The following is a 53,692-nucleotide window of genomic DNA, read 5'->3' on the forward strand; positions in this document are numbered from 1 at the left end:
ACAATATGTAGATTTGGTAATCAAGGATGACTAATCAAGAACCCCTGACTCCCCCGCGTTCTCCGATGGCTCCAGAGCCCGAGCTGGCGGGTGCGTCTAGAAAAACGGACCGCAATCGATAGCTGCGCCGTCAGGTCGACGCCGTGTCGGCGACCCAGCCGGGGTCCTGTCCCGTCTGTTTGAGCAGGTCGGCGCGACACGCTGGGCAGTAGTCCGGCGTCTCGCTCTCTGTCCGGGGGACGTACACTGCACCGCCACACTCCACGCACGCATCCTCGACGATAGTGGTACAGTCGACACAGAGGTTGAAGTCGTCGACTGTCAGCTCCCGCAGGGGTTCGAGTTGTTTATCCAGGATGTACTCGTCGATGACCGCCTGACAGTTGTGGCACGGTTGCATAGCGATCCGGTTTGTTCCATGGGACCATGTCACAAGTATCTGCCGACCCGGGCAACGACTGCGCCAGCCCGATACCGCTCAGGCGCAGGCGTCGTGGACGATGTCGCCCTCGCTGTTGGGCCCGCGGGCCTGGCCCGCGACGATTGGCTCGCCACAGTCCGCACAGGTGAGATAGTGTTCGCGGACCTGCGTCGCGCCGGCGTCGGCGGTCACCGCGCTGTCCGCGCTCGACGCCGACCCGCCGTCGGACTCGTCGAACTCGATACTGACCCCGTCGCCGGTCGTGTCGACGTCGAGGGCGTCGTTGACGCCGCAGTAGCCGGTGGTGGCGTTGAACCCGAAGACGAGTGCGCCAACGCCGGCGAGCGCGCCGCGAACGCGTTTCCCGCTTTGCAGCCAGCGAACCGCAGCGATACTCAGTCCGGCAGCCAGGAGGAAGCGAACGAGACGGTCACGACCGCCGACATTTTGGGTGTCGTCCATACCCCGAACGTCGGCCCGGACGCCCTTGTAGGTTGGCCGGCGCTACTGGGCGAAGACGTCCTCGAAGTCGTTGCGGACGAAGTACCGGACCCAGTTCCCGTAGGTCCGGTCTGCGGGGGTGTCGGCCACCTGCTCGTAACGGACGACGCCGTCTGTGTCGATCACGTAGGTCCCGGCGATGCCGGTGAGGCCGTGACTGGTCTCTTCGGTGCCGCTGTAGCGGTCGGCGACCTCGCCGTCGGGGTCGGCAAGCAGCTGGACATCCAGGTCAAAGCGGTCGCGCATCTCGACTAACTCCGGAACGGGGTCGGTGACCACGGGGAGGATGTCGACGTTGTCGTTGAACCAGAGGTTGAAAGGTAATATTAATCAAGGCTTATACAATAGGCACTCATCTATAATGTATGGGTGAACAATCTGATAAGCCACGTGTTAATCTTGTGGTAAGTTCGGAGCGAAAATCGAGATGGGATAATGCGGTCGAATCAGGGAAATTTGAGTCTCTTGCCGAACTCATTCGAACCTCGGTGTACCGTGAGCTTGAGGGTCATCACGATAGCTCATTGAGTGAACCGCAACAGGTTGAAGCAGATGCTTCAGATAAAGTCATCCGCTCACTCAATTCCATTCAGGATATGCTCGGTTCAATGGACTCTCGCCTGCGTCAAGTTGAGCAGGAATCGAGTACATCCGGGCCGAAGTACGACCTTGAGAAGGTGATACTCAACTATGCGCTCCCACGCGAGCAGGTCGAACATATTCCGATGCCTTTCACTCCAGAGAACTACGGGATTAATTGCACCACAGTTGAGGAAGTTGCACAGAAGACCGGCGCTGATGAGTCGGAGGTTCAGGGTGCGCTCACGCAGTTGGAAGAAACCGTCCCATTAGTGCAACGACAGGATGGTCCCGAGGGAACGGCCTACTACTGGAGGGAAGAGTAATGACGCTCACTCTTCAGGAGGTAGTTGACGAGTTTCAGGCGCGACGGACAGAGGCGTCAAAGACGGGTAGCGCAACCACGGGAAAGCGGTATGCCCACGACGTGAAGAAATGGGCCGACTGGTTGGAGAATACGGACAAGACCGTCTACGACGCCGATTACTACGACTTGACGGCCCGTCTTACCGAGATGAAACGTGAGGGATACGCAGTTTCAACGCTCAAGTCCTACGTTGCCGCCGTCTCCAAATTCTACCAAGATTTGGCGAAGATGGGAGATAGCCCTAACTTCGAACTTCCAGAAGAAGCTCCCGAGAATCCGTATGACCGATTTGACGACGACGACCGGAAACGGTTCTTGAAGGATGGGAGTAGCGATGAGGAGAGTCTGAGTGAGGAGAAAGTGCATTACCTCACGCCTACAGAGATTGAGGAACTGGTTGAACACGCGCCAGCACCGAAACTGAGGAATCAGTTACTTCTCCGACTTTTATTCGATACCGGATGCAGGCGGGGAGAATTGGCTAATATCCGTATAGAAGGCGATTCCCGCGACGACTGGTTTCTTGACAGAGACGACCACAGCATCAGGATTGGAGCCTTCAAGTCGTCAGATACGCGGACAGTCACATATACACCAGAGTATATTGACCGCTATCTTGACCTATGGCTTGATTCAGGATACCGAGACGCCGTCCCCAACTCGGACGAATCACCATTCCTATTTCCCACACATGAGCGAGACAGAATCTCGGGGAAGCGTATAAACGTCATTGTTAAGGAAGCCGCTGAGTCGGCAGGTCTCCAACGAACTACCGGAAATTACGTTGATGGGCGGACTCAACATAAAATCGGCGCACACACCTTACGCCACAGCCATGCAGTTCAAGCCATCAAATCAGGCATAGACGTTCGTCGTCTTATGGCATCACTCGGTCACTCTGACCTTGACGTTACCCTGACTTATCTCCAGATAGTCGAACGTGACTACGTCGAGGATAGCCGCGACTTCAATCCTTTTGGTGGAGAAGAGTAAACCCGAAAAATTGACTCACGCGCGTCTTACAGCCTTCTACGCCTACCTCCGCAAGGCGGAACGAAGGAGGGTTCCTTGCGTCCCGCACGGAGTGGAGACGCCACCCCTCCTGTTGGCTGTGCCGACTATCAGGAATGAGACAGTGTGGCAAAATGTATATAAACGGCAAGTAATTAGATACTATGACCGACTTAGACCAAATTAGGAGACGGGATGTTCTCGCTGGCTTGTCTACTATTGGCTCACTTGGAATCGCAGGTTGTGCAGGTGGGAACAATTCAGGAGACGAAGATAGCACAGATACACCCACGGAAACAGAGTACGACCCACAGGAGTATTATGGATTGCCAGAGTGTGACGGAAGTAGACCTATTCGACTCATCGCTGTCAATAGCGATGGGACTGGAATAATTCAAAATATGAGAGGACAAGACCAGTTAGTGTATGTCAAGCATAACGACGGATTCACTTCTGGCGATTATTGTGGTGGTACTATTGTTGAAGGTGGAGAACAAACCGCATACGAAGCAGATAGTGGTGAGCCGAGTCAAATTGAAATAGGTGCAGTTGAGGCTACTGGCAGGAATAAAGACAAGGCATGCAGTCAGTCAGGGGCCCTTCCTGATGGAGATTATTCTGATGGATGTGTTGACCCAAATACATTCCGTGGCTTCCAAGATGTAAGTTCGGAGCAATCTGGTGATAATGAAAATGAAGTTTGGGAAGATGCGTTGGAGGCTGAAGAAGGAGACAGCGAAGATGAGGGGACGCCGGAGGAGACGCCGGAGGGAACCCCAGAAGAACCCATAGAATTTACAGATATTAGGGCAGAATTAAATGACGCACACTCACCTATTCCCCCGGTCGTAGAATGGGCTGGAGGTGTTAGCAACAATCGTAACGAGAGTGTGGAAATACAGTACGAATTTGTAGTTGAAAATTCAGATATAACTGTAAGAGATGAACGAACGCGTGCAATTGATGCAGGTGACAGTGAGGGGATTTACGATGTTCCGATGACTTTGGATGAGTGGGCAGAGAACTCGGATTCGGACTCAAGAGATGAACAAGCTAAAGAATATAGGGGAAGATTTGAAAGCTCGAACGTATTTATTGAATATAATGGCAAAAAATGGAATGCTGAAAAAAGTATTGATGAGAGAACATCTTATCCGTAATATATCGTAGGTACTTAATCAAGTCGTGGGTCTGACCGCTCTCCTCGTAGGTATTTGCGCATTTCTGTTTCGAGTGCCTCACCCGACAATTCTTCATCGTCGTCTGCCGAAATGTTCATGCGGTCGTGTAACTCGTCGCGTCTGGCAGACGCAGAGGCAAGTTCACTGAGAGTACTCTCAAGCTCTTGTTGAATGCGGTCGTCGTCAAATTCGGCAAGAGCCTCTGCCTCGTCGTCAGAGACTTCTACCGTCCATGTTAGTTCGGTACTCATTGTCCCACCTCCTCGATATAATTCTCTGCCAATCGCCGGACGACAGCACCACGAGGCACTTGTCTCTCAACCCCATACATGAGATTACTGGCTTCGGCTAACTTGTTTAACTCCTGTTCTGTAACGCGAATCATAGTTTTATTTTCGTTCGACATAGTTTATTTCAACAAACATTTTAGAGTCAGCTTGTGAAGACTCGAAAAAGCAAGTTTGGACAGTGGCACTCACTTAAAGCCACGGTCAACTGAGGTACCCTAATTATGAGCAGTTGAGTACGTTGGAACAGTATATCTCAACCATTAACGAGTAGCAATATCCTTGGAATCGTTGCTACCCGTATTATACTATGCACTACAGCTACTTAAATATTTCGTTTTTGATATGTAATTTGCTATCAAAAACAGTACGCCTGACGAAATATGGCTCAATCTTTGCGACAGAGCTGGCTAAGGGCCGTCCTAATATGATATAAATCTGTTATAAAAACAGATGTGTCAGTCTGAAAACTTTATATATTCAAATCAATGTATTGAATGAAATATCTATTCAATCTGATAAGTCAAAGAAGTTAAAGCTTCAGAAGGTTTAAGTATCTACACCACGTACTACTGAACAAGACAGATTAGATATACGTACTGAATCCTCTATGCGATTTGAGAGAGCAAGGGTCAAAAGCTCCTACAAGAACCCATACACTCTTGTATTGGGCTTTCAGAAAATCAAATGTTTCGATACTTCTTCCCTTGCTTGCGCTTCTGTCTGTAATTCAATATGCGAGCAAGAAATAGTAAAATAAGCGATAGTACAGGCACAGAGACAGTTATCGGAGTATCGGGGACACTCGTCTGGCAAATCCTCTGGTTCACTCTCGTAGTATTGGTGCTACTGCTATGAGTGCGACGGAGTGCCTTCAAGGAATGACAGACATACTTGATGAGACGAACGTAACGGTTGAACTTGAATCGTTTGAGCCTGACCTTTTAATTACCCACCCGAGTAGAACGGTTGACCAATTCCGTCAATGGCTCAGGGAAAAACGAGAATCAAACCTCGCAGAATATGAAGACACGACGGTTCAATTCAACCCGGAACACAATTGGTCACACTACAAGGCCCGACAGAATTTCGCCAAAGCGAAGGACGTAGATAGGCATTTCTGGAACTCCTACGACGAGTTTACGACGGTTCTCATCACCCGAACAGCAGACGACAACACCGGCCCTCTGCTTGAACAGACGCAAGCTCTGACGTCAAAGTCCTACTACCAGTCACGGTATCGCCTGCTTCGAGACAGAGGCTCATCGGAAGACTATGCGGCAGTCTCAGTCTATGCGCCAAAGTACCCTACCCATGCGGATAGAACGGTGCGAACCCATATTCATACAGGCCTATGGCTCCCCGGTCACGTCGAACCGGAAGCCTTCGACTTGCTCAAGGACAAGCACATGGCTACCGTGGAGGGAGCGACGGGTTGTCACATCACCGTTCGACATCATTCGTCCGATAGCTACCCACCCGCAGAGAACGGTATCGACTCTACCCGTGGGGCGACGACGTCACTACCCTACGAGTTGGCGGGAGAGAACCAACCCCTCATGAATACTGAGACAGATGCATCAGATTTGTACGACGAGAGGTGTCTTGAGTGGTGCGCGACTTTCTCAGCAGGCGACGACGGCAGTCACGACACACCGGGTATGAGCTACTGGCGAGAGCTTGGTAGCTTCAGAGAGTATGCCGACAGGGTGGAGAACAGTATGAGGCGACAGGTAGAGAGAGACTTGCGCCGTAGTAGATTACCCCACCGTACAGAACGGTGTGGCACAAACCAAATGGATTCCCTGCCACCAGAGGCAGAGTCTTCCCCTCTCAGAATCTCCAAACCTACCAGAGAAAGTCTCTTTCGAGCAGTTAGCCAATTGGCCCAAATCCCGACACCGGATAGAAGGCTTGAGACACCGATTGACGGCAGGCTCAAGACGTCCAAGGGGATTTTCAGAGGCTCTTAACGAAGAGAGAATCTTGCCTTAGCACCACCCGGAGAATGAGTTTTCTGGAACTACCAGCAATAAACACTCCTTTTCAATAAGAGGTTATTGAATCAACCTTATACAAATAGCCGCTTCAACCAGAGGTCGTAGGCGACCTCGCTGAAGGTCTGTAGCTGTTCGGCACAGAAGCTACACCAGTGGCCGCGGTTGATGAGCACGACGACGGGCCCGTCTTCGAGGCGATCGGCGAGTGAGACCTCGCCGCCGGCGGTGCTTTCGAGTGTGAACTCCGGTGCGTCTTGGTTGTGAATGGACACACGCGTCCGTCAGTGGTTGCGCGGGATAACCGCTTGGCGGCTGTGCGGTGGAGCGGACGTTCCATCGGCGCGACCGGTTCTCTCAGTGACGCCCGGACGGCCTTCGCTCGTGGCCAGGACCCGCTGGCGATAGCCCCGCAGCCAGGTGGGCAGGTTATTTGGGCCGTCGTCGCCTACGTAACCATAGTCGCAGTGGCCTGTCGCCAGCGTTGTGCGACGGGACCGGAGACAGCAATGGACGAGACAGCAAAGTACCTGATACACGCGGAGATAACTGCCGCCGGCGTCGTCGAGCGCAGCGACGTCGTCGGCGCGGTGTTCGGTCAGACGGAGGGGCTGCTCGGCGACGAGCTCGACCTCCGTGACCTGCAGGACTCGAAGAAGGTCGGCCGCATCGACGTCAATGTTCGCTCTGAGGGCGGCAACTCCTACGGCGAGATTACAGTGGGAAGCGGGCTCGACAAGGTCGAGACGGCCATCCTCGCGGCGGCGCTCGAGACCATCGAGCAGGTCGGGCCCTGCAGCGCCGAGATCGTCGTCACGGATATCGAGGACATCCGCAGTGCCAAGCGTCGCGCGGTCGTCGAGCGGGCGACGGAGCTGCTTGCCGCCTTCGACGCCGACGCGGTTCGGACCGAGGACATCGTCGAGACGGTCCGCAAGCGGGCCCGCGTCGAGGACATCACCACCTACGAGGGGCTCCCGGCCGGCCCCCGGGTAGCGGACTCGGACGCCGTCGTCGTCGTGGAGGGCCGGGCCGACGTCCTCCAGCTCCTGAAACACGGCGTCAAGAACGCCATCGCCGTCGAGGGGACCGACATTCCCGAGGCCGCTGCGGCCCTGACCCGCGAGCGGACCGTCACGGCCTTCCTCGACGGCGACCGCGGCGGCGACCTCATCTTAGAAGAGCTCTCGCAGGTCGGCCAGCTAGACTACGTCGCCGTCGCGCCGCGTGGCCGTTCGGTTGAGGACCTCTCGTACGAGGCCGTTATGTCCGCTTTGCGGGAGAAGATTCCCTACGAGACCGTCGCCGACGCCGACTCGGCAGCGGCTGCCCTCGACGCTGGTACTGGCGAGGAGTCTGTGACGGTCCAGCCGGGCGCGGGGAGGGCGACGCGGCGACCGCCGTCGCCGGCGTCGAGGGCGAGGCGACGGCGGGGGCGACCACCGCCGGGAGCCGTCCCGATACGACGACGGAGGCCGAGGAGCGCGATGTGGACGCCGACAGCGCCACCGACGCACCGACCGTCCTCTCGGACCACATCGACGCCGTCATCGGGACCGACAGCGACACCGTCCGCATGCTCGACGCGGAGCTGAACGTTTGCTCGGAGGGCGACGCCACCGAGGCGGTGTCACTCATCGAGGGCTGTGACCCGCCGCCACAGACGGTCGTCCTCGACGATACCTGCACCCAGAAAGTGCTGGACGTCGCCGCCCAGCGCGGCGTCGAGGTCGTCGTCGCGACCGGTGACGGCGAGTACGTCAAACAGCCCACGAGCGTGCAGGTCCGGACGGTCTAGAGCTCCCGGACCAGCAACACGCCCGCCCCGCCGTCGTCGTAGTGGTCGGCCAGCTCGCCCTCGGCGCTGAATCCGAAACGCCCGTAGAACGACCGCACGCGCTCGTCGTCCGCACGAGCGGTGAGTCGCACCGTCTCGAACCCGCAGTCACGAAGCTCCTCGAGCAGGCTCCCGAGTAGCTCGGTCCCGTACCCCTGGCCCTGCAGTCCGGGGGCGACGGCGAGTTCGGCGACGTAGGCGACGGGGTGGTCCGGGACCGTCAGCGTGTACGCGATGGGTCCCTCGCCCTCGTCGAGAACCAGCACGTGGGGCGCGCCGTCGATGGCGACGTCTAGCAACTCGGGCCAGGAGTCGTCGAGGGCAGCCGACTGGATGGTTCGCAGGCGGGACTCGTCGGCGTCGACGGCGGCGCGAATCATATCAGACTGGTCGCGAGCGCGAGCCCGACGCCGGTCAGCGCCGCCGCCAGGGTCGCCAGCGTGTTGACGCCCTGATTCCCGACGATGGTGCCCTCGACGGTGGCGCCGAGCACGCTGTCGACGGTCATCCCGACGAACCCACAGGTGACGATGAGTGCGGCGCCCGTCGGCCCGACGACGTCCAGCGTGGCCGCGGCGATACCGGCGATGATGGCGGCCCCGACCAGCCCGGCGACGATACCCTGCCAAGTGACGCCGCCGTCGGTGCCCGGCTCGACGCGCTCGAAGGTGGTGATGAGCCGCGGGTTGTCGTACAGGCCGCCGAACTCACTGGAGAAAGTGTCGGTCATGGCGGCGGCGACGGCGCCCGCGAACGCATAGAGGAACAGCGTCGGGTCGACTGCGAGGTGTGTCGGGCTGGCGGCCCACAGCAACACCGCGACCAGGGCGACGATGGAGTTTGCGAGCACGTTCCCGCTCCCGCGGGCGCCCTCGTTTTCTTCGGCGATGCCGCGGTCCTGTTTGGCCTCGTACTGGTACTTCGTCGAGAGGCCACCGAGTCCGAAGAAGGTGATGAGCATGGCGAACCAGCCGTAGCCCCCGAGCACGATAGTGAGCAGGGAGAGCAAGACGCCGGTCAGCATCCCCGGGAGCGAGGCCGTATCGAGCGCGTAGGCGATGTAGCCAAGCACCGCCGAGACGCCCAGTGCGACGAACACGCGCCTGGTCCCCGCGCCGGGGTCGAGTTCGAACAGGAGCCAGAGCAGCAGGCCGACAGACAGCACCACGAGCGGGTCGTCGCGCTCGAAGAGCACGGAGCGAAACAGCGCGGCGACCAGGGCGCCGGTACCGGCCAGGAACAGGGCGGTCGGGAGCGCGACGCTCCCAGCGCCCGTTCGGGCGGCGATGACGGCCGCCGCGGTGCCACAGGCGAAGCCGGTGACGACGAAACCGGCCGTCGCCACCACCTCGTCGCTGTGGAGCTGATGGGCGACGCGCTGGCCGAAGTTGCCGTAGGCGACGATGACCACGGTGGCGACGAACACCCAGACCGGCAGGCCGAACTGTATCGCGAGGAAGGCCAGGCTTGCCGCCGCCAGCGCGAACGCGGCCAGCCCGTAGAGCCGGCCGTCTTCGTAGTCGCCCGGCCGGGCGAAGATATCGAACATCGGCGTGTCGGGGCCGACGGCGAACATGGCGAAGAAGGCGACCACGAGAAACGGCGCGGTCGCGGCGACAGTCGCGACCGCGGGCGACGTGAGCCCGGCAGCGACCGGCACGGCAAAGGCCAGTGTGCCCACCGCGGCGAACGCGCCCGCCCGTCGGACTGTCGATGTCACGTCCCGCCGGTATCCCCGAGAGGCACTTACCCTTTCCGAACTTTCCGGGCTAGGAACTGTTGCCGGTTCTGACCTGACCGCTGTCAAGAGGCGGAATATCACTGCGACCGCGTACAGCATCATAGACAGCCAGAAAGCCCCCGCACTATCGACTCGCGCGACTCGCTGTCGTCCGAGAGAGCGAAGTCGTCCGAGAGAGCGGAGCTCTCTCGTGATCCCGAAAATCTTCGATTTTCGGACGACTCTCTCGTGATGAACGAAAGACGGCTCCGCCGTCTTTCGAACCACGCGCGCTCGCTTTGCTCGCGTGCTTACATCGTCGTGCTTCGTCGATAGTGCGGCCCCTTTCAGTACCTGGAGACGCTTCGCGTCTCCCGACCCTCGCGGAGCCGCCGGCTCCGCTCAGTCCCACCCGTAGCCGGTTGGTCAAACAGCGCGGGTGGGACTGAAAGGGGGGCGTTCGCGGGCGGCAAAGCCGCCCGCGAGCTCGGGAGACCTCCGGTCTCCCGGTGGCGGGCTGAACGAAGGCGGGCGACGTAAGCACCGAAGCCGACCGAAGGGAGGTGAGGCGCGTCGTTCGAAAGACGCTCTGCGTCTTTCGTGATCACGAGAGGGCTCTGCCCTCTCGGACGACAGCGAGCCCCCCCGAGTTCAGCCCGCCGGGGCTTTCTGGCTGTAAACACTGCTGTCTCAGTTGATTAACCTGTCTCCTGGCACTGCTGCGAGGACCGTGAGCTTTAGGCGAGCGGTCGCTGTAGCGGTGAGCGTGGGTCTGTACGAACGGTATCTCGCGCTCCGACTCCGCCGGAGCGACGCCGCCCTCCCGGAGACGGTCGCCGTAGTCATCACCGAGCGGGACCTGTTGACCGACGGGGCCTACACCACCTTAGAGCAGTTCTTCGAGTGGGCGGTCCGGCACGGTGCCGAGACGGTCGTGGTCTACGTCAGCGTGCTGGACGAGGAGGTAGTGCCGACACTCCGGCGGGAGCTGTCGGACCTCCGTGCGCCGACCGACGTCGCCGTCCGCGGGCCTGAGGACCAGCGGGCCGCCGCCGCGCCCATCCAGATATCCATTGGACTCGGGGGTCAGTCGGAGTTCGCGACGGCGGTCCGCAAACTCGCCGAGCGCGTCGACAGCGGCGAGCTCGCGCCGGCCGACATCGACGAGGCGGCCGTCGAGGAGCATCTCGTCTTTCCGACGGCACCGGACCTGGTCATCAAGACCGGCGCCGAGCGGCTCTCGGATTTCATGATATGGCAGTCGGTGTACTCGGAGCTGTATTTCACCGACGTGAACTGGCAGAACTTCCGGAAGCGGGACTACCTGCGGGCGCTGCGGGATTACCAGGAACGCCAGCGGAGGTTTGGCCGGTGAGCGAAGCGAAGGGTCCAAACGCTGATAGACGAACAGCGTGAGTCTATCGGAAATTCGGCCGGTAGGGCGAATCCCGCTGAGCTACGCTCAGCGATGGTTTGGCCGGTGAGCGAAGCGAACCGTCCAAACGCTGATAGACGAACGGCGTGAGTCTCTCAGACGTTCGGTACGTAAGGGACCGGCCGTGTCGTGTTTCCAGACCGTCTCAATCAGCCGCGGGCTCGATGTCGTCCTCGACGGCCGCCCGCTCGTTGCTCGGGAGCGCGTCGCGGAAGCGACCCAGCACCTGCCGGGCCTGGGGGAGCTCGGCGTCCTCGACGGCCTGGACGAGTGACATCGCTCGACGGGCCCGGGTGGTGCGCCAGGAGGCCTCGCGGTTCTGGTAGGTCCGAATCGCACGAAGGAAATCGATTTTCCGGAACTCGGGCCAGTAGGGCGTACAGAAAAAGGTCGCGGCCTCGTTGCCGTTGGCGTGCCACGGGAGGAAATTCGAGGTGCGTTCGTCGCCGCCGGTCCGGACGATGAGGTCCACGTCGCAGGTGGGGCCCTCGTAGAGAGAGCGTTCGACGGTGTCGGCGTCGATGTCCTCGGGGTCGAGCTCGCCGGTGTCGACGGCCGCGGCGATGTCGCGGGCCGCCCCGAGCAGCTCGGCGCGGCCGCCGTAGGCCAGCGCGACGTTGAGGTTGAGGCGGTCGTACTGGGCGGTCTGGGCCTCGGCGTAGTCGATGGCCTCGCGGACCCGCTCGGGGAGCAGCTCCGTCTCGCCGATGGCCCGGATACAGACCTCGGCCTCGTGGACGCGGTCGGCGTCCGCGAAATTCCGGAGTTTCTCCTCGACGAGGTCGAAGATGTACTCCCGCTGTTCTTCGGGGCGGTCGAAGTTCTCGGTCGAGAAGGTGTACAGCGTCACCTCGTCGATATCGAGTTCGTCACACCAGTGGAGCATCGCCTCCGTGGTCTCGGCGCCCTCGCTGTGGCCCTGGGTCGTCTCGACGCCTTGTTCGCGGGCGTAGCGTCGGTTCCCGTCCATGATGACTGCGACGTGGCTGGGCGTTCCCGATAGTTCCCGCTGTAGCAACCGCTCGTAGGCCGCGTACCCCCACCGTTCGATCCGCTCTCGCATCACCCGTAGCATATCAACGAGCCGATAAGGCGTTTGTGGCTTGGGGACGAGCGTGCGAACTGCCCACATAGATTTATTAGGTGCGGGTGAGAACCTCCAATCGCAATGGCGACCGGTACGGTAGACTTCTTCAACGACACGGGCGGTTACGGTTTCATCGACACAGAGGACTCCGACGAGGACGTATTCTTCCACATGGAGGACATCGAAGGTCCTGACCTCGAGGAGGGGCAGGAAGTTGAGTTCGAAATCGAACAGGCGGACAAGGGTCCGCGAGCCAAGAACCTCACGAGGCTATAACAATGGCGACAGGTACGGTCGACTTCTTCAACGACACCGGCGGGTACGGCTTCATCGATACCGAGGACGCGGACGAGGACGTCTTCTTCCACATGGAAGACGTCGGCGGCCCCGACCTCGAAGAGGGCCAGGAGGTCGAGTTCGACATCGTCCAGGCCGACAAGGGGCCCCGAGCAGAGAACGTAACACGATTGTAACCAGCGGAGCGCGGGCTCGTTCGGGCTCGCCCCGCAATCCGAAGCCACTTAGGACGTGCCCGGCCCAGCCACGGGTATGAGCGACGGCGACGCAATCGACGAGGACCTCTATCGGCGAACCAAGCAACTACTCGAGCCCGGTGAGATACAGCTCAACGGTGCGGTGGTCCACACGGAGTACGACAACAGCGAGGAGATAGAGATGATGCAGGCGACTATCGACGTCGGCGAGATAATCGCCGAGGGGTACGGGATGGACCCCACCGACACGTTCGTCTACTCGGGCAGCGACGACCCGGAGTTCGCCTCGAACCAGCACCAGGGGCTCACGCTGGACGACGAGGAGTTCGTCTGGGAGTGCCAGCAGCTGCTGCGCGAGGGGTCGTTCGACCTCGTCTTCTACTACGAGGCCAGCGCCGACCACGAGGCCATCCTCGACGCTATCGAGGACCAAGGCTTCGCTGTGACGGGCGTCCGCGGGGACTAGTGCCACCTCAGTCGGGGAGCCGTTCCTGGCAGTTGTGGCAGTAGTTGTAGTCGGGGCCGTTGGCGGCGCCACAGATGCCACAGTTAGTCGCTTCGACGGCGGCCTGCTCGAAGTAGGCGTTCAGCTGGCCGGTGTCGCGGCCTGTGGGCCCCCCGCTGAACTGCTCGACGAGCGTGTCGTGGGCGGCGTAGTCCATGAGGCGGAACATGAGGACGAAAAAGAGCGGGGCACCGACCAGTACGAAGCCGTAGACCAGCAATCGAACGGCCAGCTCCGTGGTGGAGATTGCCACAGCTCCCCTAGGGCGGCCAGCGTCGTAAATTTTGCAGGCTCGCTCCCGCGCCGTTTTTATTCGCTGAGTCCTGACCGTCCCCTATGACTGACGAGCTCGGGCGGGTAGACCGTGCGATTCTCAACGCCTTTCAGGGGGGATTCCCCGTCGTTTCCCGGCCCTTCGAACCGGCCGCCGCGGCACTTGCCGACCACGGCATCGACGTGACCGGTGCCGAGTTGCTCGAACGGGTCCAGGAGCTCGACGACCAGGGCGTGCTGAGCCGCTTCGGGGCGCTCATCAACGCCGAGGCAATCGGCGGGACGGCGACGCTGGTCGCCACCCACGCCCCCGAGGACAGCTACGACGTCCACGTCGACCTGGTCAACGCCCACCCCGAGGTCGCCCACAACTACGAGCGCGAACACCCCTACCTCAATATGTGGTTCGTGCTCAGCGTGGTCGACGAGGACCGCGTCGAGGAAGTGCTGGCCGAGATAGAGGACGAGACCGGCGAGCCGACCTACAACCTGCCCAAACAGCAGGAGTTCCACGTGGGCGCGAAGTTCCCCGTCGAGGGGCCCCAGACCCAGGCCGTCGACTGCAGCGACGCCGGCCCGGCCGTCGAGCCGACCGACCGGCGCTCCCTGACGCCCGAGGAACTCGACCTCGTCCTCGAGATTCAGGGCGGGCTCCCCATCACCGAGACGCCCTACGCCGACGTGGCCGACGCCATCGGCGCCGACACCGAGTGGGTCATCAGTACCATCAAGCGGTTCAACGAGGAGGGGAAGGTCCGCCGCGTGGGTGCTATCCCGAACCACTACGCGCTGGGCTACTCGGAGAACGGGATGACCGTCTGGGACGTGCCCGACGAGGTCATCGACGAAGTGGGGCCGGCCATCGCCGAATTCGACTTCGTGACTCACTGCTACGAGCGCCCGCGCCACGAGGGTGTCTGGCCGTACAACTTCTTCGCGATGACTCACGGCCGCAGCGAGGACGAGAGCGAACAGCGCATCCAGCAGGTCCACGACCGGATGAGCGAGTACTGGGACGTCGGCGAGGACGACTGGGACACGCTGTTCTCGACGCGCATCCTGAAGAAGACGGGTATCAGACTGGACGACCGGGCACAGGCCAACGTCGCGAGTGAATGATACCGCTCCTCCACGACTTCAGCGACGAGACGGTGCTGGTGTTCGGTGGCGGTCCCGTCGGCGCCCGGAAAGCCCGCCGCTTCGGGGCCGAGGCCGCAGTGGTCGTCGTCAGCCCGGACTTCGCCGACCGGTCGTTTGGCGCCGCCGAATTGGTCCGGGCGGCGCCCGACGCCGACGGCGTCCGCGAGTGGGTCGAGCGCACCGAGCCGGCGCTGGTGGTCGCGGCCACGGACGACGCCGAGCTGAACGCAGTCGCCGAGGCCGCCGCCCGCGAGCGGGATGCGCTGGTCAACCGCGCGGACGACCACGGCGAGCAGGACGTCGGTAACGTGGTGGTCCCGGCAACGGTCCGGTCGGACCCGGTGGTGATGGCCGTCGCCACGGGCGGGCACTCGCCGGCGCTCTCGAAACATCTCCGAGAGTCCTTCGAAGCACAGTTCGCCGACGCGGGAGAAATGGCCGAACTGACCGGAACGCTCCGCGAAGAGTTGAAATCCACTGACATGAATCCCACGGAACGTCGTGATGCGGTCAGAACGGTGGTCAGATCCGACGAGGTTTGGAAGGCTTTAGATAGTGGCAGGTCCAAAGCTCGACAAGTAGCAGCAGACGTGATTGGATACCAAATGGGTGATACGTCGTGAGAGAAGATTCAGGTGTCATCGTCGGCGTGTGCGTGAGCCACGAGCACGCCAGCGTCGACCAGCTCGAGACGGCCGCCGCCGACAGCCAGCGCCACGCCGTCGAGTCCCTGCTCACCGAGCCCGGCGTCACGGAGGCCTTTGCCCTCCAGACGTGCAACCGGACCGAGGGGTACGTCGTCGCGCCGGACCACGAGACGGGTCTGGCGGCACTGGAACTGTTCACCCGGGCCGTCACCGACGAGGTCGTCGTCGAGATGGGCCACGAGGCGAGTCTGCGCCACCTCATGCGGGTCGCGGCCGGCCTCGAATCCATCGTGCTGGGCGAGGACCAGATTCTCGGCCAGCTCCGGGACGCCTACGAGGACGCCCGCGGCGTCGGCGGCATCGGTCAGATGCTCGAGGACGGTATCACGAAAGCCATCCACGTCGGCGAGCGCGCCCGGTCGGAGACCGAAATCAACGAGGGGGTCGTCTCGCTGGCGTCGGCCGCCGTCCGGCTCGTCGACCGAGAGTGCTCGCTTGCGGGGCAGACGGCCCTCGTCGTGGGCGCCGGCGAGATGGGCCAGCTCGCGGCGAAGGCCCTGTCCGAGCACGTCGACAGGCTCATCGTCGCCAACCGAACGGTCCCGCACGCCGAACACGTCGCCGAGACCGTCGACGTCGAGGCCAGCGCGGTGGCTCTCGACGCGATAGCGGCCGCCCTCGCCGAGGCTCGCGTCGTCGTCTCGGCGACGGGAAGCGACGACCAGGTGTTCGACGTGGGCGCCTTCGCCGACGCGGGCGAGACGGCCGTCGTCGACATCGCACAGCCCAGAGACGTGCCTGCGGGAGCCGACCGGCTCCCCTCCGTGACGGTGTACGACCTCGACGCCCTGGAGTCGGTGACCGCCGAGACCAGACAGCAGCGCCAGCGGGCCGCCGAGGCCGTCGAGGCCCTGGTCGACGAGGAGTTCGACCACCTGCTGACCCAGTACAAGCGCAAGCGGGCCGACCGCGTCATCTCCGCGATGTACGAGAGCGCAGAGCGGGTGAAAGCGGCCGAACTCAACACCGCGATGGCCCAGGCCGACTTCGACGAGGACCAGCGCGAGGTGCTGGAGGCGATGGCCGACTCCATCGTCTCCCAGCTGCTTGCAGCCCCGACCAAGAGCCTGCGCGACGCCGCCGAGGAGGACGACTGGGAGACTATCCACACCGCGCTCGAACTGTTCGACCCCGACTTCGGGCCCGAGCCCCCCGAGTTCGTCGAGGGGATGAACATCGAGGACATCCCCGAGGGGATGCGCGACGACATCCCCCCGGCGGTGCTCGAACAGCTGGCCGAGGATTGAGCTGTTTTTTGTTCGTGCGTGTTCGACAGTGGCATCGCCCAAAAATGATTGATGCGTTCGAAGTGGAGGGGTAGTTACGTGCTCGCGTTACTCGTTGCAGCAAATAAATTCAGCGTGGACGGCCTCTGTGGCATCTCTTACTGTTGACCACCTACGATGTCGGTCTCAAGTTCGACCGCATTCGAGATGTTGTCCATCAGCGGCGACGTGGATTCGACTCGCTCTCGGAGTGTCGCTAATTCCGCTTCGGAGGCGTCCGCATCGACGTAGACGGTACACCGGATAGTATCGAATCCGGCCCGGACATCATCTGAGATACCCAGGAATCCACGAAGGTCGACATCGCCGTCCATCTCGAACCGAACGCTTTTGAGTTCGATACCCATTGCCGCAGCGTTCGCCGCGTAGCCGACAGTCAGACAGGACCCAAGCGCCGCGAGGAGGAGTTCCACTGCGTTGGGCGCGGTGCGCTCGCCCAGAATTTCTTCCGGTTCGTCGCCCTCGATTGTGAACTCGCGTGTCGAGACGGTCTCGCCCGCATGGTCAAACCCGTCGACAGTTGTGACGGACTTGAGTGCGTCGACCCACTCGGTCTCCGCCCGGAACGTGAACATCCCCGCATTAGTATCGTCGCTAATCGATTCAACTGCGCCTTCTAGTGCTGAGACGTCGACACCGTTTACTGTTGTTCGGTCGGTGGTGGCCATTTCATATCACCAGTTAATTGACAACACCAGCGGGCATAAAGAGCTCTCAGTGTATGACACTCACCCACACGCCACTTCAGGAGCAGATACGTATGTTGTATGCTGGCAGTACGTAATATCCACTTCGAATCGCCAGCAATCAACCGCTGTGGAACATGGGACGTTACTCTCGTCCAAACTGTTTTGCAAGTGGCAGACCTCACGCCCAGTATGGCAGACCTGCTTTCCGGCGACGAGATTAGCGAACAGCTCCCCGCGGCGTGGGACCGCGAGGGCGACGAGATTGTCCGCGTCTACGAGTTCGACGACTATCTCGGCGCCTCTGGTTTTCTCGCCGCGGCCGCGGGCGTCGCCGAGGACGCTTGGCACCATCCCGAGATGACGGTTCGGTGGGGCGAGTGTGAGGTCCGGCTGACGACCCACGACGCCGGCGGTATCACGGAAAACGACATCGACATGGCCGAGCGGCTGGACAACGTCTACGAGTAGCGTGGGCGCCCACGACCCGAGCGAGGCGGGGGCCCGGTACGTCTTCCGCGTGACCGTCCGTCTCGACCCCCGGCCGGGCTACCGCGCCGACCCCGACACCGCCGAGACCGTCCTCTCCAGAGCGGCCGACCCGCCCGGGGAGGACGGCTGGCTGTTCTTCCGGGACACGCTCTGGCGCGGTGAACTCGGTGACGCCGCCCACGGTCGTCGGTTGGCCGAGGAAGCCCTCGAGGTCCCGGTCGAGTCGGTGACGTTCAGCGAGCTCCGGACGAGCGAGGCGTATCTCGACGACCTGAAAACGGCTATCGCCGACGACCTCGACGCGTTCAACGCCGAGACAGTTTCCGAAGTATTGAAAAAGTACCTGGGGAGCTCGATTCACGTCGTCTAGGGGGCAGAAAGGCTTTACACGCGACCCCCCTATCTATCGCTCCAATGGCGGACTACGACTTCTGGCTGTTCGATCTCGACGGGACGCTCGTCGACGTCGACCCGGCGTACCCGGTCGAAGTGATGGACCGGGTCGGCGACCGGCTCGGCCAGGGGTTCAGCGAGCGGGAGGCCGCGCTGCTGTGGTACGGCCAGGGCGCCGCCAGGCGTGACTTTCTCGCCGAGCGTGCGGTGGACCCGGCGCTGTTCTGGGACGTCTTCCACGAGGAGGAAGACCCGCTCGCGCGGGCTGAGGCGACCTATCTGTACGACGACGTCGAGACGTTCCTCAGTGAGCGGTCCGAGCCCGTGGGGCTGGTCACCCACTGTCAGGAGTATCTCACGGAACCGATTCTCGACGGGCTGGACATCGGCGACTGGTTCGACACCGTCGTCTGCTGTGACGACGACATCGGCTGGAAACCCGACCCTGAACCGGTCCACCGGGCGATGGCCGACCTCGGCGTCGGCCACAACGGCCACGCCGGCGTCCTGGCAGGCGACAACCCCGGCGACATCGGCGCGGCCTGGAACGCGGGGCTGGACGGTATCCACATCGAGCGTGGCTACCCGCTGGAGAAAGACCGGTGTGTCCGGGGTGACCATCGTATCAGGTCGCTGCTGGAACTCTGAGCGGCACCCGCTACTCGGCTGTCGCGTTCGTCGCTTCGGCCTCGTCGTACCAGTCGGGTGCGGTGACGGAGATGCTCTCGCTTTTGTCCAGGGTGAACGTGATCGTCGCTGAACCCCCCTCGCTCGGCAGGCTAAGCTCCCCGCTACGGATGATGCCATGGCTATCGACAGTCAGTCGGGCGTCGGCCGTGGTGCCCGACAAACTGAGGGGGTAATCGAGGTTATCGGCCGCAGTCTCGTTTATCGAACTCGATTCTAGCACGGAGCGCTGGTTACCGTCGACTGTCGTGGTGCCCGCGCTATCCCACTCCAAGGCGGGGATAATATCCAGATACAGCTTGGGGACTAACAGCGCGTAGCTAGCATTGGGCTGTTCTCTGTACGTGACCTCCCCCGACGCGGTGTTTCGAACGGCGTCTGTCCCGCTGTGGACGTAGTAAACAGTCGTTCCCCGTTGATCCGCGGTCGAGACCTCGTATATCTGGGATGCTGTGTCGTTCTGGTAGCCAATGGTGTAGTTGATGTCGCTGGTTTCCACCGAGAAGTCGAGATTCGCATACCCCGACAACCCCTCGTTGTAGAACGTCCCGAGCAGTGCGGAGCTGTTCGTGACTGATCCGTTTTCACCGCCCGAAAGGTCTTTATTTGGCTCCTCCACCGTGGGAACCGATTCTGTTCCCGTCGTTGTCCCCGTGGGTGTGTCGACGGAACCGCCTGTGTTGCAGCCGGCCAGCAACACCGTTACCACAACGAGGACTGTCAGGACTGTTCGCATGCACAACCATGGTTCAGTTGTTGATAAATGCGTTATGGCCCTCTGAGGCGTCTCCAGTGCAGACACGAGGAAGACAGCGGGTCGGCAGAGTCAGTTCCAAGATGAATCTTGCGGAGTTTTGCCGGCTGCAACCAAGTCCTGCGGATAAACCGCATCTGTGGCCGAGTGTATGGCACTGGCAGTAGGTCGAATTCGGCTGCACACTGCCTTGTCGTGGACAGTCCATCGGATCGACACAGGCCTGGTGGCTGCCAGAGCGGTCCCGTCGAGCACAGTTCTCTCGCTGGAAAGAACCGGAACGGTAGTGCCGAGTACCGCGTCGCCCGCGCTACAGCCGCTCAGCAAGAAAATGCTGCGCGTCCGCCGGTTGATCTATCTGGCCGGTGCCAATTCAGGGAAGATAGTCCCAGTCGTCGACGGTGATGGCATCACCGGCGTCGGGGTCGGGCTCGTCGGCCGGTACCGTCACCCAGCCGTCGGCCCGCGTCGCCGTCGCGAGGTCGGTCCCCGACAGGGGCGTCGCCGTATCGTCCTCGAGCGCGACCGGGACGAACGACCGGACCGCGGGGTCCGTCTCGAGCGGGTCGGCGAGCGTCGCCTGACGTGTCGGGTGGTCCGAAAGCGGGGCGTCGCCAAACCCCTTCAGCAAGGGCCGGAGCAACTGGACGGCACCCACGCGTGCAGCGACGGGCGACTCCGGCAACAGGAGGACGGGGCGGTCCTGGACCACTGCCAGTCCCGTCTCGCGGCCGGGCGCGATAGCGACGCGGTCGGCGACGATGTCGCCCAGTTCACGGACCACCTCCCGCAGCGTATCGCCCGGTTCGGTACCGGTCAGCACCACGATATCCCGCGTGAGGTCTCGCTGGACGGCCATCCGCAGGGCGGGGGCGTCGTCGGCGACAGCGTTGCGGTAGGTCACCTTCCCGCCCCAGCGGTCTGCGTACTGGGCGAGTGTGAACCCGGCCGTCTCGACGCGCTCGTCCGGGCCGGCATCGTACTCGACGACCCCGTCGCCGGTCGGGACGATGCCGACCTGCGGGCGCTGTCGGGCGAGTACTTCGTTCACGCCCGCGGCCTTCAACAGCCCCAGGTCGGCGGGTCGGAGCTGGTGGCCACGCTCGAAGACGGTGTCGTCGACGCCGATGTCGGCGCTCGGAATCCGGTCGTTGGCCGTCGCGTCGGTCGCCAGCACGCGCCCGACCGCGACCGACAGCGGGATGCGGTCGGTCCGGTCGACCGGCGCCGCGTAACTGCCGAGCTGGCGGCGAGCGGTCTCCAGCGTACACTCCTCTACGTCGGTCGGCGAGGCCCCGGCCATATCTGCCGTTGGCGCTACGTGGGCAAAAGCGTCCGGAGTCCCGAGACAGGTTCGCACGCATCGGCAACGCTTTTGATTCGCCCAGACGGTCCCGACGGTATGGTCCTCCTGCAGCTTGTCGCACTCGCCGCCCTCGCCGTCGGCGGCTACTTCTGCTACACCGGCGGCCGCCGCCTGCGGACGGTGTACCACATCCTCCGGAACGACCCCCTGCCGGTACGGGATCTTCACGGCCACCGTGGCCCCGTCGAAATCGAGGGCCGGGCCGTCGAAGGCGACGCCGGCACCGTCGAGGCCCCCTTCACCGGGTCGCGCTGTCTGGCCTACACCTGCGAGGTCGAGGAGCTGCGCCAGTCAGGCAAGAGCCAGTCGTGGGAGACGCTCGACACCGGGATGGGCGGCGTCGATTTCGTCGTCGACGACGGCACCGGGCGGGTGGTCGTCAATCCCGAGGGCGCGGACATCCACCTCGAATCGCACTCGGTGACGATTCCGCCCCACACCGAGTTGCCCGAGCGAATCGCACGGTACGTCGCGGAAAACGAGACCGTCGACCCGCAGGACCGGGTCGTCGACCTCAAGATAACACAGTTCGAGGTCGGCAACAAACAGCGGTTCACCGAGCGCCGCCTCGATATCGGCGAGACGGTGTACGTCTGCGGGCAGGCCACCCGTGGGCCGTCCGCCGAGTGGGGGAGCAACCTCGTGGACGCGCTCGTCGGCGACGGGGCGGCGACGCCCGTCTTCGTCATCTCGGATACTGACGAACGGGGGACGGCGTGGCGGATCGCCCGCGGGGGGCTCTGGCGGGCCGGGCTGGGTCTCGGTCTGGTCGTGGCCGTCGTGGCACTCACCCTCTCCTCGCTCGTATGAGAATCCGATAGATTCCATCCCAGAACCTGAAAACGCTTTTATCCGGCCGGAAGTGCTTGAACGTATGGGCCTTCCAGAGCATATTTTGGCCACCGTCTTCGCCAGCGATCTCAAGCCGTTCTTCTTTCAGCTCGTGTTTCTCGTCGGTATCGCCATCGGCCTCCACATGTGTTACAACGCGTTTCGCCGACTGACTCGTGTGTACCCGATTCTCAGCAACGACCCGCTGCCGGTGGAGCGACTCCACGGCCACCGCGGTCCCGTCGAAATCGAGGGACAGGCCGTCGAGGGCGACGACGGCACCGTCGAGTCGCCCCTGACCGGCACCCGCTGTCTGGCCTACAGTTACAAGGTCGAGGAATATCTCCGAGAAGGAGGTAACATGAACTGGGCGACGGTCGGAGCGGGGATGGACGGTGTCGAGTTCGTCGTCGACGACGGCACCGGACGGGTGGTCGTCGACCCCGACGGCGCGGATATTAATTGCCAACCCCATTCGGAGCGGGTCAGGTCCGGACGCAAGCCGCCCAACGTCAGCGACGCCGTCGAATTCATCGACTCGAGTGAGAAAGTGTACGGTGTCACCGACCGAAGAGCACTCACAGACGATGTCGTCGAATCCATGGACTCGAATGAGAAAGCGTTCGGGTTCAGCGAGCTCAAACAGAGCACAGACGATGCCGACGAACCACTCCGGCTAATCCGGGACAACCAACAGCGATACACCGAGCGCCGTCTCCACTCGGGCGACGATGTACACGTCTACGGGCAGGCCCGACGCGGGCCGTCTGCTGGGTGGGGAAGCAGCCTCGTCGACGCGCTGGTGAGCGACGGCGACGAAGCGCCGATGTTCGTCATTTCGGACACGGACCAGGGTGGGGCGGCGCGGCGAGTCGCCTGGCGGGGGCTCCGGAAAGCGGGGGCCGGACTGTTCCTCATCCTGTGTTTTGGTGGCTTTTTCGTCCTGCTGATGTGATTGCGCTCCAGTCTGTGCGTGACGACCCGCAGTCGGCGAGACTGCCGAAACCGCCGGGTTTACCATTGCGCCGTCCCTAGGTCGGCTCATGTCAGCGCTGCGTGAAGCGTTAGGGTCGCTTCCCGACGCCGTGTTCGCGGATGTGCTCGAATCCGAGGAGGGCTACCTGCTCGTGCTGGACCTGCCGGGCGTGACCGCCGACAGCCTCGAGGTCACCGTCGAAGCCGGTCGACTCGTTATCGAGGGCCAGCGCAGCAAGGACGTCCCCCGGGAGTTCCGGTTCGTCCGCGAGGACCGCTCCGTGTTCCTCGACGTCGAGCTGCCGCTGCCGCCCGATGCCACCGGCCAGGGCGCCGAGGGCACCGTCGAACGGGGCGTCCTCGAACTCACCATCCCGAAGGCGTCGGCCGCGCCGAGTACGACAATCCCCATAGACGAGGCCTGATGGTGACTGTTGGAGCGATGCATCGGTGGGCACCGAGGCAGCGACGGCGCTCCCCTGAACGAATCTACAGCCGCGTCTGCGGGGTGCCCGGTCGGTGAATCTCCGCGCGTACTGGCGGTTCCTCGTCGTCGCCCGGCAGTTCCTGCCCCTGTTGCTCGCGTACGCCCGCGACCGGAAGCGGTTCCTCCTGTTCGGCTCCGGCCGGCGTGTCACGAGCGAACAGCGCCGCGAGCGGGCACAGTCACTGCTCGATTCGCTGTTGACGCTCGGTCCGACGTTCATCAAACTCGGGCAACTGCTGTCGACCCGGCCGGACGTGCTCCCGCCGGAGTACATCGACGAGTTCGCGGCGCTGCAGGACCGCGTGCCGCCGGCCGACTGGGACCGGGCGAAGGTCGTCCTCGAGGACGAACTGGGACCGGTCGAGGAACGCTTCGCCGAGTTCGACACCGACGCCATCAGCGGCGCGTCGCTGGGCCAGGTGTACCAGGCCCGGGTCGACGGCCAGGACGTGGCGGTGAAGATTCGCCGGCCCGAAATCGAGGACCTCGTCGAGGCCGACCTCCGGGTCATCCGCTGGTCGCTGCCAATCCTGATGTACTTCCTCGGCGACGCCCGCTCGTTTTCGCTCGAGACGCTGGCCGACGAGTTCGCAAAGACCATCCGCGAGGAGATGGACTACGAGCGCGAGGCCGAGATGCTCCGGGAGATTCGGGGCAACTTCACGGACAACGACCGCATCCGAATCCCCGCCGTGATAGAGAGCCACTCCACACGGCGCGTGCTGACGATGGAGTACGTCCCGGGCACGAAGATAAACGACATCGACGACCTCGACGACCGGGGGTTCGACCGGACCGAACTCGCGGAGACGCTGCAGGAGGCGTACCTCCAGATGATAATCGACGACGGCGTCTTCCACGCCGATCCCCACCCCGGGAACCTCGCCGTCCAGGCGGACGGCAAGCTCGTCTTCTACGACTTCGGGATGTCGGGTCGGGTCGACCCGTTCGTCCAGGAGAAGATAATCGACTTCTACGCCGCCGTCGCCGACCAGAACATCCAGGCCATCCTCGATGCGCTCATCGAGATGGGGACCCTGAGCCCGGAGGCGGACCGGCAGGTGATGGGCGACGTGATGGAGCTGGCAATCGCCGACGCCCGCGGCGAGGACATCGAGCAGTACCGCGTCCAGCAAATCGTCCAGCAGGTCGAGGACACCATCTACGAGTTCCCCCTCCGATTGCCCGCGAACCTGGCGCTCGTCTTGCGTGTCGCCACCGTCGTCGAGGGGGTCTGTGTGACCTTAGACCCCGATTTCGACTTCATCTCGGTCGCGACCGGCTTCCTCCGCGAGGAGGGGTACATCACCGCCGGCATCAAGAACTACGTCGAGGACCGCGCGAACGAGGTCAACGACGCCGCCCAGTCGGCCGTTCGAATCCCGCCGAAACTCGAATCAGTCCTCGATACGGTCGAGCGAGACGAACTCACCGTCCAGGCCGACATCCGTGACTCAGACCGGCTGCTGGCGACGATGACCAAACGCCTCATACTGGGGATGTTGCTCGCCAGCACGCTGTTCTCGACGGCGTTCCTCTACGCGGAGGCGGGGCTGGTCGTCTCGGCTGTCGCCGGCCTCGCGGTGCTCGCGCTCGCGCTCTCGCTGTGGTGGTCGTTCCGACAGAAGAAGGGCGTCCGCGCGAAACCGCAGTTCACACGCCAGAGCATGCGCCAGCAGGAGACCGGAGCGACAAGCAGCTACGGTCTACCCGGTGACGAGGAGTAGCGGGGCATCGAGCGCAGCGAGACACCTCGAATCGTGGCGTCGCGACTCGCCCGTTTTCACCGCTGAGAACGGCGAGCGAACCGTTATAAGCCTCCTGGCCAACTTCCGGATAGAATGGTCACTGGAGCGGACGAACCCGTTCAGGTGCTTCACGTGGACGACAGCGCCGGACTGGGCGACCTGGTCCAGCACTATCTGGAAGACGGTGAGGGCGGCCTGTGCTGTCAGGTCACGACCGAGACAGCTCCCGCCGATGCGCTGAATCGCATTCGCGGGGGCGAGACGTCGTTCGACTGTGTCGTCACTGATTACCGGATGCCGGGCATGAACGGTATCGAACTCCTCGAGGCGATCCGCGAGACAGAGCCGACGTTGCCGGTACTGCTATTTTCCAGGGAGGAGACTGACAGCGTCGCCGCGGAGATAATCAGTGCCGGCCTCTCGGACTACCTCCAGAAGGGGTACGGGACGGAGCCGTACACGATGCTCATCCGGCGTGTCGAACACGCCGTCAACTCTGAGGGGCAGTTCGAAGGGTCGGTCGAGACGGAACTTGACGGTGTGGGAATCATCGGTCCCGACGAGCGCTTCGAACGGGTGGACGAGCTGTACGCCTCCGTCTACGGGTACGAGCCGGACGAAATCGTCGGGAAACACTGGTCGGAACTCCACCCGGAGAGTGCTGTCGACCACGTCAGGTCGAACGTGCTGCCCGTGGTTCGGGACGGCGGCAAGTGGGAGGGGCGCAGCCGGGGGCTCCGTGCCGGCGGCGACACGTTCACCGAGTCGAAACTGGTGACGGCCCTCGACGGCGACCGGCTTCTCATAGCCGTCTCTGATATCGACCAGTCGGACCCGGTCAGCGGGGACTGAGTTCGACCACGCTGGCCCACGACCACGGGTCGCCACGCAGCCCCGCTCGCTTCTCGAAATCCGGGTCTCGGTGCCGAGCTCGGCGGCTGAACGTATGCAACGCATCCGCTGGCTGCCCTGGGCTAGCTGGCGAGCAAGTCTCCACCAAGCTCACACACCTGCCAACAGGGACTTATGTCTGTGGCGTGTCAACTCGCAAGGTGAAATGCCACTGTTTATCGACGTCCATAGAGACGTAGACGCGACCGTAGATGACGTCATCGAGGCACACGAGAAAGACGTCGAGACACAGGAAGAGTTCGACGTCGAGTATCTGAACTACTGGGTCGACGAGGACGAGGGCGCGGTCTTCTGCCTCTTCGAGGGACCGAGCAAGGAGGCCGGCGAGAAGGTCCACGAACACGCACACGGCCTCACCGCCGACGAGATTCACAAGGTCCACCAGGGCGAGCCATCCCACTAGCTCCGCGCCACTGGAGCCTGTGAGAACCGCCTCTCCCCTGCCACCGGGGTGTGGTCGTGCCGACGGCGACGATGACAAAACCGCCTCGCCCGCGTGATTCAGGACAGCTCGACCACGCGGTCGGCCCAGGACCGAAGCCGCGCTAACGCCGCTCGCTCGTTTTTCGAAACCGGGTCGTCGACGCCCAGCGTGTCGCTGTCGAAGGCGTTGAGGACGGCACAGTCGGCCCGGTCGCAGTAGTCAGTCAGGCGCTCTACCAGGTCGGGGTCGGCCTGCAACGCGATGGTGGCGTCGTTGACGAACACCGCTCGCGGGTCGGCGGGCGCGGCGTCGATGTGCTCGAAGGCTGCCACAGCGTTGGCTTCGGCCAGCGCGAGCGCCTCGGCGCCGTCCGCGCCCGCCGACCGCGGCGCGTGGGCGTCGACCACGCCGTGATAGGCCTCGTCGGGCACCGTCGTAAACTGCGTGAGCGGGCCGCCCAGCACCTCGCCGTCGCGTTCGACCGTGGGTGCGAAATCGAGGACGACGACGCCATCGGGGCCGTGCTCCTCGACCCAGCTATCGAGGGCTCGGGCCGTCAGCTGTGTCTTCCCGACGTTCGAGGGGCCGACGACGAGGGTCGTGCCGGAGAGGGGAACTGAGAGCGCCATTCAGTCGGCGGCCATCGCGGGCTCGGTGTCGTCGGCCAGCCAGTTCCTGACCGACAGCCCCAGCAGGCCCACCATCGCCACGGCCAACACGGCGGCGAAGGCCAGGATAGCCAGCGAGACGGGGTCGGTCACCCCGCCCGCGGCCACGCGCTGGAGCCACTGGCCCGCGACCACGGTACTGACGCCGATTAGCAGGAGGCCGCCGACGTTCTCGACGGCCGAACTCGTCTGCGGGACGGCGGTCGGGTCGTTCAGCAGGTACAGCACGAGCGCGAGCACGAACGGCGTGCCGACGAAGCCGATGGCCAGTGCCTGGACGAGCAGTCCGAAGACTGCGCCGGGGATGAACACGCCCAGCGCGCTGACCAGAGCAAAGACGGCGACGGTCGCCTGGTACCGGGAGTCCGAGGTGTCCTGTGCCCACCCCATCTTGTCCGCGATGAGATACGGCGGGACGACGGTGTTGGCGCCCAGCGTCGTCACGGCAGCCCCCCACAGGCCCAGCAGGAACAGCCACTTGGCGTTCGCGCCGACGAGCGGGCCGAGCGCGTTCGCGGCGGCCACGACGCTGAGACTCGGGTCTGAGAGGACCGATGCGGCCACCAGGAAGATGGCCAGGCTGGCGATGCCGAAGGCGACCAGCATCGAGGCGGCCACGTCGAAGCGGGCCAGCGCCGACTCCTCGGTCGTCCAGCTACGGGCTCGCATCGTGTAGGACTGCATCGTCACCAGCGCGATGTGGACGGCGCCCCCGAGGATACCGGCCGCGAGCAGCGCACCCTCCACGCCGGCCGGAATCGAGGGGACGAGCCCGGTCGCGGCCGCGCCGGGGTCGATGGGGACGACAAAGAGCGAGGCGACGAACAACAGGACGACCAGCGAGACGAGGACTTTCGCGCCCAGTTCGGCGTAGCGGTAGCCGCCGCCGGCCAGGCCGACCGCGAGGACGACGCTCCAGGCGACTGCCCAGGCGACGGGGCTCAGCCCCGTGACCTCGGCGGAGACGCCCGCGAGGGTCTTCATGATGACCAGTTGCGCGAGTCCGGCCGCGATGACGGTGTCGGCCACCAGCAGCCACGCCCACGACGAGCCGAGGTTGTCCTCGACAGCCGAGACGATGCCGGCCTCGGTCAGCAGTCCCAGCCGCATCGCGAGATACTGCGCGGTCGCGCCCATCATCGCCGAGAGGACGACGACCCACAGGAGCGTGTAGCCAAAGCCCGCCCCCGCAGTCACGAGCGCGCCGATGGTCGCCGGTCCGACGGCGATGGCGCCAGCGAGCCACGTGGGTCCCATGTTCCGAAGTTTGCCGACCAGCCCGCTGGCGTCGTTCGCGCTACTCGTCGCCATCTACACGCACCCCGGGAAGGTCTCGCCACAGATGTGTTCGCTGTCGACCCACGCGGGCGGGTCTTCGTCGGTAAAGCGCGAGCGGTTACGCATGTAGGCCGCGATGTAGGCCCGCCGCCAGTCGTCGGTCTCGTTTTCGGCCGTGTAGTGGGGCAGCAGGCAGTGCTGGAAGAGCACGTCACCGGGCTCCATCGGCAGGGAAACGGCGTCCTCGGGGCCGTAGTCGCTCTCCGCGATGGTGATGTCGGTGTCGTACTCGATGGCTTCGTGACCCAGGAGGCCGTCTGTGTGCGCGCCAGGGACGATCTGCATACAGCCGTTCTCGGTCGTCGCCTGGTCCAGGGCCATCCACACCGTCACGTGGTCCATCGGGTGGATGGGGTAGTAGGCGGCGTCCTGGTGGTACTTCTTCTCGCTGCCGACCCGTGGCGGCTTGAGCATGGCCGCACTCCGGAGCAAGGAGCAGTTCGGGCCCTGGAGCTGTTTCACCACGTCGACGACGTTCTCGTCGGTGACGAGGTCGGCGAAGACGTCGTCCTCGCGGACCATCCCCAGGCCCTCGAACTTCCGGACGGGGTCGGCCCCACCGAGCGTGGCGTCGTCGACCTCGGGTTCGAGCATCCGCTCGAACTGGCTCTCCTCGCGGTCGTTGCGGACGTAGGCGTCGATACGTTCGGTCACGCGCTCGACGACGGCGGCGTCGAGGCAGTCCTCGACGACGACGTAGCCATCGCGCTGGTACTGTTCGAACTGCGCGTCGGACAGGCACATACCACCCAGTTCTACCTGCCGGTAATAAGCCGTTCGACTCCGCCAAGTTCTGTGTGAGGCGGCGGACCGCGTCGGCGCCCCGGATTCCAAACCGTTTATACTACAACACCGGCAACACGGCGGTATGGCTCGACAGCAGACGGAAGTTCGTGAACTCGACGAGGGAAGCTACGTGATGATCGACGACACACCGTGTAAGATTGACTCCTACAGCACGGCCAAGCCGGGCAAACACGGCAGCGCGAAGGCCCGCATCGACGCCCGCGGCGTCTTCGACAGCAAGAAGCGCTCGCTCTCCCAGCCCGTCGACGCGAAGATCTGGGTCCCCATCGTCGACCGGAAGCAGGGCCAGGTCGTCTCGACCGACGGCGGCGACGCCCAGGTGATGGACTTAGAGACCTACGAGACGTTCACCATGCTGATGCCCGACGACGTGGAGCTGGAACCGGACGACGAGATAGAGTACCTCGAGTACGAGGAACAGCGCAAGATCACCCGCTCGTAATGACGTTCCCCGGCGCGGTCGCCGACCGCGAGACGGCGGCCTACGCCCTCGTGGGGGCGCCACTCGACGTCTCGACGTCCTTTCGGCCCGGCACCCGCTTCGGCCCGCGCCGCGTCCGCGACTTCGGCGAACAGTTCGACGACTTCGACCACCACACCGGGCGACACTTTACCGACCTCGGTGTGTACGACCACGGCGACGTCGGCCCCTCGGCCGACACCGCCGAATACCTCACCTACCTCGAGAGTGCCATCAGTGAGTTCGACAGGGACGGCGCCGTCCCCCTGCTGGTCGGCGGCGAACACACCGTCACCGTCGCCGCCGTCCGCGCGCTCGACCCGGACGTGTTCGTCTGTACCGACGCGCATCTGGACCTCCGCGACTCCTACGCCGGCGACGACCTCTCCCACGCGACCGTGACCCACCACGCCCTTTCGGTTGCCGACCGGGCGGTCGTCCTGGGCGCTCGTACCGGCAGCGAGGCCGAGTGGGAGCGAGCCAGCGAGCGCGACGTGACGGTCGTTCCCCCCGAGGACGTGGCCGACTGGACGCCCGACTTCGAGGGCGAGCGGGCCTACTGCTCCGTGGATATCGACGCCGCTGACCCCGGGTTCGCGCCGGGGACCGGCACGCCAGAACCCTTTGGCCTGTCCCCCCGAGAGCTCCGGGACGTCGTGCGAGCGGTCGCCCCCCACGCCGTCGGGTTCGACGTCGTGGAGGTCAACGACCGCGACGACGGCCAGGCCGCGACCCTCGCCGCGAAGCTGTTGCGGGCGTTCGTCTTTGCCCACGCTGATGCGTAATCTACCGGCTGTCGTTGCTAGACGCTTTTGTCCGTCGGTCACTGATTCGGGGACGTGATTCCGGGCGCCGACGAGTACGACGTCGACATCGCTATCCCCGACAGCGAGGTCGAGCGGCTGCTGTCGGTGATGCCCGAGGACGTCGACGCGGCGCCCGAACTGAGCTACTGCCGGAACGTCTTCGTCCCGCTGACGACGGCGTGTCGGTACACCTGTACCTACTGTACGTACTACGACCCGCCGGGGCAGGCGACGCTCATGTCGCCCGAGGAGATACGCGACACCTGCCGGGCCGGCGCGGCGGCGGGCTGTACGGAGGCGCTCTTTACGTTCGGTGACGACCCCGACGACCGCTACACCGAGCTGTACGACCAGCTCGCCGAGCTGGGCCACGAGAGCATCCACGAGTACCTCCGGGAGGCCTGTGAGATAGCGCTCTCGGAGGGCCTGCTCCCACACGCCAATCCGGGCGACCAGACGCGCGAGCAGATGGCCACCGTCGCGGACCTGAACGCCTCGATGGGCGTGATGCTTGAGACCACAGCCGACGTTCAGGCTCACGGCGGGCCACGGGCCAAGTCGCCGGGCCAGCGCCTCGCGACGATTCGGACCGCCGGCGAGCTCGGCGTGCCCTTCACGACAGGTATCCTCGTTGGCATCGGCGAGGACTGGCGGGACCGGGCCGAGAGTCTGCTGGCTATCGCGGCGATGCACGACCGCTACGACCACGTCCAGGAGGTCATCGTCCAGCCGGTCGTCGAGAACGAGCGCTGGCGGGGCGGGTCGCCGGACCTGGCGACGATGCGGCGGGCGACGGCGATGGCGCGGGCCGGGCTCCCTGACGACGTCTCGGTCCAGGTCCCACCCAACCTCGCGCCGGCCCGCGAACTCGTCGATTGCGGTATCGACGACCTGGGCGGGGTGTCGCCGGTCACCGACGACCACATCAACCCGGACTACGCCTGGCCGGCCCTCGACGAGCTCGAGGCCGTTGCCGACGCCGCCGGCGTCCCCCTCAGGGAGCGCCTGCCAGTCTACGAGCGGTTCGTCGACGAGGGGTGGTGCCCGTCGGCTATCGAACGGGCTATCGACGCCGAGGGGCCGGCCGGACGGCGGTTCCGTGCGGTCCTGGAGCGGGGCGTGAACCCGACGACTGCGGTCAGCTCCGACTGAACTGCGCGAAGACGCGTGCCTCGATCTTCCGGAGGTGTTCGCCGACCGTGCTCGGCGAGCACTCGAGCGCGTCGGCGAGGTCGTCGTGGGTCGCCTCGCGTGGGCTCGCGTAGTACCCCCGGTCGATAGCGGTTTCGAGGACGGTCTGCTGGCGCTCGGTGAGACAGGCAAAGAGGTCCTTGGCCCGCGGTTCGCGGTCCCCGGTCTCCAGCAGTTCGACCGTGTAGCCGTCCATCTCCGGGGGCACCGACTCCTGTAGGCTCTCCTCGTCCCCGACGAGCGTGAACTCTATCGAGCCGTCGGCGTTCGGGACGATGGGCATCTCGACGAGGCCCGTCGATTGCTGCTGGGCCAGCAGCATCCGCTCGCTGATTTCGGTCGGCTCGAAGTTGGAGTAGGAGTACCACTGGCCGTCGGCCCCCGTCGTGGTGAACTCCAGCACGTAGTCGCTGTCGGCCATGATTCGCTCGAAGTGGTCCTGGTTCCCCCGCGACTCGCCGACCATCACGACGGTCCCGTCGGCGAGCAACTCGATACGGTGAATCGCTTCCCGCGTGATGTCTTCGGCGGCCGCGAGCTCCCCCATCAACGGGTGGAGCGCGCTGTCCCCCTCCGGTGCGAGCCGGAGCGTCACGTATCGCATACACGAGCCCAGAGCGTCCGGACAGGTAAATTCGCCGTGGATACACGGCAGTAAATTGTCTATGGACGGATACCAGTCTACGACTGGACGGCGCGTCGGGTGTCGGCCAGCCCCCAAACCGCACCTGTCTCCCCGCTGAGCACGACCGACGCTCCCGCGCTGCCGTCTGTGCCCACGACGCCGTCCCACCCGAGACGGCGCCACTGCGGTCCCTACCCTATTTCAATCCCCCGCTGATGCGAGGCAGCAACGCCACCGTTTCCTCCCGCCAAGACACGCCTACGATGACGGAGACAGACGTCCCCGGGCCGACCGGCCTCCCGCTGCTCGGGAACACGCTCGGCTGGGCGCGGGACCCGCTTGCCTTTCACGAACGGCTCGCAGACTACGGCCGGGTCGCCCGCTACGAGGCGCTCGGACAGGAGCGGTATCTGCTGACCGACCCAGCCGACATAGAGCGCGTGCTGACCGACACGGAGACGTTTCCGAAACACGAGGGCAGCATCGACCAGCTCAGCGAGATCGTCGGCTCCGGGTTGCTCACCAGCGAGGGGGAGCTGTGGGAGCGCCAGCGCGGGGCCATCCAGCCCGCCTTCTACATGGACCACATCAAGCGGTACGCGGACGTGATGGTCGACCGGGCGACCGCGGCCGCCGACCGGTTCACCCCGGGCGAGACGGTCGACGTCCACGCCGAGCTGACACGGACCACGCTGGAAATCCTGCTCGACTGTATGTTCGGGGCGGACGTGGACTTCGAGGAGCGGGGTCTGTACGACACCGTCGGGACGCTCCAGACCCCGCTGAAGCCGGACAACCAGCCTATCACGCTGTTCGCGCCGGACTGGCTGCCGGTGCCGATGCTGCGCCGTGCCGAGCGGGCGCGCGGGGAGCTTCGCGAGACGGTGACGGACATCCTCGAACAGCGCCGCGAGAACGGCGCGGACCGAACCGACCTGCTGTCGATGTTGCTCGAGAGCGACACAGCGATGCCCGACGAGCAGATACGCGACGAGATGCTGACCTTCCTCGTCGCGGGCCACGAGACGACGGCGCTTGCCCTGACCTATACGCTCGATCTGCTCTCGCGCAACCCCGAGGCCGAGCGGCGGCTCCACGCGGAGCTGGACGAGACCCTGTCGGGGCGGCCGGCAATCGAGGACGTCTTCGCCTTCGAGTACACCGAGGCCGTCGTCAAGGAATCGATGCGGCTCTACCCGCCGGCCTACGAGATTCGACGCGAGCCGAGCGAGCCCGTCCAGTTCGGCGACTACACGGTCCCCGAGGGGTCGCTGCTGTTGCTCCCCGTGTGGGTGCTCCACCGCGACGAACGGTTCTGGGACGCGCCCGAGCAGTTCCGGCCTGCCCGGTGGCTCGACGCCGATTCGGACCGGCCCGACTTCGCCTACTTCCCCTTCGGCGGCGGTCCCCGGCGCTGCATCGGTCGACAGTTCGCCATGACGGAGGCACAGCTGGTGCTTGCGACCCTGCTGTCGGGATGGCGTTTCGAGCGGGCGTACGAGGACATGGAGCTCGCTCCGGCAGTGACGCTCAAACCGGCGACCGACGTCGAGATGACGCTGCGACGACGGGCCCGCCCAGCGGGTGCCGACAGTGGCGGTGGCGGCGCCGACCGTCCGGACACCTAGCTATCTAGGTGATATCTATAATACCAACGGGGTCCAACTTTCCCGTGTACCCGGGTGTGCCTCTGACAGCCCTCCCGGGTGAATTTTGTTCTGTCGAGTACCCACCGTAGCGGCCGTGAGTCACCGGACCAGCGGTGTCCCGTCGGCACGCGGCCCGAGCGTCGGCCCCAGCACCTCGGCGTCCGGGTCGACGACCCGTCGGTGCTCGTAGTCCGTCGAGCGCTCGACGGGCGTCCGGCCGATGGCGGTTATCATGTCGGCGTACTCCCTGACCGAGCGGAACTCGCCGTAGTCCCCACCGGCCCGCTTGGTTATCTCTTCGGAGAGGATGGTCCCCATAAAGTCATCGGCGCCACAGGTGAGCATCTTCAGCCCGCCCGCGTCGCCGTATTTCACCCACGAGGACTGGATGTGGTCGATATTGTCCAGAAAGAGCCGTGAGACTGCTATCATCAGCTCGTCTTCGTCGGCGCTGGCCCCGCCCTCGACCATGCCGCGGTCGTACAGCGGCGTCTCCTCGTGGACAAAGGAGAGCGGGACGAACTCCGTGATTGCACCGGTGCGGTCCTGTAGCGCCCGCACTTTCCGCAGGTGTTCGACGCGGTGGCGGGCGTTCTCGACGTGGCCGTACATGATGGTCGACGTCGTTCCCAGGCCCACGTCGGCAGCGGCTTCCATCGCCTCGAGCCACTCGGCGCTCCCGATTTTGCCGGGACAGATGACGTCCCGGACTTCGTCGACGAGAATCTCGGCCGCGGTGCCGGGGACGCTGTCGAGGCCGGCGTCCTTGAGCCGCCGGTACACCTCGCGGTAGGACCAGTCGGTGCCCCGCCGGGCGTGGTAGGCCTCTTCGGGCGTCATCGAGTGGACGTGGACGCCGCCGACGTCCATCGACCGAATCTGCTCGCAGTAGGTCCCCGGGTCCGTGTCGTACTCGCTTGCCGGTCGGTAGTTCAGGTCGCCCCGGTCGCTGGCTTCCAGTATCTCGACGTGCCCGTCGTCCAGCGCGAGTGCGGGGTGCAGTCCCGACACCGAGCACACCTCGTAGATACCGCGGTCCAGTGCGTCCTCGACGATGCGGCGGGACTCGCTGGGCGTCTTCGTGAAGCCGCCGTGCTCTTCCTGGTAGTCGCTGCGGAACTGCTCGGAGCGGTCCTTGAAGTTACAGAACAGACACCCCGTGTTGCACGCGGTGGTGACGTTGTTGTTGAGGTTCGCGACGAAGGTGACCTCGTCGCCGACGACCTCGGCGCGGCGCCGGTCGGCGGCTTCGAGCACCAGCTCCTTGCGACGCCGGTGGATGCCCTCGACGTCAGTCCCGGTCGTGATGAGCTCGACGCCGTCGGCAACCGTCAACCGCTCGCCGTTCCTGGCCTTCGCCAGGGCGTTCTCGAAGGACTGGTCGGTCACCGGCTGCTGGGCGAACTCGATATCGCCGGCCGGTGGCGTCGCGTCCGACATTACCGGAGAGTAGGGGACGACCGAGAAAAACGTGTGGTTCCGCCTCTAGTCGTGGCTGTTTGTGAGAACGGGAACGGGAGTAGCAAGAACGTCCCACTCGCGACTAACCTGTACAGCCAGAAAGCCCCCATGCGCTCGACTCCCACGACTCGCTGTGCTCCTCGGCCTTCGGCCTGCGGTGCTTGTAATCTGAAAATCGCGGAGCGATTTTCATTATCCCGAGGGAACGCCGTTCCCTCGGAGCTCGCGAATCTTCGATTCGCTCACTCTCGAAAGACTCGAAGAGTCTTTCGGCGACTTCGTCGGGGTTCGTCGAGCGCATGGCCCCTTTCATCCCCGCCCGTATCCGGTTGACCAACCGGGGCTTTCTGGCTGGTAGTAATCGCACACACGAACCCGACACCGACCACATCAGCTAGGCAAAATCCCACCGATGAGGCTCACCGTCTCGGCGACGACCCAGGTAACGAACACGAGATACGCCCCGAGCAGGACGTACGATTCCAGCGTCGAGAGCGCGAGGTCCGTCCGGAGCGCGGTAAACAGCAGGACGGTCGCGCCGGTGAGGACGCCGAACATCGGCACCGCCATCGCGAAGTCGACGGTCCAGGTGCCAACGATGAGGACGCCGACCGGAATCGCCACCAGCAGGTCGAAGGTGTTCGACCCGAGGACGTTCGCCAGCGACGTGACGCCGCGACCGTCACGGGCGGCCCTGACACTGACGAGCGTGTCGGGGAGGCTCGTGGCCGCCGCGAGGATGGTCACGCCCAGCAGGAACTCGTCGACGCCGAAGGTCCGGCCGATGACCTCGACCGAGTGGACCAGTCGTTCGACGGCGACGAGGATGACGACCAGTCCCGAAAGCAGGAAGAGCCACTGACGCCGGGCGTCGATACCTTCGGCCTCGTCGGGGTCGTGCTCGTGGTCTGCGGTGTCCTGGTACTGGATGAAGACGTACAGTCCATAGAGGGAAAGCGGGATAGCCGCAAGCGGTCGGGTGACGGTGCCGGTCAGCGTCGCCGGACCGGGGTAGTAGATGACCGCCAGCGCGAACGTGATGAGCAGGACCGACACCGCGAGCATGTAGAACTGCGCCTCCTTGTAGACGAGCGTCCGGTTCAAATCGACGTCCTCCTCGGTGGCGATGCCGGCGACGGCCGGGATGACGAGCACGTTGAAGATGGCCGACCCGACGATGGCGCCGACACCCAGCGGCATCGACCCGCCGACGGCCGCGACGACCACCGTCGCCAGTTCCGGGAACGACGAGCCGACGGCGACGATGATAGCGCCCTGAACCACGTCTGGCAGCCCGTAGTATGCTGCCAGCCGCTCGCTGGCCGCCTCCAGCCAGTCGCTGCCCTTCCAGATGGCTGCCGTCGCGGCGAGGATGATACCGACGTCGACGAGCAGTGCCATTGTGGGGTCAGTCCACCGCCCGAAGTAAAGCGATTCCCATCGGTGCCGGTCGCACAGGCGTGTGGCCAAGTGGTCCGCGTCTTCACACTAGCAGTCTCCCCGAGTGTTTCATGTGTTTAAGGAGTAGGCGTATTAGTCACCGTTCGAGTCATCTAACCGAAGTAACAAAACGTGCGTACAATTATGAAGGACGAAACACAGCGACACGCGAGTTCGTTCGCTCACGAGACCCAGGACGTGGCGACCGTCGAATCGACCGTCCGGGCGTTCCTGCGCGAACGCGTCGACGGCGCCGGTGCGGACGGCGTCGTCGTCGCGATGAGCGGCGGGCTCGATTCGACGGTGACGGCGACGCTGGCCGTCCAGGCGCTCGGCCCCGACCGCGTGCTCGGGCTGGGGTTGCCCTGTCACAAGACCGACGCCTCGGCGACGATGGAGGCGAGCGTCGTCGCCGACCACCTCGGCATCGAGTTCCAGCGGGTCCACCTCCAGCCGCTACTGCAGGGGTTCGAACAGCGACTCGCCCCGGACCTGGCTGGCGAAGCGCCCCGCGGCCCGACGCCGACGCCGGACCGCGCCCGGCACAACGTCATCGCCCGGCTCCGGATGTGCTGTACGTACTACGCCGCCAACCGGCGGAATCGCCTGGTCGTCGGCACGGCGAACCGCTCCGAGCTTCTGCTTGGCTACGTCACGAAACACGGCGACGGCGCCGCCGACCTGTTCCCGCTTGGCGGGCTCTACAAGACGGAGGTCCGGGCGCTGGCCGGCCACCTCGGGCTGCCAGACCCCATCGTCGAGAAGGTCCCCACCACGGGGCGGTATCCCGGTCAGACCGACGCCGACGACCTCGGGGCGACCTACGACGTCATCGACTCGCTGCTGTACCGGGTCATAGAGGAGGGCGACCCGGTCGACGCCGCCGCAGCGGCGCTGGACATCGACGAATCGACGGCCCAGCGGCTGGTCTCGATGTGCGTCGAGACCGCACACAAACGACAGCTGCCACCGATAGCGGATTTCGGGGGCCGGTCCCGTCGGCCGGCGGCAGACGACTGAGTCGTCACGCCCCGCTCGCGGTATGAGAAACGTCTTTGTCACCCGTCCCAAAGCGCCGCCAATGACGAGCGTCAAGGAGTTCCGCGTCGACGAGCCGGCGACTGCCACCGAACTCGGGCGCGGCTCGTTCGTGTTCACGGACGACTATTCGGTGTTCGACTGGGGGAAGATGCCCGACGAGATTCCGGACAAGGGCGCCTCGCTCTGTACGATGGGCGCGTACAACTTCCAGTTGCTTGAGGAAAACCACGTACCGACCCACTACGAGGGCGTGCGAACAGAGCCCGACGGCGACGTGCTCGACCTCGGCGAGGCCCTTGCGGCCGGGACGCCGCCCGAGGAGATGGTCATCTCGCTCACCCAAGTCCCGGACCTGCCAGAGCGCGACGGCGAGTACGACTACGACGCCTATCATGCCGAGGCCGGCGAAAACTACCTCATCCCGCTGGAGATAGTCTTCCGCAACCGCGTCGGGACCGGCTCCTCGCTGCGACGACGGACCGACCCCGCCGACCACGGCCTCGACTTCGAGACGTGGCCCGACCGCGTCGTCGAACTCGACGACCCAATCGTGGAGTTCTCCACGAAGTACGAGGAGCAGGACCGCTATCTCGGCCGCGAGGAGGCCGAACGCATTGCCGGGACAGCGAGCCTCGACCGGCTGGAGGAGCTGGCACTCGCGGTCGACCACATCGTCACCGACACCGCCGCCGAGGCCGACCTCGTCCACGAGGACGGCAAAATCGAGTGTCTCTACCACGACGGACAGGTCCGCGTGGCCGACGTTGTCGGTACCTTCGACGAGAACCGATTCTCCTACGACGGCCAGCAGGTCTCGAAGGAGGTCATCCGCCAGTACCACAAGCGAACCCAGCCCGAGTGGGTCGAGGCCGTCGGCGACGCGAAGGAGCAGGCGACGGCCGAGGGTATCGCCGACTGGAAATCGCTGTGTGAGGCGTCACCTGAGTCCCTCGACGACGACGTCGTCGGGGCTGCCCGGGACCTCTACTGTGCCGGGACGAACGCCTACGTCGACGGTGCGGTCTTCGACGCGCCGTCGCTCGCCGACGCAGTCGACGCCCTGGGAGACCTCTGAGCGGCGTTCACAGCACCAAGAACACGAGAGCGACCACGAAGAGGAGGACCAGGACCAGGTTGGCGAGGCGCATGAGCTGGCCCCCGATACCCCGGTAGGCGAGGACGGTGGTCACGGCGGCCAGCAGGAAGAGCACGAACAGCCCCTCCGCGATGCCGCGCCCGGACTGCAACGGCGACAGCCAGGGGGGCCCGCGGAGAGCGAGCACTGTGAGGGACATACGCGCCGTTGACCGGTCGAGTATTTGATTCACCGGCGTCGTTCACGCGGTATCACGCACTTATCAGGGACTGGACCGCGCCACAGCCGCCGTTCCAGGACGGTCCACTCACCGCCCGGAATCGTCGCGGCCGGGTCAGAGCAAGAACGTCACGACCGCCAGCACGATGAAGATGATGACCAGCCACTTCGCGATGTCCATGCTGAGGCCGGCGATGCCGCGGGCGCCAAGCACCGCAGCGACCAGCGCCAGAACCAGGAAGAGGACCGCGAGTCCGAGTAGTCCGTCGACCTGGAGCGGAACGAGCTGTGTCGGCGGGAGTGTCTGGCTGAGTGCCATACTGTCCCTTTACTCCCCACGCGCTTGACATGAAGGGGTCGTTCACACCGGTATGACCGGCTTACCTCGATGGGATGGTGTCGGTCGGGGGTCACTGGGTCTGTGGGGTCGCACGTCAGCAGTCACGGGTAGACGATACTGTCGTCGGCCGCGGCCGCGCTGCCGGGGAAGATTAATAATGGTAAATGGTGTAGTTTTACCTATGATGGGGAAAGCATACACCTGTTCGGACTGCGGTGAACGGGTCAGTACCAGCGAGATAGTCAGCTCCACCGAGTCCGAGCGCGCGGCGCTCCGGGACGGTGACTATCTCTGTGTCACCTGTCGACAGCAGCGCCAGCTGACGAGTCCGTAGTCGGACAGGCGTTCCGTGTGGTCCGCTATGGCCTGGCTCACGGCTCGCTTCGCTCACCGTTCGCGTTCGAGGGTCGCTCCCGCCGGTCGCGACCCTCGCTAGTCGTCCGCTTCTGTGAGACTGATGACGAAGGAGTCAGACACGCGCTAACGCGCAGTCTTCCGTGGCTTAGTCATCAGCCTCAACGAAGCGGAAGACGAAGTGTTCGGGCACGAGGCCCTCACTGGCTTAGTCGTCCGCTTCGGCCTCCGGCTCGTCGTCGGCAACGAACTCGCCGAGCCCGTCGATAGGCCGGTCGGGGTTCTCGTGGTCGAGTTCCTCGGGCGCGCCCAGTTGCGCGTCGGTATTGTCGGGGTCCCGGAGCTTCGTCCGGCCGCGGTGGACCGTCACCTCGTCGCTGAGGTGGAGCTTGATGGCCTCGATGAGCGCCTCGGCTTCCAGCGGCTGGCCCAGCGTCTGGAGCTCCTCCTCGGTGGCGTCGTCGGGGACGTTAAACGCCCGCTGGGTGATTATCGGGCCCTGGTCGAGGTCGGTCGTCACGTAGTGGGCGGTGACGCCGGCGATGCGGACGCCCTCCTCGATGGCCTGCATATACGCCGAGGCGCCGGGGAACGACGGCAGGAGGCTCGGGTGGACGTTGATAATCCGGCTCTCGTAGCGGAAGACGACGTCCGGCGAGAGGATGCGCATGTACCGGGCCAGCGCGATGAGGTCGGCGTCGTACTCCGCCAGCAGGTCGAGCAGCCGCTCCTCGTCTGGCGTACCCTTCTCGTCACCGATGTCGTGGAACGGGACGTCGTACTTCTGAGCCAGCGGTTCGAGGTCGTCGTGGTTGCCGATGACGACCTCGATGTCCGCGCCGAGGTCACCGTTGGCCCAGGACTCGAAGAGGGCTTCGAGACAGTGTGATTCCTTCGTCACGAGCACCGCGATGGACTGGGTCTCGCGGTCGGCCGGGAACCGGACCTGCGTGTCGACGCCGAGTTCTTCGCCCAGTTCGGTCAGGTCCTCCCGGAGCTTCTCTTCCGTCGTCACCATATCGGCGGTGTCGACGTGCATCGTCATCCGGAAGACGCCCTCCCGGACCGCCTGGTCCAAGTCCTCGATGTTGATACCGCGCTCGAAAAGCAGCGACGTGACTTCGGCGATGAGCCCCGTTTCGTCCTCGCCGACGACGGTAATCTCGGTCAGCGCGTGCCTCACAGTCGGCACCTCCGGGCGGTCTGGGTAGTCATTGCCCCGCAGTTCGGCGGGCGCTATGCAAAAGGCTTCGTTTTCAGACAACCGACCGTGCCCTATTCTATGTCGAAGCGGTCCGCGGTCATGACCTTGTGCCAGGCGTCGACGAAGTCCTCCACGAACGTTTCCTCGCCGTCTTCGGCGGCATACACTTCAGCGATGGCGCGGAGGCGCGAGTTCGAGCCGAAGATGAGGTCGTAGCGGGTTGCCTCCCAGACCTGCTCGCCGGTGTCGCGGTCGTAGCCTTCGTAGACGTGTTCTTCGTCGGCTTCTTTCCACTCGTACTCCATGCTGAGCAGGTTGTCGAAGAAGTCGGTGGTCAACACGCCGGGCTCGTCCGTTAGCACGCCGAGGTCGGTGTCCCGATAGGTGGCCCCGAGCTGGCGCAGCCCGCCGACCAGCACCGTCATTTCCCCGGGCGTCAGGTCGAGCAGGTCGGCCCTGTCGACCAGCTGTGCTTCGGGCTTGCGGTCGGCGTTCTCGAACGACTCGCTCATGTAGTTCCGGAAGCCGTCGGCCTCGGGTTTCAGCGCCTCGAAGGACTCCTCGTCGGTCCACTCTTCTTCGGCATCGACACGGCCCGGTTCGAAGGGCACCTCGATCTCGTGCCCGGCCTCGGCCGCGGCCTGCTCGATTGCCGCGTTCCCACCCAGGACGATGAGGTCAGCCAGCGAGACGGCCGTCCCGTCCGACCGCGACTCGTTGAATTCAGCCCGGACATCTTCGAGCGTCGAGAGCACTGTCTGTAGCTGGTCGGGCTCGTTCGCTTCCCAGCTACACTGGGGTTCGAGCCGGATACGGGCGCCGTTTGCGCCGCCGCGTTTGTCGCTGTCACGGTAAGTCGAGGCCGATGCCCACGCAGTCTTGACGAGCTGCTGGGCCGTCAGCTCCGTCTCGAGGATTTCTGCTTTGAGCAGTTCGGCGGCCTCGTCGTCGATAGGTGTGAAATCACGGTCCGGCAGCGGGTCCTGCCAGAGCATCGTCTCCTCGGGCACTTCGGGGCCGAGGAACCGTTCGGGCGGTCCCATGTCGCGGTGGATGAGCTTGTACCAGGCCCGCGCGAAGGCGTCTAAGAACTCCATCGGGTCGTCCTGGAACGCCTCCAGTATCTCCCGGTAGTCGTCGTCTTCCTTCAGCGCGATATCTGTCGTCAGCATCATCGGCGTCTGCGTGTCGTCGGGGTCGTGGGCGGCCGGCGCGTCCTCGACTTCGTCGTCGTTTATCGGCGTCCACTGCCATGCACCACCGGGGCCTTTCTCGACTTCCCACTCGTTGTTCAACAGCGTGTCGACGTAGGACATGTCCCACATCGTCGGCGTGGCGTTCCAGGGACCTTCGATGCCGCTGGTGATGGTGTCGTCGCCCTTTCCGGACCCGTAGTCGCTCTCCCAGCCGAGGCCCATGTTCTCGATGGGCGCGTCCGCGGGCTCGGGACCGACGTACTCGTCGGGGTCTGCCGCACCGTGGACCTTCCCGAACGTGTGGCCGCCTGCGATGAGTGCGGCCGTCTCCTTGTCGTTCATCGCCATGCGGTCGAAGGACTGCCGGATGCGCTCGGCCGACCACTCAGGGTCCGGCTGCCCTTCCGGGCCCTCGGGGTTGACGTAGATGAGTCCCATTACCGTCGCACCGAGTTGGTCCGCCAGTTCGTCATCCTCGTCGAAGCGGTCCCACGACTCCATCTCCTGTTCGGGACCCCAGTCAGCACCCTCGTCGGGCTGGAACGCGTCCGTGCGCCCACCGGCGAACCCGAAGGTTTCGAATCCCATCGATTCCATGGCGACGTTGCCAGCCAGCACGATGAGGTCAGCCCACGAGAGTCGCTTGCCGTACTTCTGTTTGATGGGCCACAGCAGGCGGCGGGCCTTGTCGAGGTTTGCGTTGTCGGGCCAGCTACCGATTGGCTCGAACCGCTGTGTCCCGCCCGAAGCACCGCCACGGCCGTCGGTCGTTCGATAGGTCCCGGCGCTGTGCCAGGCCATCCGAATGAACAGCGGGCCGTAGTGGCCGTAATCGGCTGGCCACCACTCCTGGGAGTCGGTCATCAGGTCCTCGAGGTCCGCTTTCACGGACTCCAGGTCGAGGGTCTGGAACGCCGCTGCGTAATCGTATTCCTCACCGAGCGGGGACGGTTGTGCGTTCTGATCGAGTGCGCTCAGGTCCAGCAGGTCGGGCCACCAATCTTGGTTTGACATGTTCACGGCTATTTTGATGCCGTTTCCTGTTAAGATTGACTACTTTTCGGAGCCAATGCCATGATATAGAAAGTTATGGCCCGGTTTACGTCTTGTAATTAAATCGGATGGCACTGCGAGGGTTCAGTGGAACCGACGGTCGCGACTCAGCACAAAACCCCGCCCTCGGCTGTTTTCGACCACTACAACCGGTCTCACCGCACTCTTTCTCAAACGACACTGGTTGCTGCGTTTCGCTCGCTGGCACAGTTCCAGCCCACACAGCGGGCGGTATAGCTTAGTCCCTCCAGTTGTAACCCGCCCACGTGAGCGCCGAGTTGCCGACCGTCGTCTGTGTCGACGGCGACGACGAAACACGGAACGCGACGGTCGAGGCACTGGAGACCGCAGGGTTCGAGGTCCGACCGTGCGAGACCGTCGCGACCGTAGGAACTGCCATGGACGACAGCGTCGGCTGTGTCGTAACGACAGCCACGCTCCCCGACGGGGACGGGTTCGACGTGGTCGAACTGGTCCGGGACCGATACCCGGACTGTGCCTGTGTCTTCTTTACGGGTGAACTGCCGGCCGACCTGCCCAGGGGCGGACGCGACCAGGTCGTCGAGTACGTCCCGCGGTCGGTCCCTGGGGCCCACGACCGCCTCGTGGAGGTCGTCACGGCCGCGGCGACCGGAGCGACGCAGGCGGCCTACCCGCTCCCCGAGGACGAGAGGGAACGACTGGCCGCCCTCGCCGAGTACGACGTCGACGAGCTCTCGGCGCTGGACACCTTCGAACGGCTGACGTCGCTGATAACCTCTCACTTCGACATCGACGTGGCCTTCGTCGGGCTGGTCGACGCCCACGAGGAGCGCTTCGTCGCCTGTGAGGGGGCGAACTGGCGGACGCTCTCCCGCGAGGACACCGTCTGTACGCACACTATCCTCACGGACGACGTGATGGTCGTCGAGAACGTCCAGGAGGACCCGCGATTCGCCGCTGTCGACCGTCTCGACGAGCTCGACATCAGGTCCTACGCCGGCGCGCGTATCACCGACGACGACGGGAACGCCCTGGGCGCGGTCTGCTGTATCCACGGCGAACCCCGGTCGTACACGCGAGCCGAGCGTGACGACCTCAGACGTTTCGCCGACGAAGTCGAAGAGCAACTGGCACTGCGCCGCCGACTGGGAACCGGGGGTGCCTGACGTGGCGATGCGACACGGTACCCGCTACGAGTTTCCGGACCTCCCACTGAACAGCGTCGACGCAGGGACGAACCTGTTGCTGACCGGCCCGACGCTGGAAGGCGCCCGCGAGCTACTGCTTCGGCTGTTGCTCGGCGACGACGGCGTGCTGATAGTCACTGCAGACACCAGCGCTCGCAAGGTGCTTGCAGCGTTCGAGGACGTCGGCGGGCGCATCGACCGCGAGCGGGTCCGCGTCGTCAGCTGCACCCAGGAGCACGACGACGACCTCGGTGAGTTCGTCTCGTCGGTCGGCTCGCCCGGGGACCTCACCGGCATCGGTATCGAGTACTCCGGCCAGTACGAACAGGTGTACGCCCGCGGCTACGACACCGTGCGGACGGGCATCTACACGCTGACGCCACTGCTGGTGTACAGCGAGGACGTCCGGCCCGTCTTCCGGTTCGTCAACACGGTCACGTCCCGCATCCGAACCGCCGACGGGCTGGGCGTCTGTGCTATCGACCCCTCGGCCCACGACGAGCAGGTGGTAACCAGCATCGCCCAGCCGTTCGACGCCCGCGTCGACGTCCGGGAGGTCGAGGGCACTATCGAGCTTCGTGTCACGGGACTTCCCGAGCAACCCGACGAGTGGACGGCCGTTCCGGCGCTGGAATAACACAAGCGTTTTCTCCACCGCCCGCCCGGTGCTCAGTAATGACTGCCTTTACCGCGACCGTCACGGTCCGGCTGAAACGCGGAGTGCTCGACCCCGAGGCCGCGACCACGCAGCGCTCGCTCGAACGCCTCGGCTTCGAACTGGACGACCTGCGCTCGGCCGACGTGTTCGAACTCGACCTCGACGCCGAGGACGCCGAGGACGCCGCCGACCGCGCCGAGGAGATGGCCGAACGGCTGCTGGCGAACCCGACCATCCACGACTACGACGTGGCGGTCGCCGAGCAAGAATGACGATTGCAGTAATTCAGTTCGGCGGCTCGAACTGCGACCGCGACTCCGTCCAGGCCCTCGAAGCCATGGGTTTCGACGCCGAACTCGTCTGGCACGAGGACGGCCTGCCCGACGACACCACGGGTATCATGCTCCCCGGCGGCTTCTCGTATGGCGACTACCTCCGGGCCGGCGCGATGGCCGCGCGCTCGCCGATTATGCAGGACGTTCGTGAGGCCGCCGTCGACGGGACGCCGGTGCTTGGCGTCTGCAACGGTGCCCAGATAGGCTGTGAGTCCTCGCTCACCCCCGGCGCGTTCACCACGAACGAGAGCGCCCGCTTCCAGTGTGAACACGTCCATCTGCGCGTCGAGAACGCCGATACCCCCTGGACGGGCCAGTACGAGGAGGGCGAGGTAATCGAACTCCCCATCGCCCACGGCGAGGGCCGCTACGAGATTACCGACGACCGCCTCGAGGAACTCGAGGGCGACGGTCGCATCCTCTTTAAGTACTGCGACGCCGAGGGCGAGGTCTCGCCCGAGGCCAACCCCAACGGCTCGAAACACGCCGTCGCCGGCGTCACCGGCGAGTCCGACCACGTCGCCGTGATGATGCCCCACCCCGAGCGGGCGTCGCTCGAGGATCTCGACCGCACGGACGGCCAGCCGGTGCTGTCCGGGTTCGCGGACTGAGCGCGCAGCGTTTTCTGGACTCGCAGCACTGCCGAGCTGCCGCTATCCGGTTCGTCCAAAGGGATAGGATGGGGCCAGTGGAGCGTGTGACATGGTCCGCGGCCCCTACATAGCTAAACGATAGCAGTTGGTAAAAACGCCAGCCTACCGGAGTGAAAGTGAAACTACTCGCCTCACACGGTGAGAACAGTCACCACACTCTTTTCACGTGGGCTCGTAGTGGGCGTATGACCAGTGACGAGACAGCGGTCACCGAGGAATCTGTTCGGGTGTGGCTCGTCGAGCGGACCTACGGCGACGACGAGCAGAACCTGATTATCCTCACCTACGCGACACCCGAGGGCGACCGGGACTTCCGCAAGGAACGGGCGCTGACCTCCTTCACCGGCGACCACCGCGAGACGCCGGTCTCGATAGCGGTCGACCCGGACAACCTGGGAAGCGTCGACGACGCGGACACCCGCGACCGCTACGCCACCGAGGTCGAGCGGATGCAGGAAAAACACGAGCCCGTCGAGTCGCTGTGAGCGCCGGGCTGGGCGGCGGTTCGACGCCGCCTACGCCCCCAGCTCGGTCTCTGTGGCCCCGAGCCCGACGTACACCGCGGCGGTGGCGACCAGCGCGACGCCGACGGCCACCTGGACGGTCAACAGGTCCCGAGCCACGTTCACGTAGGCGAGCGCGAGCACGGCGAGGACGGACGGCCCGAACGTCGCGTAGGCCACCACCGCCCGACGGCGGACCGGATGCAGGGACGCGAAGTTGAACCCGACCCCGACGAGCGTGGCGAGTCCGGCGAGCAGGCCGAGCGGGAGCGCGACCAGCGCGGAGAACTCGGTCTCGAGGAGTTCGATGACTGGGACGGCGACAAGCAACGCGGTCGTGGCGGCCGCGCCGACGGCCACGACCAGCCCCTCCCAGCGTGCGTCGGTCGAGTCGGCGGCGTCGGTAGTCCACGACATGCCGACTACCGCGAAAGCGGCATCGCGTAGCTGTGTTCGCGCGCCAGGACGGCCTCGTAGGTCGCCTCGCACTCACAGCTCACCTGCTCGAAGACGCTCGGGTCCTGTCGCAGGTCGAAATCCTTGATAGCGCGCTGGACGCGGTCGTCACACTCACCGCAGTTGTGGGGCCCCCTGTCGGAGCCGTGGCCGACGGGGTCGGAGACGACGATGACGTCCTCACCGTCAGACTCGCTCTGCTCGTCTGACGAGCCTCCGGTCGCTCCGCTCCCGGAGACGTCTGCGGTGTCTTCGAGCACCTCGGCGACCGACCAGAGCCACGGCGGCCGGTAGCCGCCGTCGTGGTAGAGCTCCTCGACCATCGTGTAGCGCTGGACGTTACAGGGGTTCATCGAGACGGTGTGACAGCCCTCGACGGCCGCACAGCGCCGCACCGAGGATTTCATGTCTTCCACGGCCTCCGACTCTGTGAGGAAGGGCGGCTTCATCAGCAGGTAGGCCTTGATGCCGGCGCCGGCCTCGCGTGCTTCGGCGCAGGCGTCCTCGAAGTCCGCGAAGTCGAAGTACTTGTTCACGCAGTCGTGGCGCACCCTGTCGGTCGCGGTCTCCAGGCCGACGGCCACGTCCGTCTCCAGGCCGGCGTCGACGAAGTCGCTGACACGCTCGTCCTCGACGAAGTCCGGCAGCGACTCGACGACGATGCGGTCACGGTCGGCGAAGGTGTCGGCGATTGCCTGTCGGGTCTCTGCGGGCACCTCGCGCTCGTCGAGGAAGCTCCCCGAGGTGTATATCTTGATGAGTCCCGAGGGGTCCTCGGCGTTCTCGTCCTCGTGGTCCAGGCAGTGTTCTATCTGGGCCATCAGGTCCTCGTGGGCGACGCTCCCGCCCTCGACGGACTCAGCGACGTACCCACACATCGTGCAGCCGCCCGCGCGGGCCCACCGGCAGCCGCCGGTGTTCAGGATGATGGTCAGGCTCTGGTAGACGCCGTCGGGCGTGTTGTCCTCGTCGAGCCAGACGCGGGTCGGCTCGCGGGGGTCGTAGGTGGAATCGTTGCGCGAACGGACCTCCCGCATCACCGCGTTGTGGGCGTCCATCCCCTTGCCCTGCTCGTAGACGTCGGGACTGGGCTTGCTCATTACGCCGTCGTTGCCGGCGAGCGTGTATAGCTCCTGCGTTACCACGAAGACATATGAGGGTCGATGCGAAACATCCCCGGCGAATGGGGGACGCGTTCAAGTGCAAGAACTGCGGGACAGTGGTCGAGACGCTCCAGCGCTGTCCGTCGTGTGGCGAGGCGGCGATGCGGCCGATTCAGTCCTCCGGGGACGACGACGTGATTGCGGATATCACCGAACCGGGTGCGACAGCTGGAGAGACTGACGGCGAGTCGTCGGAGCCGGCAGCACCCGACGGGTCGCTGGAACCGGCGCCAGAAGAAGCCGAAACCTCGCCGAACGCGGACGACGCGGAACCGGCGGACACTGCCGACCCAGGTACAGCGTCGGGGCGCCGAGACACGACCGGGCGAGAGTCCGGCAGTGAGTCGGGACTGCTGTCGTGGCTGAAATCGCTGTTTTGAATCGATAGCCGCCGGGCACGACTCACTCGGCCACGTAGCCGGTCCAGCGGGCGACCACGAGCCAGGCGAGGCCGGCCAGCGTTGCGCCGACAGTGTTGGCGATCGCGTCGGCGCCGCTCGTCCCGCGTGAGGGGACCAGCCCCTGCAGGAGTTCGATGCCCACGCCGTAACCGATGGCGAGCGCGACCAGCGCCCCCACGACCACCACCTCGCGGCTCCGTCGGGCCCAGGCGAGTAGCCCGGTGAGGGCGCCGTAGCTGCCCGCGTGGACCCACTTATCCAGCGCGATACCGAACGGTGTGGGGAGGGGCGCTCCTCCGGTCTCCGGCGCCGGGACCAGCGAGACGACGAGGAGCAGCACGGCGAACGCTATCGCGGGCAGATATCGACGTGTCGGTCGGTCCATGGCAGCGCGGTACGGGTCCCTACAGTTCCTCTGTGTGGCGCATCTGGACGGCGATGCCCCGCGTCGAGGAGGTCATCTCCGCGCCGTGCATCTCCGCGCGGCCCACGCCGAAGGCCGCATCGCCCGTGACGACGACCTCGTCGCCGACGCGGATGTCGTCGCTGGCGTCGACGATGCCCGGTGCGAGGACGGAGCCGTGGGGGACGAAGGGCTCGATTTCGACGGTCTTGGTCGGCACGTCGCTCTCGACCCAGCGGCGCGCGCCCGCGGTCGTCAGCGAGAGGACGCCGTACTGCTGGGCGAGCGCGGCGAGTTGCTCGCCATCCGCGTCGTCGGCCCGGAGCTGCGGGTACCGGCCCTGCGTGGCGACGTCGGGGAACAGCTCGTCGCCCGCGCCGGCGCCGAACTGGTAGTCCGCGATAGCTTTTATCGTACGGTGCTCGCGGGTGGACTTCTGGTAGGTGTCCCACCCCTCCAGTGCCGCGGCGAGGTTCCCGAGCGAGTCCGCCGTCGTCGGGTGGTCCCGCACGGTGTAGGTAAACTCACGGTCCAGCGAGCCGGAGACGTTCTCACAGATTTCCCGGTACCCCTCGCCGGGGACGTGGGCGATGATTTCGGGGTAGTCAGCGCCCTCGAGGTACCGTTCCAGAACCCGGGAGACGAACTCTATCTCGTTCGCGCTCCAGTTACCCGTCACCACGGAGTCGTAGTGCTGGGCGGGGTAGGTGAGTTCGAGTTCCTGGGGAACGACGCCGATGGGCGAGGTCATCGAGACGACGTGGGCGCGCCACTGGATGGCGTCGTGGTACTGCTTGTGACTCTGTGAGTCGCTGTAGGGCTTGCGGGCCGAACACGGGACGAGGACGAGCGGTCGGTCGTCGAATCGCGGCACGTAGCGCTCGGTGACCCGCTGGGCGAACCGCTGTATCTCGACCCGGCGGATAGCGTCCTCGGTGGTCGCTGCGAGTTCGGCGCGGCGGATGAGCGGCGTTCGCTGCTCGACGTAGCCGTAGCGCTGGTCGAGCGTTCGGACAGTGGCGGTGAGCCAGTTGTCCTGGCGGGCCTGGCCCTCGATGTAGTCGCGCAGTCGGCCGTCCCGAATCCGGCGGCGGACGCGTGCGAGCTCGGCCGCGAGCGCGTGGACGTTGTGTTCGGCGCAGTCGCTGCGGTCGAAGGTATCGCGGGGTTGCTGGCAGGCCGGGCAGGCACACGGGAGCTCCTCCAGGTCTTCGAGGAAGTACGCCTCGTCCGTGGTGAGATAGCGGCCCTCGGTACCCCGAATCACGGCGCGGTGGGGGTCCACGAGGTCGACACCGGCGTAGACCAGCGTGGCGACGTTCCGCGGCGTGGCAACGCCGGGCAGGTAGAGCGCGGTGTCGGCGGGCACGGCGTCTTTCACCGTCGTCAGGGCGTCGACAAAGGCCGACCCGTGGCCGACGTAGCCGGTCGCACCCGAGAGGACGGTGAGGTCGGCGGCGTGGTCGCCGGCGGTCTCGGGTGAGACGACTGCGCCGGACGGGAAGTCGGCGTCGGGGTAGTCGTCGGCGAAGGCCTCGGCAACCTCGTCGGGCGTCCCGGCGGGGAGCCCGCGATGGGGAGTATCGTCACCGCCGAGTCGTCGCCCGATGGTGGCTCGGGTTCGCTCGGCCAGCGGCCCCCGGCGTCGGCGAGGACGGTGTGGACCCGCCCCGGCGTGTCGGCGTCCACGTCGTCGACCAGCGCCGGCGTCGGCACGGACTCGGCGAGGCGCAACTCGCCCAGTCGCGCGGCCCCGTCGCGCTCGTGGACCTCGAAGTAGTCGGTCATGCGTCCCAGTCGGCCGTGGCCCACCAACTATCTTGCCTTTGGAAGCGCGGCGTTTTTCGCGCTCCAGCCGGGACAGGCAGTATGGTCGGGTCCCGAACCCTGACGGCGGTCGTCGGCCTCCTCGTGAGCGTGCTCGTCACGGTTGCCCTGTGGTGGTACTTCGAGACGCTGTTTGTCTTCCTGTTTCTGCCCTTTATTCCCATCCTCTTTCGCGGCTTCGGCGGCGACGACGGACCGACCATCGTCCAGGAGTGTCCCCACTGTGGCTTCCAGGCGACCTCCGAGGCCTACGACTACTGTCCCCGCGACGGGAGCCGGCTGGAAGAACCAGAGCGGTAACTACCGAGGACAATCCGAACGACTAACACGTCACTGCCGAGTACCCGCGCGCATGGCGAGTGTCATCCTCCCGACGACACGGTGGACCGACGGCTGTGCCGACGTGCTGGCGTCGCTGTCACCCGACGACGAGCTGTTCGTCGTCGCCGACCACCCCGAGGACCCCGTCTTCGAACAGGCTCCCGGCGAGGCCGAACTGGTCGCGGCCGGCGACCCGGTCGGCTGTTCGGGGAAAGCGAACGCACTCGCCGCCGGGATGGAGCGGGCGAGCCACGACATCGTCGTCTGGACCGACGACGACGTGACTCGTGAGGCGGGCTGGCGCGACCGACTGGTCGCACACGCCCGCGAGGACGGGGCGGCGACGGAGGTGCCGGTGTACGTCGGCGGCGGACTGTGGCGCGTCCTCGAACCCGCCATGGTCCTGTTTGGCTCGCTCGGGCTGGTCTCCGGCGGTCACGTCTGGGGCGGTGGGGTCGCCTTCGACCGGACGGCGCTGGACGAGGCCCAGCTGGTCGCGGAGCTGCGCCAGACGGTCGGCGACGACAGCCTCCTTGGAACCTACGTCGAGGACCCCTGGGTCGACACCGACAATCCGCGTCAGGTGACGGTCGCCGGGTCGCCGGGAGCGGTGCGGGACCGCCTCGCGCGGTTCGCACAGGCGGCGTTTCACTTCGAACCGCTCTCGACGGTCGGGTTACTGGCCGCCTCGGCGCTGTTCGCGGTCTTCTGTCTGGTCGCGCCGCTGTTAGGAGCCCCGGTGACACTCGCCGTCGGGGCGCTCTCGTACCGGGCGGTCGACCTCCAGCGGTCGTCGGTGCTGCTCTCGCCGCTGTCCTTTCTGGTGATACCCCTGGCGCTGGCTGTTGGCCTCGTCGTCCGGACCTTCGAGTGGGGCGGCCGTCGGTATCGCTGGCGAGGGACGTTCGACGTGACCGTCGAGTGAGGTCGGGGTCCAGACGACAGAATTGTTAGCACCAGAGGGCGTTTCTGTCTCTCACCCCAATCTCCCCCATGGAACTGGTAGTGTTCGGCGGCAACGGCTTCATCGGCCGGCGCGTCTGCCGGCGGGCGGTCGAAGACGGCCACGAGGTCCGGAGCATCGCACGCAGCGGACCGCCGGCGTCGGAACTCCGGGGTCCGTGGGCCGACGCGGTGACCTGGCACGCCGCCAACGTGTTCGCGCCGAACGAGTACCGGGACGCCCTCGAGGGCGCGGACGCGGTCGTCCACAGCATCGGCATCGCCGAGGAATCCCCGACCGAGGGCGTCACCTTCGAGCGGGTCAACGGCGACTCGGCCATCATCACGGCGCTGGAGAGCGAGCGGGCCGGTGTCGACCGGTTCGTCTTCGTCTCCTCGGCGTCGACGCCGCCGATGGTTCGGGAGGCGTATCTCACCGCCAAACGACGGGCCGAGACGGCCATCGCCGACCTGGACATGGCGACCACAGTGCTCCGTCCCGGCGCGGTGTACGGCCCGGACCAGCCCCACTTCCCGTCGGTTCTCAATCGGCTGCTGGCGGTGCTGGGCTCGGTCGACCCCGTCGCCGAGCGTCTCGGCGCCGGCCGGCCGCTGGATGTCGAGACCGTGGGCAGTGCCGTCTACGAGACGGCTGTGCGCCTAGACAGCTGGGAATCCCCGCTCGACGCACAGCGCATCGCGGCGCGGGCCAGTTGAGCCAGCCGTCTCTCGACCGTCGCAAACGCAATGTTTGCTCACTTCCGATAAACGCGGTTCATCGGCGTTCGCAAACCCGGGGGGGTTTGCTCACTCCCGCGCGTGGAGGTCCCGAACTCTAACCGAGTCGGGCACCCGAGCCAGCGCCGTTTCGGGCCAGTCGTCGTGGACGAGCGTAAAGGACACCGAGGGGTGTAACTCGACCAGTCGGGCGACGCCGTCGGCGGCGGCCTCACAGGCGGCCCGGTCGGTCCGCTCGGGCACTTCGGCGGTCAGCGGGTAGGTGTCGCCGAGTTCCCGCGGATAGGGACCAAAGGGCGGGCGAACGCCCCAGGTCTCGTCGTAGCGGTCGTTCGACCCGCCTTCGGTCAGCAACACCTCGTCGGCGTCAAGCTCGAAGCGGTCCAGGCGCTCCTGGTGGCGCAGCACCTCGGGACGGCGGGCGCTCTCGGCCGACGTGTAGAAGAAGGCGTCCTTCGAGACGGGGTCGGTCCGCTCCAGTTGTGCGGCGTGGTCGAGCAGTGTCCGGTAGCCGTCGAGCATCGCCGGGTGGCCCCGGGCCCGCGAGTCCACCAGCTCAAGCAGGTTCCCCGAGCGGATTGCCTGGCGGACG

61 protein-coding genes and 4 pseudogenes (2 of these 65 cut by a window edge) are annotated in these 53,692 nt (G+C 64.8%); 38 read left to right on the top strand and 27 right to left on the bottom strand.

Features of this window, described 5'->3' with window-relative positions:
- Nucleotides 1-34, top strand: partial view of a restriction endonuclease gene (locus tag P1K32_RS12295; RefSeq protein WP_276250015.1) — the final stretch only. The gene continues 839 nt to the left of window position 1, outside the view; the window shows 34 of its 873 coding nt (coding positions 840-873); its start codon lies off the left edge, out of view; the stop codon is at nt 32-34.
- Nucleotides 35-130: 96 nt separating this feature from the next.
- On the opposite strand, the gene P1K32_RS12300 is transcribed toward P1K32_RS12295, so the two are convergent.
- From P1K32_RS12300 to P1K32_RS12310, 3 genes and pseudogenes are all read right to left on the bottom strand, one after another.
- Nucleotides 131-400, bottom strand: a complete 270-nt coding sequence (locus tag P1K32_RS12300; RefSeq protein WP_276250016.1) for a DUF7571 family protein — start codon at nt 398-400, stop codon at nt 131-133.
- Between the two features lie 78 nt (nt 401-478).
- Entirely contained in the window at nt 479-883 is a 405-nt protein-coding gene (locus P1K32_RS12305) for a YgaP family membrane protein (protein ID WP_276250017.1), read from the bottom strand.
- 42 nt (nt 884-925) lie between these two features.
- A pseudogene (locus tag P1K32_RS12310) lies at nt 926-1,240 on the bottom strand (peroxiredoxin family protein); the annotation flags it as partial.
- Nucleotides 1,241-1,287: 47 nt separating this feature from the next.
- Between P1K32_RS12310 and P1K32_RS12315 the strand changes: the two are divergent.
- The 3 genes from P1K32_RS12315 (at nt 1,288) to P1K32_RS12325 (ending at nt 4,039) form a co-directional block, all read left to right on the top strand.
- Complete coding sequence (locus tag P1K32_RS12315) at nt 1,288-1,827, top strand: hypothetical protein (protein ID WP_276250019.1); 540 nt, start codon at nt 1,288-1,290, stop codon at nt 1,825-1,827.
- Entirely contained in the window at nt 1,827-2,861 is a 1,035-nt protein-coding gene (locus P1K32_RS12320) for a tyrosine-type recombinase/integrase (RefSeq protein WP_276250020.1), read from the top strand. Before P1K32_RS12315 ends, P1K32_RS12320 begins: the two co-directional genes overlap by 1 nt.
- A gap of 182 nt (nt 2,862-3,043) precedes the next feature.
- Entirely contained in the window at nt 3,044-4,039 is a 996-nt protein-coding gene (locus P1K32_RS12325) for a hypothetical protein (protein ID WP_276250021.1), read from the top strand.
- Between the two features lie 14 nt (nt 4,040-4,053).
- On the opposite strand, the gene P1K32_RS12330 is transcribed toward P1K32_RS12325, so the two are convergent.
- On the bottom strand, nt 4,054-4,311 hold the full coding sequence (locus P1K32_RS12330; RefSeq protein ID WP_276250022.1) for a hypothetical protein: 258 nt from the start codon (nt 4,309-4,311) through the stop codon (nt 4,054-4,056).
- Between the two features lie 917 nt (nt 4,312-5,228).
- On the opposite strand from P1K32_RS12330, the gene P1K32_RS12335 reads away from it, so the two are divergent.
- Complete coding sequence (locus tag P1K32_RS12335) at nt 5,229-6,320, top strand: hypothetical protein (protein ID WP_276250023.1); 1,092 nt, start codon at nt 5,229-5,231, stop codon at nt 6,318-6,320.
- A gap of 119 nt (nt 6,321-6,439) precedes the next feature.
- Here the strand turns inward: P1K32_RS12335 and P1K32_RS12340 are convergent.
- A pseudogene (locus tag P1K32_RS12340) lies at nt 6,440-6,619 on the bottom strand (redoxin domain-containing protein); the annotation flags it as partial.
- A 234-nt stretch (nt 6,620-6,853) separates the two neighbouring features.
- On the opposite strand from P1K32_RS12340, the pseudogene dnaG reads away from it, so the two are divergent.
- Nucleotides 6,854-8,142: pseudogene (gene dnaG, locus P1K32_RS12345) on the top strand (DNA primase DnaG).
- On the opposite strand, the gene P1K32_RS12355 reads toward dnaG, so the two are convergent.
- Together P1K32_RS12355 and P1K32_RS12360 are read right to left on the bottom strand one after the other, a co-directional pair.
- Complete coding sequence (locus P1K32_RS12355) at nt 8,139-8,561, bottom strand: GNAT family N-acetyltransferase (RefSeq protein WP_276250027.1); 423 nt, start codon at nt 8,559-8,561, stop codon at nt 8,139-8,141. The pseudogene dnaG and the gene P1K32_RS12355 overlap by 4 nt on opposite strands.
- The gene (locus P1K32_RS12360) at nt 8,558-9,901 is read right to left on the bottom strand and encodes a DUF92 domain-containing protein (protein WP_276250028.1); all 1,344 of its coding nucleotides are present in this window, start codon (nt 9,899-9,901) and stop codon (nt 8,558-8,560) included. The genes P1K32_RS12355 and P1K32_RS12360 overlap by 4 nt, the downstream gene beginning before the upstream one ends.
- Nucleotides 9,902-10,667: 766 nt before the next feature.
- Between P1K32_RS12360 and P1K32_RS12365 the strand changes: the two genes are divergently transcribed.
- Nucleotides 10,668-11,276, top strand: a complete 609-nt coding sequence (locus P1K32_RS12365; RefSeq protein WP_276250029.1) for an undecaprenyl diphosphate synthase family protein — start codon at nt 10,668-10,670, stop codon at nt 11,274-11,276.
- Nucleotides 11,277-11,481: 205 nt separating this feature from the next.
- On the opposite strand, the gene uppS is transcribed toward P1K32_RS12365, so the two are convergent.
- Nucleotides 11,482-12,399: a polyprenyl diphosphate synthase gene (gene uppS, locus P1K32_RS12370; protein ID WP_276250030.1), complete on the bottom strand. Its 918-nt coding sequence runs from the start codon at nt 12,397-12,399 to the stop codon at nt 11,482-11,484.
- A gap of 105 nt (nt 12,400-12,504) precedes the next feature.
- Here uppS and P1K32_RS12375 point away from each other — a divergent pair, with 105 nt between their 5' ends.
- The 3 genes from P1K32_RS12375 to P1K32_RS12385 all read left to right on the top strand — a co-directional run bounded on the left by P1K32_RS12375 (nt 12,505) and on the right by P1K32_RS12385 (nt 13,383).
- Nucleotides 12,505-12,699, top strand: a complete 195-nt coding sequence (locus P1K32_RS12375; protein WP_008312646.1) for a cold-shock protein — start codon at nt 12,505-12,507, stop codon at nt 12,697-12,699.
- A gap of 2 nt (nt 12,700-12,701) precedes the next feature.
- The gene (locus P1K32_RS12380; RefSeq protein WP_262180732.1) at nt 12,702-12,896 is read left to right on the top strand and encodes a cold-shock protein; all 195 of its coding nucleotides are present in this window, start codon (nt 12,702-12,704) and stop codon (nt 12,894-12,896) included.
- 76 nt (nt 12,897-12,972) lie between these two features.
- Nucleotides 12,973-13,383, top strand: a complete 411-nt coding sequence (locus tag P1K32_RS12385; RefSeq protein WP_276250031.1) for a DUF5778 family protein — start codon at nt 12,973-12,975, stop codon at nt 13,381-13,383.
- Between the two features lie 7 nt (nt 13,384-13,390).
- Here the strand turns inward: P1K32_RS12385 and P1K32_RS12390 are convergent, their stop codons facing one another.
- The gene (locus P1K32_RS12390; protein WP_276250032.1) at nt 13,391-13,675 is read right to left on the bottom strand and encodes a DUF7577 domain-containing protein; all 285 of its coding nucleotides are present in this window, start codon (nt 13,673-13,675) and stop codon (nt 13,391-13,393) included.
- An 83-nt stretch (nt 13,676-13,758) separates the two neighbouring features.
- On the opposite strand from P1K32_RS12390, the gene ahbB reads away from it, so the two are divergent.
- The 3 genes from ahbB to hemA are packed head-to-tail and all read left to right on the top strand — an operon-like array spanning nt 13,759 to nt 16,789.
- Nucleotides 13,759-14,814, top strand: coding sequence for a siroheme decarboxylase subunit beta (gene ahbB / locus P1K32_RS12395; protein ID WP_276250033.1), 1,056 nt, complete (start codon nt 13,759-13,761; stop codon nt 14,812-14,814).
- The gene (locus P1K32_RS12400; protein ID WP_276250034.1) at nt 14,811-15,458 is read left to right on the top strand and encodes a precorrin-2 dehydrogenase/sirohydrochlorin ferrochelatase family protein; all 648 of its coding nucleotides are present in this window, start codon (nt 14,811-14,813) and stop codon (nt 15,456-15,458) included. Before ahbB ends, P1K32_RS12400 begins: the two co-directional genes overlap by 4 nt.
- On the top strand, nt 15,455-16,789 hold the full coding sequence (gene hemA, locus P1K32_RS12405) for a glutamyl-tRNA reductase (protein WP_276250035.1): 1,335 nt from the start codon (nt 15,455-15,457) through the stop codon (nt 16,787-16,789). Before P1K32_RS12400 ends, hemA begins: the two co-directional genes overlap by 4 nt.
- Nucleotides 16,790-16,926: 137 nt before the next feature.
- On the opposite strand, the gene P1K32_RS12410 is transcribed toward hemA, so the two are convergent.
- A complete protein-coding gene (locus P1K32_RS12410) occupies nt 16,927-17,496 on the bottom strand; it encodes an OsmC family protein (RefSeq protein ID WP_419181048.1) in 570 nt (189 codons plus the stop codon).
- Nucleotides 17,497-17,706: 210 nt separating this feature from the next.
- Between P1K32_RS12410 and P1K32_RS12415 the strand changes: the two genes are divergently transcribed.
- From P1K32_RS12415 to P1K32_RS12425, 3 genes are read left to right on the top strand one after another with little or no spacing between them, the layout of a single operon-like run.
- Nucleotides 17,707-17,985: a 4a-hydroxytetrahydrobiopterin dehydratase gene (locus tag P1K32_RS12415; RefSeq protein WP_276250037.1), complete on the top strand. Its 279-nt coding sequence runs from the start codon at nt 17,707-17,709 to the stop codon at nt 17,983-17,985.
- Between the two features lies 1 nt (nt 17,986).
- Nucleotides 17,987-18,376, top strand: a complete 390-nt coding sequence (gene lwrS, locus P1K32_RS12420; protein WP_276250038.1) for an LWR-salt protein — start codon at nt 17,987-17,989, stop codon at nt 18,374-18,376.
- Nucleotides 18,377-18,420: 44 nt separating this feature from the next.
- On the top strand, nt 18,421-19,047 hold the full coding sequence (locus tag P1K32_RS12425) for an HAD family hydrolase (RefSeq protein WP_276250039.1): 627 nt from the start codon (nt 18,421-18,423) through the stop codon (nt 19,045-19,047).
- A gap of 10 nt (nt 19,048-19,057) precedes the next feature.
- Here P1K32_RS12425 and P1K32_RS12430 read toward each other — a convergent pair whose 3' ends face one another.
- Nucleotides 19,058-19,822, bottom strand: coding sequence for a DUF7537 family lipoprotein (locus P1K32_RS12430; RefSeq protein WP_276250040.1), 765 nt, complete (start codon nt 19,820-19,822; stop codon nt 19,058-19,060).
- 391 nt (nt 19,823-20,213) lie between these two features.
- A complete protein-coding gene (locus P1K32_RS12435; RefSeq protein ID WP_276250041.1) occupies nt 20,214-21,143 on the bottom strand; it encodes a molybdopterin-binding protein in 930 nt (309 codons plus the stop codon).
- A 99-nt stretch (nt 21,144-21,242) separates the two neighbouring features.
- Here P1K32_RS12435 and P1K32_RS12440 point away from each other — a divergent pair, with 99 nt between their 5' ends.
- From P1K32_RS12440 to P1K32_RS12465, 6 genes are all read left to right on the top strand, one after another.
- Complete coding sequence (locus P1K32_RS12440) at nt 21,243-22,016, top strand: GIDE domain-containing protein (protein WP_276250042.1); 774 nt, start codon at nt 21,243-21,245, stop codon at nt 22,014-22,016.
- A gap of 64 nt (nt 22,017-22,080) precedes the next feature.
- Complete coding sequence (locus P1K32_RS12445; protein WP_276250043.1) at nt 22,081-22,992, top strand: hypothetical protein; 912 nt, start codon at nt 22,081-22,083, stop codon at nt 22,990-22,992.
- Nucleotides 22,993-23,080: 88 nt separating this feature from the next.
- Nucleotides 23,081-23,437 (top strand): Hsp20/alpha crystallin family protein, encoded by a 357-nt coding sequence (locus P1K32_RS12450; protein WP_276250044.1) that lies wholly within the window; start codon nt 23,081-23,083, stop codon nt 23,435-23,437.
- Between the two features lie 94 nt (nt 23,438-23,531).
- Nucleotides 23,532-25,226: an ABC1 kinase family protein gene (locus P1K32_RS12455; RefSeq protein WP_276250045.1), complete on the top strand. Its 1,695-nt coding sequence runs from the start codon at nt 23,532-23,534 to the stop codon at nt 25,224-25,226.
- Nucleotides 25,227-25,340: 114 nt separating this feature from the next.
- The gene (locus P1K32_RS12460) at nt 25,341-26,099 is read left to right on the top strand and encodes a response regulator (RefSeq protein WP_276250046.1); all 759 of its coding nucleotides are present in this window, start codon (nt 25,341-25,343) and stop codon (nt 26,097-26,099) included.
- A gap of 205 nt (nt 26,100-26,304) precedes the next feature.
- Entirely contained in the window at nt 26,305-26,562 is a 258-nt protein-coding gene (locus tag P1K32_RS12465) for a DUF4242 domain-containing protein (RefSeq protein WP_276250047.1), read from the top strand.
- 98 nt (nt 26,563-26,660) lie between these two features.
- Here P1K32_RS12465 and P1K32_RS12470 read toward each other — a convergent pair whose 3' ends face one another.
- Genes P1K32_RS12470 through P1K32_RS12480 form a run of 3 tightly spaced genes read right to left on the bottom strand, consistent with a single transcriptional unit; the run spans nt 26,661 to nt 29,333 of the window.
- Nucleotides 26,661-27,212 carry a hypothetical protein gene (locus P1K32_RS12470; protein ID WP_276250048.1) on the bottom strand — a complete coding sequence of 184 codons (552 nt, stop codon included), beginning with the start codon at nt 27,210-27,212 and terminating at the stop codon, nt 26,661-26,663.
- Nucleotides 27,213-28,562 carry an NRAMP family divalent metal transporter gene (locus tag P1K32_RS12475; RefSeq protein WP_276250049.1) on the bottom strand — a complete coding sequence of 450 codons (1,350 nt, stop codon included), beginning with the start codon at nt 28,560-28,562 and terminating at the stop codon, nt 27,213-27,215.
- Nucleotides 28,563-29,333, bottom strand: a complete 771-nt coding sequence (locus P1K32_RS12480; protein ID WP_276250050.1) for a phytanoyl-CoA dioxygenase family protein — start codon at nt 29,331-29,333, stop codon at nt 28,563-28,565.
- A 124-nt stretch (nt 29,334-29,457) separates the two neighbouring features.
- Here P1K32_RS12480 and P1K32_RS12485 point away from each other — a divergent pair, with 124 nt between their 5' ends.
- The 3 genes from P1K32_RS12485 to cofG are packed head-to-tail and all read left to right on the top strand — an operon-like array spanning nt 29,458 to nt 31,814.
- The gene (locus P1K32_RS12485; RefSeq protein WP_276250051.1) at nt 29,458-29,838 is read left to right on the top strand and encodes a translation initiation factor IF-5A; all 381 of its coding nucleotides are present in this window, start codon (nt 29,458-29,460) and stop codon (nt 29,836-29,838) included.
- Entirely contained in the window at nt 29,838-30,641 is an 804-nt protein-coding gene (locus tag P1K32_RS12490; protein ID WP_276250052.1) for an arginase family protein, read from the top strand. The genes P1K32_RS12485 and P1K32_RS12490 overlap by 1 nt, the downstream gene beginning before the upstream one ends.
- A gap of 54 nt (nt 30,642-30,695) precedes the next feature.
- On the top strand, nt 30,696-31,814 hold the full coding sequence (gene cofG, locus P1K32_RS12495) for a 7,8-didemethyl-8-hydroxy-5-deazariboflavin synthase subunit CofG (RefSeq protein WP_276250053.1): 1,119 nt from the start codon (nt 30,696-30,698) through the stop codon (nt 31,812-31,814).
- Here cofG and P1K32_RS12500 read toward each other — a convergent pair.
- Entirely contained in the window at nt 31,801-32,457 is a 657-nt protein-coding gene (locus P1K32_RS12500; RefSeq protein ID WP_276250054.1) for a helix-turn-helix domain-containing protein, read from the bottom strand. The genes cofG and P1K32_RS12500 overlap by 14 nt on opposite strands.
- A gap of 284 nt (nt 32,458-32,741) precedes the next feature.
- Between P1K32_RS12500 and P1K32_RS12505 the strand changes: the two genes are divergently transcribed.
- Complete coding sequence (locus tag P1K32_RS12505; protein ID WP_276250055.1) at nt 32,742-34,106, top strand: cytochrome P450; 1,365 nt, start codon at nt 32,742-32,744, stop codon at nt 34,104-34,106.
- 120 nt (nt 34,107-34,226) lie between these two features.
- Here P1K32_RS12505 and cofH read toward each other — a convergent pair whose 3' ends face one another.
- Together cofH and P1K32_RS12515 are read right to left on the bottom strand one after the other, a co-directional pair.
- Nucleotides 34,227-35,567: a 7,8-didemethyl-8-hydroxy-5-deazariboflavin synthase subunit CofH gene (cofH, locus tag P1K32_RS12510; RefSeq protein WP_276250056.1), complete on the bottom strand. Its 1,341-nt coding sequence runs from the start codon at nt 35,565-35,567 to the stop codon at nt 34,227-34,229.
- A 411-nt stretch (nt 35,568-35,978) separates the two neighbouring features.
- A complete protein-coding gene (locus P1K32_RS12515; RefSeq protein ID WP_276250057.1) occupies nt 35,979-36,989 on the bottom strand; it encodes a sodium:calcium antiporter in 1,011 nt (336 codons plus the stop codon).
- 183 nt (nt 36,990-37,172) lie between these two features.
- On the opposite strand from P1K32_RS12515, the gene P1K32_RS12520 reads away from it, so the two are divergent.
- Entirely contained in the window at nt 37,173-38,048 is an 876-nt protein-coding gene (locus tag P1K32_RS12520; RefSeq protein ID WP_276250058.1) for an NAD+ synthase, read from the top strand.
- A 61-nt stretch (nt 38,049-38,109) separates the two neighbouring features.
- Nucleotides 38,110-39,144, top strand: coding sequence for a phosphoribosylaminoimidazolesuccinocarboxamide synthase (locus P1K32_RS12525; protein WP_276250059.1), 1,035 nt, complete (start codon nt 38,110-38,112; stop codon nt 39,142-39,144).
- A gap of 7 nt (nt 39,145-39,151) precedes the next feature.
- Here P1K32_RS12525 and P1K32_RS12530 read toward each other — a convergent pair whose 3' ends face one another.
- Nucleotides 39,152-39,364 carry a DUF1328 domain-containing protein gene (locus P1K32_RS12530; RefSeq protein WP_276250060.1) on the bottom strand — a complete coding sequence of 71 codons (213 nt, stop codon included), beginning with the start codon at nt 39,362-39,364 and terminating at the stop codon, nt 39,152-39,154.
- Nucleotides 39,365-39,499: 135 nt separating this feature from the next.
- Nucleotides 39,500-39,703: a DUF1328 family protein gene (locus P1K32_RS12535; protein WP_220589266.1), complete on the bottom strand. Its 204-nt coding sequence runs from the start codon at nt 39,701-39,703 to the stop codon at nt 39,500-39,502.
- Between the two features lie 202 nt (nt 39,704-39,905).
- Here P1K32_RS12535 and P1K32_RS12540 point away from each other — a divergent pair, with 202 nt between their 5' ends.
- The gene (locus tag P1K32_RS12540; RefSeq protein ID WP_276250061.1) at nt 39,906-40,058 is read left to right on the top strand and encodes a hypothetical protein; all 153 of its coding nucleotides are present in this window, start codon (nt 39,906-39,908) and stop codon (nt 40,056-40,058) included.
- A gap of 228 nt (nt 40,059-40,286) precedes the next feature.
- On the opposite strand, the gene P1K32_RS12545 is transcribed toward P1K32_RS12540, so the two are convergent.
- Nucleotides 40,287-41,261, bottom strand: coding sequence for a formyltetrahydrofolate deformylase (locus P1K32_RS12545; protein ID WP_276250062.1), 975 nt, complete (start codon nt 41,259-41,261; stop codon nt 40,287-40,289).
- 92 nt (nt 41,262-41,353) lie between these two features.
- The gene (katG, locus tag P1K32_RS12550) at nt 41,354-43,492 is read right to left on the bottom strand and encodes a catalase/peroxidase HPI (RefSeq protein ID WP_276250063.1); all 2,139 of its coding nucleotides are present in this window, start codon (nt 43,490-43,492) and stop codon (nt 41,354-41,356) included.
- Between the two features lie 305 nt (nt 43,493-43,797).
- On the opposite strand from katG, the gene P1K32_RS12555 reads away from it, so the two are divergent.
- From P1K32_RS12555 to P1K32_RS12575, 5 genes are all read left to right on the top strand, one after another.
- Nucleotides 43,798-44,679, top strand: coding sequence for a GAF domain-containing protein (locus P1K32_RS12555; protein ID WP_276250064.1), 882 nt, complete (start codon nt 43,798-43,800; stop codon nt 44,677-44,679).
- Between the two features lie 7 nt (nt 44,680-44,686).
- Nucleotides 44,687-45,337: a DUF7504 family protein gene (locus P1K32_RS12560; RefSeq protein ID WP_276250065.1), complete on the top strand. Its 651-nt coding sequence runs from the start codon at nt 44,687-44,689 to the stop codon at nt 45,335-45,337.
- 38 nt (nt 45,338-45,375) lie between these two features.
- Nucleotides 45,376-45,630: a phosphoribosylformylglycinamidine synthase subunit PurS gene (gene purS, locus P1K32_RS12565; protein WP_276250066.1), complete on the top strand. Its 255-nt coding sequence runs from the start codon at nt 45,376-45,378 to the stop codon at nt 45,628-45,630.
- Nucleotides 45,627-46,304: a phosphoribosylformylglycinamidine synthase I gene (gene purQ / locus P1K32_RS12570; RefSeq protein ID WP_276250067.1), complete on the top strand. Its 678-nt coding sequence runs from the start codon at nt 45,627-45,629 to the stop codon at nt 46,302-46,304. The genes purS and purQ overlap by 4 nt, the downstream gene beginning before the upstream one ends.
- Before the next feature lie 227 nt (nt 46,305-46,531).
- Nucleotides 46,532-46,831 (top strand): DUF7967 family protein, encoded by a 300-nt coding sequence (locus P1K32_RS12575; protein WP_276250068.1) that lies wholly within the window; start codon nt 46,532-46,534, stop codon nt 46,829-46,831.
- A gap of 30 nt (nt 46,832-46,861) precedes the next feature.
- On the opposite strand, the gene P1K32_RS12580 is transcribed toward P1K32_RS12575, so the two are convergent.
- Nucleotides 46,862-47,266, bottom strand: coding sequence for a DUF8147 domain-containing protein (locus P1K32_RS12580; RefSeq protein WP_276250069.1), 405 nt, complete (start codon nt 47,264-47,266; stop codon nt 46,862-46,864).
- Between the two features lie 5 nt (nt 47,267-47,271).
- A complete protein-coding gene (locus P1K32_RS12585) occupies nt 47,272-48,405 on the bottom strand; it encodes an archaeosine biosynthesis radical SAM protein RaSEA (protein ID WP_276250070.1) in 1,134 nt (377 codons plus the stop codon).
- A gap of 83 nt (nt 48,406-48,488) precedes the next feature.
- On the opposite strand from P1K32_RS12585, the gene P1K32_RS12590 reads away from it, so the two are divergent.
- Nucleotides 48,489-48,848 carry an FmdB family zinc ribbon protein gene (locus P1K32_RS12590; protein ID WP_276250071.1) on the top strand — a complete coding sequence of 120 codons (360 nt, stop codon included), beginning with the start codon at nt 48,489-48,491 and terminating at the stop codon, nt 48,846-48,848.
- Nucleotides 48,849-48,870: 22 nt separating this feature from the next.
- Here P1K32_RS12590 and P1K32_RS12595 read toward each other — a convergent pair whose 3' ends face one another.
- Entirely contained in the window at nt 48,871-49,254 is a 384-nt protein-coding gene (locus P1K32_RS12595; RefSeq protein WP_276250072.1) for a VanZ family protein, read from the bottom strand.
- Between the two features lie 19 nt (nt 49,255-49,273).
- Nucleotides 49,274-51,060 (bottom strand): annotated as a pseudogene (gene arcS / locus P1K32_RS12600) (archaeosine synthase subunit alpha).
- A gap of 81 nt (nt 51,061-51,141) precedes the next feature.
- Between arcS and P1K32_RS12605 the strand changes: the two are divergent.
- The 3 genes from P1K32_RS12605 (at nt 51,142) to P1K32_RS12615 (ending at nt 53,079) form a co-directional block, all read left to right on the top strand.
- On the top strand, nt 51,142-51,399 hold the full coding sequence (locus P1K32_RS12605; RefSeq protein ID WP_276250073.1) for a hypothetical protein: 258 nt from the start codon (nt 51,142-51,144) through the stop codon (nt 51,397-51,399).
- Between the two features lie 52 nt (nt 51,400-51,451).
- Entirely contained in the window at nt 51,452-52,345 is an 894-nt protein-coding gene (locus P1K32_RS12610; RefSeq protein WP_276250074.1) for a glycosyltransferase family 2 protein, read from the top strand.
- 68 nt (nt 52,346-52,413) lie between these two features.
- A complete protein-coding gene (locus P1K32_RS12615) occupies nt 52,414-53,079 on the top strand; it encodes an NAD-dependent epimerase/dehydratase family protein (protein ID WP_276250075.1) in 666 nt (221 codons plus the stop codon).
- Nucleotides 53,080-53,169: 90 nt separating this feature from the next.
- On the opposite strand, the gene tgtA is transcribed toward P1K32_RS12615, so the two are convergent.
- Nucleotides 53,170-53,692 carry the end of a tRNA guanosine(15) transglycosylase TgtA gene (gene tgtA, locus P1K32_RS12620; RefSeq protein ID WP_276250076.1) on the bottom strand. 950 nt of this gene lie beyond the right edge of the window, so only the last 523 of its 1,473 coding nucleotides appear in the window; its start codon lies beyond the right edge, outside the window; the stop codon is at nt 53,170-53,172.

The organism is Haloarcula rara (assembly GCF_029338235.1).
GTDB classification, from domain to species: domain Archaea; phylum Halobacteriota; class Halobacteria; order Halobacteriales; family Haloarculaceae; genus Haloarcula; species Haloarcula rara.

Bases quoted from the DNA above. Each gene is read 5' to 3' on its own strand.
- P1K32_RS12300 (WP_276250016.1), bottom strand. From the start codon at position 400: ATGCAACCGTGCCACAACTGTCAGGCGGTCATCGACGAGTACATCCTG.
- P1K32_RS12305 (WP_276250017.1), bottom strand. From the start codon at position 883: ATGGACGACACCCAAAATGTCGGCGGTCGTGACCGTCTCGTTCGCTTC.
- P1K32_RS12315 (WP_276250019.1), top strand. From the start codon at position 1,288: ATGGGTGAACAATCTGATAAGCCACGTGTTAATCTTGTGGTAAGTTCG.
- P1K32_RS12320 (WP_276250020.1), top strand. From the start codon at position 1,827: ATGACGCTCACTCTTCAGGAGGTAGTTGACGAGTTTCAGGCGCGACGG.
- P1K32_RS12325 (WP_276250021.1), top strand. From the start codon at position 3,044: ATGACCGACTTAGACCAAATTAGGAGACGGGATGTTCTCGCTGGCTTG.
- P1K32_RS12330 (WP_276250022.1), bottom strand. From the start codon at position 4,311: ATGAGTACCGAACTAACATGGACGGTAGAAGTCTCTGACGACGAGGCA.
- P1K32_RS12335 (WP_276250023.1), top strand. From the start codon at position 5,229: ATGACAGACATACTTGATGAGACGAACGTAACGGTTGAACTTGAATCG.
- P1K32_RS12355 (WP_276250027.1), bottom strand. From the start codon at position 8,561: ATGATTCGCGCCGCCGTCGACGCCGACGAGTCCCGCCTGCGAACCATC.
- uppS (WP_276250030.1), bottom strand. From the start codon at position 12,399: ATGCGAGAGCGGATCGAACGGTGGGGGTACGCGGCCTACGAGCGGTTG.
- P1K32_RS12375 (WP_008312646.1), top strand. From the start codon at position 12,505: ATGGCGACCGGTACGGTAGACTTCTTCAACGACACGGGCGGTTACGGT.
- P1K32_RS12380 (WP_262180732.1), top strand. From the start codon at position 12,702: ATGGCGACAGGTACGGTCGACTTCTTCAACGACACCGGCGGGTACGGC.
- P1K32_RS12385 (WP_276250031.1), top strand. From the start codon at position 12,973: ATGAGCGACGGCGACGCAATCGACGAGGACCTCTATCGGCGAACCAAG.
- ahbB (WP_276250033.1), top strand. From the start codon at position 13,759: ATGACTGACGAGCTCGGGCGGGTAGACCGTGCGATTCTCAACGCCTTT.
- P1K32_RS12400 (WP_276250034.1), top strand. From the start codon at position 14,811: ATGATACCGCTCCTCCACGACTTCAGCGACGAGACGGTGCTGGTGTTC.
- P1K32_RS12410 (WP_419181048.1), bottom strand. From the start codon at position 17,496: ATGGCCACCACCGACCGAACAACAGTAAACGGTGTCGACGTCTCAGCA.
- P1K32_RS12415 (WP_276250037.1), top strand. From the start codon at position 17,707: ATGGCAGACCTGCTTTCCGGCGACGAGATTAGCGAACAGCTCCCCGCG.
- P1K32_RS12425 (WP_276250039.1), top strand. From the start codon at position 18,421: ATGGCGGACTACGACTTCTGGCTGTTCGATCTCGACGGGACGCTCGTC.
- P1K32_RS12430 (WP_276250040.1), bottom strand. From the start codon at position 19,822: ATGCGAACAGTCCTGACAGTCCTCGTTGTGGTAACGGTGTTGCTGGCC.
- P1K32_RS12435 (WP_276250041.1), bottom strand. From the start codon at position 21,143: ATGGCCGGGGCCTCGCCGACCGACGTAGAGGAGTGTACGCTGGAGACC.
- P1K32_RS12440 (WP_276250042.1), top strand. From the start codon at position 21,243: ATGGTCCTCCTGCAGCTTGTCGCACTCGCCGCCCTCGCCGTCGGCGGC.
- P1K32_RS12445 (WP_276250043.1), top strand. From the start codon at position 22,081: ATGGGCCTTCCAGAGCATATTTTGGCCACCGTCTTCGCCAGCGATCTC.
- P1K32_RS12450 (WP_276250044.1), top strand. From the start codon at position 23,081: ATGTCAGCGCTGCGTGAAGCGTTAGGGTCGCTTCCCGACGCCGTGTTC.
- P1K32_RS12460 (WP_276250046.1), top strand. From the start codon at position 25,341: ATGGTCACTGGAGCGGACGAACCCGTTCAGGTGCTTCACGTGGACGAC.
- P1K32_RS12465 (WP_276250047.1), top strand. From the start codon at position 26,305: ATGCCACTGTTTATCGACGTCCATAGAGACGTAGACGCGACCGTAGAT.
- P1K32_RS12470 (WP_276250048.1), bottom strand. From the start codon at position 27,212: ATGGCGCTCTCAGTTCCCCTCTCCGGCACGACCCTCGTCGTCGGCCCC.
- P1K32_RS12475 (WP_276250049.1), bottom strand. From the start codon at position 28,562: ATGGCGACGAGTAGCGCGAACGACGCCAGCGGGCTGGTCGGCAAACTT.
- P1K32_RS12480 (WP_276250050.1), bottom strand. From the start codon at position 29,333: ATGTGCCTGTCCGACGCGCAGTTCGAACAGTACCAGCGCGATGGCTAC.
- P1K32_RS12485 (WP_276250051.1), top strand. From the start codon at position 29,458: ATGGCTCGACAGCAGACGGAAGTTCGTGAACTCGACGAGGGAAGCTAC.
- P1K32_RS12490 (WP_276250052.1), top strand. From the start codon at position 29,838: ATGACGTTCCCCGGCGCGGTCGCCGACCGCGAGACGGCGGCCTACGCC.
- P1K32_RS12500 (WP_276250054.1), bottom strand. From the start codon at position 32,457: ATGCGATACGTGACGCTCCGGCTCGCACCGGAGGGGGACAGCGCGCTC.
- P1K32_RS12505 (WP_276250055.1), top strand. From the start codon at position 32,742: ATGACGGAGACAGACGTCCCCGGGCCGACCGGCCTCCCGCTGCTCGGG.
- cofH (WP_276250056.1), bottom strand. From the start codon at position 35,567: ATGTCGGACGCGACGCCACCGGCCGGCGATATCGAGTTCGCCCAGCAG.
- P1K32_RS12515 (WP_276250057.1), bottom strand. From the start codon at position 36,989: ATGGCACTGCTCGTCGACGTCGGTATCATCCTCGCCGCGACGGCAGCC.
- P1K32_RS12520 (WP_276250058.1), top strand. From the start codon at position 37,173: ATGAAGGACGAAACACAGCGACACGCGAGTTCGTTCGCTCACGAGACC.
- P1K32_RS12525 (WP_276250059.1), top strand. From the start codon at position 38,110: ATGACGAGCGTCAAGGAGTTCCGCGTCGACGAGCCGGCGACTGCCACC.
- P1K32_RS12530 (WP_276250060.1), bottom strand. From the start codon at position 39,364: ATGTCCCTCACAGTGCTCGCTCTCCGCGGGCCCCCCTGGCTGTCGCCG.
- P1K32_RS12535 (WP_220589266.1), bottom strand. From the start codon at position 39,703: ATGGCACTCAGCCAGACACTCCCGCCGACACAGCTCGTTCCGCTCCAG.
- P1K32_RS12540 (WP_276250061.1), top strand. From the start codon at position 39,906: ATGATGGGGAAAGCATACACCTGTTCGGACTGCGGTGAACGGGTCAGT.
- katG (WP_276250063.1), bottom strand. From the start codon at position 43,492: ATGTCAAACCAAGATTGGTGGCCCGACCTGCTGGACCTGAGCGCACTC.
- P1K32_RS12560 (WP_276250065.1), top strand. From the start codon at position 44,687: ATGCGACACGGTACCCGCTACGAGTTTCCGGACCTCCCACTGAACAGC.
- purS (WP_276250066.1), top strand. From the start codon at position 45,376: ATGACTGCCTTTACCGCGACCGTCACGGTCCGGCTGAAACGCGGAGTG.
- purQ (WP_276250067.1), top strand. From the start codon at position 45,627: ATGACGATTGCAGTAATTCAGTTCGGCGGCTCGAACTGCGACCGCGAC.
- P1K32_RS12575 (WP_276250068.1), top strand. From the start codon at position 46,532: ATGACCAGTGACGAGACAGCGGTCACCGAGGAATCTGTTCGGGTGTGG.
- P1K32_RS12580 (WP_276250069.1), bottom strand. From the start codon at position 47,266: ATGTCGTGGACTACCGACGCCGCCGACTCGACCGACGCACGCTGGGAG.
- P1K32_RS12585 (WP_276250070.1), bottom strand. From the start codon at position 48,405: ATGAGCAAGCCCAGTCCCGACGTCTACGAGCAGGGCAAGGGGATGGAC.
- P1K32_RS12590 (WP_276250071.1), top strand. From the start codon at position 48,489: ATGGGGGACGCGTTCAAGTGCAAGAACTGCGGGACAGTGGTCGAGACG.
- P1K32_RS12595 (WP_276250072.1), bottom strand. From the start codon at position 49,254: ATGGACCGACCGACACGTCGATATCTGCCCGCGATAGCGTTCGCCGTG.
- P1K32_RS12605 (WP_276250073.1), top strand. From the start codon at position 51,142: ATGGTCGGGTCCCGAACCCTGACGGCGGTCGTCGGCCTCCTCGTGAGC.
- P1K32_RS12610 (WP_276250074.1), top strand. From the start codon at position 51,452: ATGGCGAGTGTCATCCTCCCGACGACACGGTGGACCGACGGCTGTGCC.
- P1K32_RS12615 (WP_276250075.1), top strand. From the start codon at position 52,414: ATGGAACTGGTAGTGTTCGGCGGCAACGGCTTCATCGGCCGGCGCGTC.